Origin of the sequence: Novosphingobium colocasiae, assembly GCF_014652555.1 — a bacterium.
Classification (GTDB): domain Bacteria; phylum Pseudomonadota; class Alphaproteobacteria; order Sphingomonadales; family Sphingomonadaceae; genus Novosphingobium; species Novosphingobium colocasiae.
Window position 1 is genome coordinate 1 of the sequence record NZ_BMZA01000011.1, and the last position, 55,760, is coordinate 55,760.

Genomic DNA, 55,760 nt, shown 5'->3' on the forward strand with positions numbered 1-55,760 from the left:
TGCGGCGCTGATGGCCCGCTATCCCGGCGCTGTGCTGGTGATCCCGCGCGAGGGCAGCTTGACCGTCGCCGGTCAGGACGTGGCACCCGGTGGCTGCGCACTGGCGATGGCGCTGGGCGAGGTGCAGTTCGCACGCGAGGGAACGTGCCTGCTGGCCACGTCATGCGCGCCCTGAACGTCGCAGAATTACCCGATTTTCCTTGACAGACGGGCGCTCGCGTCGCGAACATGTCTTCTGTTGGAGGGGGCGTGGGACCAGATCCGAAAGCGCAGATTAAGTGGGGCATCGGCGCTTGCGTGCTGACGCTGCTGGTCGTCGGGATTCTCGCTTTCGTGCCCGATCCGTTCTTCCGCACCCGCGCGATTGCGACCACGCTCGATAACGTCGCCGGTATCGATCCGGGCACCCCGGTCTCCTTTCGCGGGATCGAGCTGGGCAAGGTCCGATCGGTCGATCTCGATCCCGCCACGCGCAACTTTCGCGTCCGGCTCGACGTCCGTCGCGACTGGCAGCCGACCGGTTGCACCTATGTTCTGGCCGGTGCCGCCAACCCGTTCACCGCGCCTTCGATCGAAATCGTCGCGCTGGAAAAGGCGGACGCTGCCACTACCGCAAGCTGCCGCAACCAGATGGCGCTGCGCGATTGTGCGGTCGTGCCGCTGCTCGATCGCGACGCCGATGCCTTCCCCGCCTGCCGCCGCGCGCCCGATCTGATCGCCAGCACGACGATGGCGGTCAACGAAGCCGCCAACGTCGCGCGGTCCGCAAACCAGATGGCGCAGCGGCTGCAGGTGATACTGGGTGGCGAAGGTGGCGGCGGTGCCAGCATGGCGCAAGTGGCGGACAATGCCACGCAGACGCTGGCGGCGCTCAATTCGCTCAGTTCGCGGCTGGACAGCAGTTTCTCGCCGGGGCGCGGCGATATCGCGCTGACGCTGGGCAACGTGAAGCGGATGACGGGGCGGATGGCCGAGGTAGACGTGCGCTCGGTCAACGGCATCCTGCAGAACGCCAACGGCATCGTCGGCGATAACCGGGTCGGCGTCGGCGTGCTGGTCGATCAGACCGCGCGCAGCGCGGCGCAGGCGAACCAGATGCTCGAAGGCGCGTCGGCATCGCTGGTCGAAGCCACCGCCAACCTCAGCCAGATGACCGCCAATCTCAACACCCTGACCGAGCGGCTCGCCGCCGATCCGACTTATGCGGTGCGGGGGCAGAAATATGCCGACCCGCCGGGACTGGAGAGGGGCAAGTGATGCGGATGCTGACCGGCCTTGCGGCGCTGGCCCTGCTGTCCGGCTGCGCGATGATGGGCAAGGCCGATGCGCCGGTGACCATGCGCCTTGCCCCCGCGTTCGCCGGGGACGGCGCTCCGGTCCTGGCCGGATCGGTAACGGTTTCTCCGGTGCGTGCGGGCGGGGCGCTGGCGGTGCAGCGTTATGCCTATGTCGATCCGGCAAGACCGGCGGAGATCAACCAGGCGGCCAGCCTGTTCTGGGAGGAACCGCCGCCGCGCCTGATCGAGCGGGCGCTGGTGAGCGGGTTGCGCGGTCGCTACGCCGTGGTCACCGGGCCCGAAGCGCCGGTTGCGGCAGACATGCGCGTGATCGCCATCCTCACTCACTTCGAGGAAGTCTCCGCGCCGGGTGTGGCGCAGGCACGGGTCGGGTTCGAGGCGAGCGTGGTGGCGGGGGGCAAGGTGGTCCGGACCGGCAGTTACTGCGCAAACGCGCCGATCGCCGGTTCCACGGCGACAGACCGGGCGCGCGGCTTCGAAGCGGCGGTTGAGGGCGCGGTCGGGGCGTTTGTTCAGGCGCTGGCGAAGGGTGCCACGTCCGCTCCGTCCTGTTGAACCAGCACACCGTTCTCCAGCAGCAGCACCCGTTCGCACAGCCGGTGGGCCAGCCCACGGTCCTGCGTCAGCAGCAGCAGCGCCCGGCCGCGTGCGATGATCTGCCGGGCCAGCACCGCTTCGATGGCATCGGCATCGGCACGCAGGCCGACGAGCGGTTCGTCGAGGATAAGCAGTTCGGGATCGCGCACGAAGGCGCGCGCGAGTTCCACCCGCCTCCGTTCACCTTCCGACAGGTTCCCGGCAATGATCGGCGCGGCATGTTCGATGCCGAAATCGAACAGCGCCCGGTCGATCCGCCGCCGCAACCGCTTGCGCGCCGCCGGGGCCGCGTCCAGCGCGAGCCAGAGGTTGTCTTCTACCGACAGGCTGCCGATCAGCGAGCCGCCCTGAAACACCATGCCGCAGCGACCGCGCAAACGCCGCTGCGCCGCAGCGGGCAGGGCCCCGAGGTCTTCGCCGAACAGCGCCACGGAGCCGGTGAGCGGCGGCGTCATCCCGATGGCAAGGCGCTGGATGACCGACTTTCCCGTCCCGCTCGGCCCGATGATCGCCGCCCGTTCGCCCCGGCCCAGGCACAGGTCGAGCCGATCGAACAGCCGCCGCGCGCCGATCACCAGCGAGACGGCGGAGAAGCCCAGAACGGCCGCGTCGCTCATGCCAGCACTGCCCAGAGGCTGGCGGCGGCGAAGATCGCCAGCAGCCCGGTGGTGAACGCCCGTCCGGCATGGCGACCGATCTCGGCCGGTGCCCGCACCGGCTTCGCCCCGACCGTCGCCCCTACCATCAGCGCGATCGTGGCGAACAACAGCGCCTTGCCCATGCCGATCAGCAGCGCGTGTCCGGTCTGACCGGTCAGCGCGATCTGGGTGAAGGTGTGATAGGCAAGGTTCGCCCCCAGGTGCAACGCGATGGCCGCTCCTGTGAGCGCGGAGAGGGCGGCGATCAGCATGTGGACCGGGCTGGCCAGCAACACCGCGATGATCGGCGGGCCCAGCAGGCGCGGCACCGGATCGTGCCCCATCGCCTCCAGCGCATCCACTTCGCGCGCGAGCGATAGCGCCCCGAGGCGTGATGCGAGTTCGACCGACACGCTGCCCGAAGCGAACACGCCGACGACCAGTGGCAGAATCTGGCGCATCAGCGCATCGGCAAGGGCGGCGATGATGAGCAGCGGCACGTTGTAGACCTGCAGCACTTGCCCGGCGGCGACGCCCGCGATCACCCCGGTCAGCACGGCCAAGCCGATCAGCGTGACGACCGGCCCCCACACGAACCGCGCCATCGCTTCGCCCAGCCCGGCCTCGGCCAGCGGATCGCGGGTCGACACCGTCCGGGCAAAGCCGCAGAACCCGTGCCAGACCAGCCAGACGCCGGTGCCGATGCCCTTGCAGGCCTGCATCGCGCGGGTCAGGACCATGGCGTGGAAACCTTGCCGCTGCGGGCCTCGATGCGAACGGCAGGTAGCGGGGTCTGCGCCGCGCCGATGACGATCGCCAGTTCCGCCCCGGCGCGCAGCACCGTCAGCGGGTCTCCGGGCGGGTCCACGCCGATCACGCTATCGGCGCGGAGCAGCAGCGCGTGTGCGGCTTGGGCTTCGTCGGCAGGCATAACGGACAGCAGGCGATCGGCATTGCCGGTCACGACCACGCGCACTGCGCCCGGCCAAGCCATCAGCAGCGCGCGGCTGCCGGCATCGTCCAGTCGCCCGCTCAGGATCGGCACACGGTCGGGATAGTGCACCTGGATTGCCGCGATGACCTGCTCCATCGCTGCTAATGTCGAGGTGGTCGCTGGATCTGCACCGGGTTCGATGGCGATCAGCAGCGCGCGCTGGGGGCATCGGCCCGACCGCGCCAGCAGCCGCAGCATGACCCGCACCTGTTCGCGGTCCAGGTCCTTGATCCGATCGTGCAGCGCATCGTAAGGCACGATATCGGGATGGAGACGCCGGTCGTCGTCGCGCGTGGCGGCGTAGAACCAGCCATCGGCCAGTTTGGCGGCCATCCAGCGTTCGTGTTCCGCCCGGGCCATGTCTTCCAGTTCGCCGGGGGCAAGTTGCAGCGGCGTTCCCGCCGCCTCGATCACCCGCGCGCCCAGATCGCGCAGCTTGAGTTCGTAGCAATCGGCGACCAGCCGGTTATCGTCGCGAAAACTTTCGGGCAGGTCGTCCCATTCTTCCAGCGAGGCGCGCGATCCGATGCGTTCGCCGTCGGTCAGCCGGCCTTCGAGATAGAATTCGTGGATAGAGCGGGCGAGCGCATCGTGGCGTTCCTGAAGCAGCATGTCGGGACGGGCGAACTGTTCGAGGGTGCCGAAGCGGCGCAACATCGCGCTGTCCGGCCACTGGCCCTCGGCCTCCGCTTCCGCCACGCGCGCCAGTACCGGCGGTGCAGGGCGATCGGCGGCGCGGTAATGCTCCGTCACGGCATGGGCCAATGCCATGGCATCGCTCGCCTTGGCGCAATCGATCCCCACCAGCACGGGATCGCCGTGGCGTGCGACGAGTTGGGCAAAGCCTTCGGCTCCGTCGGGCAGGGGTTCGACCAAGGCTCCCGGCGGCACATCGGCTTGGCCGTCGAGTGGACCGGCGAAGATCAGGCGCGGGCGCGCACCGTCGCGGAAGTGGCCCCCGGCCGCCATCCGCCGGGCATAGCGCAGCAGCGCCGCCGATCCGCCGAGCAGGAACACCACCCGCTCTTTCCGGCCGTGGTGGCGGAAGCGGTCGAGCGGATGGTCGATGAACACCTGGCGGGCGGCCAGATCGTCGAGCGCGATGGCGCGGGCCGAGGCGATCGCGCGCGGGACGTCGGCGGCCAGGGCGCGCAGCCGCTCGCGCGCCGGTTCGCCGGACGCGCCCGCGATCACCGCCAGCGGATCACCCGCCGGGCGGCTGCGCGCGGCCTGTGCCAGGACCAGCCCGGCAAGGTCGATATCGCGATCATCGTCATCGCTCAGCAGCAGCACCGCGCGGGCGCGATCGAGCCCAAGGCGGGTGACCGTGTGCTCGGCATCGTCCAGCGGCACCACCGCCGCGCCTGCCCCTGCTGCCGCACGCGCCCAGGCTGGATCGGCGGGATCGGCCCACAGCACCACGCTGCCGCCTGCTGCCAGTTCTGCGCGGACGATCAGCCGCGCGAGCATGCCGCTGCCGACGACGACCAGATGATCGCCTCGCTGCCGGATCAGCGGCAGCCGCAGCGGCGCGCGCAGGGCCAGCCAGGCGCGGGTGGCCGGCCAGCGCCAGCTCCGGCCTGCGTCTGGCGCATGCGCGGCCATCGCGCCCGCCTATTCGTGCGTCTGCAGGCGGACCACCGCAGCCGCGACCGTGCCCGGTGCGGCTCCGGCAAGCTGGGTGCGCAGGGTGGACAGGAACTCGCGCTCGGTCTCGTAAGTCGTCATGGCGTTGCCGAACAGCGGCGCATTGGATGCGATGGCGAGCAGGATTTCGGAGCCATAAGGCGGCGAAACCTCGAACTGCATGCCCTCCGGCTCGCCGTTGCCGATCACCACCGCCCGCTGGCGTGCGCCGTTGACGCCGGGCTTGCCGCGATAAAGCTCCACCGCGCTGCCATCGTTCTGCAGGTAGATGATGCTGAGCAACGGCCGGGCGGCAGTGGTGGCGGCGCGCAGGGTGAAACGGTCGCCCTTGGTCATCACCACCGGATCGCCCGGCTTGACCACGCCGGCCTCGGATTGCACCTGCAACTGCACCCCGCCGGCCCGGATCGCCGTGGCCAGCGTGCTTTCCGCTTCGCACTGCGGCCAGCGGTGAAGATCAACGTCCCATTTGGCAGCGGGATAGGCACGCGTCAGGGCATCGCGCAGCGTTTGCAGCGCAGCTTCGTCACCGGCGAACCCGGTCAGGGTCAGCTTGCCCGCCACCGGTTCGAGCTGCACGGTGCCGCAGGGCAGGTTGGTCACCGCATCGTTGAACACCTGCAGCGGCGTGCGCCGATCGGGGCCGGTAGCGGCCGACTGGCCCGGTGCCTGTTGCAGCGCATAGGCTTCGGCAACCATACGCTTGAACGTATCGTAGCCGATCCAGATGTACCCGCCATCGCCCCAGGTGCGGCCCCAACTGTTTATGGCGCGGAACGCCTGGCGGTCCTCGTCATAGCCTACGAGTGTCATCGCGTGCCAATTATGGTCTTCGCGCTGGAGGTGCGAATAGGTGCCCGGCCCGCGAAACTTCTCGAAGTCGGTCAGTGCGGGCATGGTGAAGACCACCGGTTCCTTGCGGAACAGCGCGCCCTTGATATCGTCGATGATGACCGGGCTTTGCCAGTCATCCGGCCTTTCGCGATCGACCGCGCGCCACCCGTCAAGCTTGAGCGCGGAAGAACGCCCCAGCATGTCCGCCCCCGCCACCGCGCATTTCGACGGATCGTTGGGGAAATCTGCCAGCGAAGCCGCCCCTTCGTCCTTGAGCAGCGACAGCGCATCGACGATGCGGGTCGGTACCTTGCAGTCCGATCCTTGCGGACGAATGCGATCATAGACGTATGTGGGGCTGGGGATCTCGTTGGCACCGCTGGGCCGGCGGCCCAGTTGCACGCCCGAAAGATAGCCGACCCCGGCATAGGCGGTGGCCCAGGCGGTGCAGTTGGGGAACGGGGTCTGGTTGCCCGGAGCCGGAAACAGCGGCGACAGGTCGACCGCCTTGGGCAGCCAGGCGCGGAATTTCCCCAGCTTGGGCAGCTTGCGATAGCTTTCGGGCGAAAGCGGCTGGAGCCCGGTGGGGTAGACCTCCTGATCCGCCGCCGCCGCTGGTTGCGCGTCGGCGGGACTGCTGGTGTCCTGCGCCATGGCGCTGATACTGGCCCCCGCCAGCGTCAGTGCCATGGCTGCGGTGATGTGCCCTGTGCGCATTGTGCCCCCCTGATATGTGCGGCGTCCTAGAAACGGTATCCCAGCGTCAGCGTCAGCGAATCGTAGCCCGCCTTGTCGGCAAAGCGGTTGTCGGCATGGGTATAGAGCAGGCCGGCGCGCATCTGGTCGAAGCGGCTCTTCTGCTCGGCCTCGCGGGCACGCACGCCCATGCTGAACCCGGCTTCGTGGATCGACTTGTACGGCATGAACGGCTCGCCGGTGAGGCGGGTGAACACGTAGCTGGCGCGCAGCGAACTTTGCCGGCCGAACATGCGCGCCTTCAGCGGCAACTGGTAGGCCAGGCCACCGCGCAAGGTCCAGTAATCGGCCTTCATGTAGAACGGCTGCTTTGACAGGAACGTGTCCAGTGTGTGCGAATAGGCCGCCATGCCGCCCAGGATCAGATCGCCCCGCCCGACCTGCGGCAGTCGATACCGCGCGGTGACCGAACCGGAGACCAGTTCCGCGTCATGGGAGAAATATTCGCCCGCCTGGAGGTTGCTGTAACCGACGCGCGGGGTGATCAGGAAGTTCTGCGAAACCGGCAGTTCGACGCCGGCATTGATGGTGCCATAGACAGCCGTAGCGCCGCCATAAGGGATCGGGCTCGATTCCCCGCCGCCGGGGAATTTGAAGATCACCTTGTAGCCATCGACGTGGTTCACGCTGATCGGCACATCAAGCAGGAACCGCGCCCGCGAACCTTCGCCGATGCGCCGGGCGTGCTGGTAGTGTCCGTCGAACCGCTGGTTCTTCTGGTACCCCGCCTTGCCATAAGTGAAGGTGCCGCCGATCGTGTCGGAATCGCCTTCGGGAGTGAATACGTCCGCGCCTTCTGGCTGGACATCGAACAGGTCGAGCGAGACTTGCGCGTTCTGCACCGGCATCGAATTGGGACTGCCGTAGCGCGGCTCGGCCGAGACATAGCCTTGCGCCGCCGGGCACTGGGTCACGCCGGGCTGGAGCACGCAGGTATAGGTTTTCGCCACGGACGTGACCGGGGCAAGCGCGGCGATGGCCGTCGCGGCGGTCAGCGCACGGGTTCGCAGATACGGGGGTCTCATTCCTCCATCCTCTCTTTTCTTGTTATGCATCGTCATTCAGTTGCCCGCCTCGTCCGGACGCAGATCGCGCACCACCCGCAGCCCCATGTCGCCGCGCCGCTTGGTGTCGGACACGGCGAACAGGTTGGCCGAGCGCAGTTCTGCCGGCGTGCTCTGGAACGAGCCGCCCCGCGCCAGATGGGCGGAGCAGGGGGCATTGCCGCAATCGGCGGTGATTTCCCAGGCGTTGCCGTTCATCTGATAGAGCCCGAAGGCGTTCGGCGGATAGGCATTCACCGCCTCGGGATAGCCGCGATAGGGCGCGGTGGTGGAACCCCGGTAGCTGGCGGTCTGATCGTAGTTGGCTTCACTGGGGGTAATCTCGTCGCCCCAGGGAAAGGCGGTGCCGGTGCCGCCGCGATCGGCATATTCCCACTCCGCCCCGGTCGGCAGGCGATAGGGCAGGCCGGACTGGACCGAAAGCCACGCCACGAACGCCTGCGCATCGGCATAGTCGAGCCCCGTGACCGGGATCAGCGGGTTGGGGTTCTCCTTCGACCAGTCCTGCACCGCGCGGCACGCCTTGTCGCGCACGCAGGCGCGCCATTCGGCCACCGTCACCTCGTAGACGCCCATGGCAAACCCATGCGGGATCGGGTGTTCGCGCTGGAGCGGCTCGTCGCTGCCGCGCCCGGGTTCGCTGCCGGGCGATCCGATGAAGGCATTCCCCGCCGGCACGATGCGCATGTAGGGGCAGTTGGCGCAGTCATAGAAGCGGCCGCTGCCCCCGGCGCTGCAACTGACGAAGCAGGGCGGCTCGCCCTGCAGGCCATAATCGAACGTGGGCTTCTGGAAATTGCGATCCGATTTCATCGCCGCCAGCGCGACCCGGTCCGACGTGCGCTTGAGCGCATCGGCGATGTTCTGCTGCGGCCGGCGCATTTCCTCCGCCAGGATGCGCGAGAAAACGCCGTTGTCGAACGCGAACTGATCGGCGCTGGTAGAGAAGGCGACGAGGTAGCCCTGATCGGGACGCAACTGCACGTCGGACTGGCGCACCAGACGGCGCAGGCCCTTGGTTCCGTCAGGGCCGATCTCTCCCGCTGCGGCGGCTTCGGGGCGAGCGGTTTCGCCGCCGGGTGGCGGTACCACCGGTTGAAGCGGCGGCTCGACCAGCACGTTGCGGCACATGTCGAGGATGATGAGCACATTCTTCGCACCCGAGCCGAGCAGCGCCTTGGTCAGCGCAGCGCGGGTCAGGCTGGTGGTGCCGGTGTCGAGCGTGCGCCCGGCATCGACCGGCAGCATCATGACATCGCCATATGTGCTGAGCGCCGCGCCGTGACCCGAATAGTAGAGCACGCCGAAAGCATCTGGCCCGGCGGCGGCAAGCTTCGCCTTGAACGCGGCGATCGCGGCGGTCATCTGCTCAAGGTTGAGATCTCGGCGCACCTGAACCGCGCCCTCCGCGCCGGCATCGGCAAAGCCGGCGGCGTTGAGCGCCGAGGCGACGCGATCGCCGTCCACCCCGGTCGCCCCCAGCGGATCGAACTGGGTATAGGCACCATTGGCGATGACCAGCGCGATCCGGGGTTCCCTGGCCTGCGCCGGGGCGGCCATGGCGACCAGTCCGACCAGCATCAGCAGGGTCAGGCGCAGAACGGTTCGGGCCATCGGGCCCAGCATCGATCCGAGCACCCCGTCCGGCTCCGCGCCCGCTTCCGGGCGCTCGCTCATTGCGGTGCCCGAAGCTTGAATTCGACCTGGGTGACCTCTCCGACCAGCCCGTCGACGTGCATGACCACGTCATAGCCGTTAGCCGCGGCATAAGGGTCCTGCGTCGATTGCTTGAACAACCCGCGCAGGAACGAGAAGAACCCCCGGCTGACCTGGCAATACTGCTTGACCGAGACGATCCCGCCCGACGCCTTGACCTGATTGAGCCACGGCACCAGTTCGGCCGGCGTCGGATCGTTGACCGGGAACGGCTGGGCCATGTTGACAACCACCGATGCCGACTTCTTAGTCAGTTGCTTGCGCAGGGCGGTGGTAAAAGCGGGGCTGGCATCGTCGGTCACCTGGGCGCGGGCAAACGGCCGTTCGCAGGTCTGCACCGTGGGCGGCTCCGGCTCGGGGGCCGGAGGCGCGGGGAGAGGCGGCGCTGGCTGGGGGGGCACGGGTTGTGGCGCTGGTGCCGGAGCCGGATCGGCGATCCCTTCCTTGGCGGAACCCTGCGGCGCATTGCGCAGGATCTTGACCCCGCGTGTATGGGTGGGCGCGGTAGTCTGTTCGGGCGTGGTCGTATCGGGCGATGGGGCGGCGCTCGTCTTGGTCGCCGCGCCGTATACGGCCGTGTGGCAAATTGCGGCCATGAAAAACGCGCCGGCGGCAGCCTTACCCCATGTCATGTCAGTGCCCCTGTCCATCCTGTAATTGCGCGGACAACAGTGGTTAGTATATGCTGCAGAATTGACCATCAAGCGAATATATTGAACCAATTCAAACGGGGGTGGGCTGTGTTCAGAAAAGCACTTTGGCGGGCCGGTCTGTCGCTTGGCGCGCTGGCCCTGTCCGCCACCGGCACGACCGCCCGGGCAGAGACCCGCGCGCTGCTGGCGGCGGTCTGGCAGTATGGCAACCCGATGTTCCAGGACCTCGAAGGCCCGGCCAACGATCTGCCGGCGATGGAGGCGATCGTGCGCAGCCAGGGGGCCAAGGACGTGACCGTGCTGCGCAACGATCAGGTCACCCGCACCAGCGTGGAAACCGCGCTCCATGCACTGGGCCTGCGATCGAAGCCGGGGGACTGGATCGTGTTCTACTATGCCGGCCACGGGACCGAGGCGGAAGCGGCGGTGAAGGGCACGGCGGACGGCGATTACGACCAGTTCATCCCGCTGGCGGGGTTCGATCCCGATGCGCAGGACACCGAGCGGTTCATCGTCGACAAGGATTTCTACGCCTGGATGGCCCGGTATATTCCGCCGGACGTGATGATCCTGATGATCGCCGACACTTGCCATTCGGGAACGATGAACCGCGCTGTCGATCCCGCCGCCTCGCGCTTCGTGCCCCGGATGGCGCTGCGCGGCAGCCGCGACGATTTCAAGCTGGTCGGCCGCCCGGCACCGCGTTTCCCCTCGGTGCTGCCCCCCGCCGCCGGGGCGGTGCGGACCATCGCGCCGGTCGATCGGGCGGACCTTCCCAATCTCGTCTTCATCGGCGCGGCGCAGGACGATCAGCTTGCGCAGGAATCGATGCTCCCCGCCTCCGGTGCGCCGTGGCGCGGGGTGCTGACCTATGCGTTCGAGCAAGGGCTGCGGCAGTCGCCGACGGACAGCAAGACCGCGACCGCCGATCTCGATCATGACGGCAAGGTCAGCGTGAGCGAGATGGGCGTCTATCTCGATGGCCGCGTCCGCTCGCTGTCCAGCCAGTTGCAGAAGCCGAACACCGCCTATGTTGCCGGAGAGGGTGACGCCGTGCTGTTCGTCACTCCGGCGCGGCTCAAGCCGCCGGCGGGCGTCGCGCTTCCCGGGCTTTACGTTACCGGGCAGGGTGCCACCGCGCTCTCGGCGGGCGGCAATGTGCCCTGGCGGCTGGCGGCCACCCGCGATCAGGCCGATTTCATCTGGAACAGCGATGATGGCCAGGTTTTCTGGCGCACCGGCGATGTGGTCGCCCGTGATGTCACTTCGCCCGGCGTGCTGCGCGGCGTGGTGGAAAAGTGGAACGCCATCGCCCGGCTCGATGCCCTGATGAACGAAAAGAAAGTGCGCGTGACCGTCGGTCCCAAGCCCAACGGTACGCGCTACGCTCCGGGCGAGCATGTCGATCTGGCGCTGCAGTACGATGGCGGCGCGGCGAGCACGGCACCGCTTTATGCCACGGTGTTCAACCTGGCATCGGACGGGACGGTCCAGACGCTCTACCCGGCATCACCGCAGGACGGGGAGGGCCGGCTGGGGCCGGACGGCACGCTGCCGGTGGTATCGACCGCCGCGGTCGCGCCTTACGGGGCGGACCATGTCGTCGCGCTGGTTACCGCGCAGCCGCCCACCGCGCTCAGGACGCTGCTGGCCAGCATCGACAACCAGCGCTTGGCCGCGCGGGTGGTGGAGCCGGTGCGGCAAGTGCTGGCGGGCGGTGGCGGGCTGTCGATCAACGAGCTGTTCACCGGGCCGTGACGGAGCCCCGAACCGCGCCGGGCCCAACCGCGCAGGACTCAGTTGCTGAGCACCACTGTCTGGCTCTTGGCGGGGCTCTTGTTGAGGATATCGACCCGGTAGCGCGCATTCGCCTTGGGCTTGAGCTGGCAAACCGGGGCGTAATCGCCGTGATCGTCAAGGCACACCACCTTGCCCGATTTGTCGACCATGCGGATCAGCAGGCTGGTGCCGGGAGAGCCGATCGCCCCCAGGCGCAGCGTTTCGCCGCCCTTCGCGTCCAGGCTGAACTGATAGGCCCCGCGCGGATCGACGCTGAGCACGCGGCGGACCAGCCCGCTGCCGAATGCCGAAGTCATGACCCCGCGCCGGGCGACCGATTCGGCAACGGTGATCTGTTCCAGCAAGGTGGCGTCGCCATCCGCCAGCACCCGCGCTTCGGCATAGAGCGCCTTGGGCGAAAACGACGCCTCGGCCCCTGCTGCGGTATCGCCATCGCTGACCGGTATTTCGGCGAGCATCCGCGCGGCGGTGATCATCGCATAAGGGTCCTTCGTGCGCCGGGCATAATCGGCCACACTGCGCGCGGCCATCGCCTGGGCGAACGGATCGACCGCCGGGTCGTTGGCCGGGGCCGGGTCGTCTGCCGCGAATGCCGGTGCGGGCATGCCCGCCAAAGCCACCCCGCCTGCCATTATCGCGACGCGCTGTAGGAACCAATTCATGGCAGACTCCTTCCCCTCGGACCAATCGGGCGCAGACTACGCCACTCGGCCGAGTTCCGGCAATCCCCTCGGGCCGGGGCAGGCGCTGGCGGCGCTGGGCACGCACCTGGCCGATCTGGCGAAAGGCCGGGTGGAACAGAGCAGATATGCCGCCTTCATCAGCTACAGCCACCGCGACATGGCGGTGGCGCGGTGGCTGCACAAGGCGATCGAATCCTATCGCGTGCCGCGCGCGCTTGTCGGCCTGGAGGGTGATTACGGCACCGTGCCGGCGCGGCTGACGCCGGTGTTCCGTGATGAGGACGAACTGGCGGGTGCAGCCCAGCTCGGCCCCAAGCTGGAAGACGCGCTGGCCCGCTCGCGCGCGCTGGTGGTGGTGTGTTCTCCGGCGGCGCGCGCGTCGCAATGGGTCGATAACGAAGTGCGCACCTTCAAGCGACTGAACCCCGATGCCCCGGTCTTCGCGGTGATCGCCGGCGGCGTTCCGGGGGAGGGCGAAGACGGCTGTTTTCCCGATGCCCTGTTGTGGGAGGTGGACGCCGCCGGGGCGAGCGACCGTTCGCGGCCGCTGGAGCCCTTGGCCCCGGACCTGCAGGTGCTCGGCAAGCGGGTGGTCAAGCTCAAGCTGATCGCCGGGATGCTGGGGGTGCCGTTCGATCGCCTCAACGATCGCGAGCAGCGCCGCCGGCGGACCTTCGCGGCGATCTATACCGTCGCTTCGCTGGTGCTGATCGTCGCCCTCAGCGCACTGTCGCTGATCGCTCTCCACAACGCCCGCATCGCCGAGCGCGAGCGGATCGCCGCCGAGCAGCAGCGCAACGAGGCGATCGCCGCGCGTGATCTGGCGGAGCGCCGGACCTGGCTGGCGCAGCAATCGGCCGAGCAGATCAGGGCCTTCGCCAGCGAGGCATGCCAGACCGATCCCGGCGGCGCGGCAGCGAGGCGTTGAAATCGGCGCAGTGATTGCGCAAGGTCAACGCCGCACGGATAGGCCGCTGCTAGGGCGCGGCTATTGCATCGCATCGGAAAGGCGCATCCTGTCCATCAACCTTGCCAGTACCGCTTACCCGGCCGTCGCGCTTCGCGGCGAGGGCGGGCGGCTGTTGCGCGATCTCGGCCTGTGCCTGTCCGGTACTCTGCTCGGCATTCGCCTCGACGGGGCATGGGCTTACCGCGAGATGCAGGCGATCTGCGGCCAGTCACCATGGAACCTGCCGGCCAAGCTGGCGGTGCATTTCACCCTGCTGCCGGCGACTTCCATGCTGATGCTGGCGGTGGTGGTGTTCTGCTTCCGGCGCACCAAGCCGATGGCCCCGACGCCCGCGCGGCGCTGCGCGGCGATGTGCGGGCAGGCCCTGCTGATTGCCGCGCTTTTCGTGGGGATGCTGGTGGCGATGAGCCTGGCCCAGTGGCCGATGAGCCGGGTGCTCCCCCCTTCGACGGCCGGGGCCGTCAGCGCTGCGCTGGTGGGGATGGCCGTGTCGATCGTGCTGCTGCACGCGGTGCGGCTGGCGCTGGAGCGGGCCGGAGTGCTGGTGCCGGTCTGTTGCCGTTGAAAGCCTAATACCAAAGCTCACAATGAGCGGCTCATCTCCTTTACTTCGTCTTTGCGAGCGACCGCAGGGCGCGCGGCAATCCAGGACGGTTTACGCCGCCCTGGATTGCTTCACCCGCTTCGCGGGTTCGCAATGACGATGTGAAGCTATGGATTGAGATTAACGCACCTCGGTATAAGAAAGTCGCCAGAGCCGGTGAGAATCAGTCGCCCCACCGGAGTGAATTGTTAAGGCTCAGATAGACTTTATTTCGTCGCCCCGGACTTGATCTGGGGCCCCGCTTGTTTTGCATTGTGTTTGACGCAAAGCGGGATCCCGGATCAAGTCGGGGATGATGAAGTTGATTACTGGCCCGCCCTCATTTCCGGTTCCCCGATCTTCCTGCCCGCTTCGGTGCCGGGCCCGCCGCCCCCGGCTTGTCCAGCACCGGCTTGGGTAGCGCGTCCAGCGTGCCGGCCTGCGCAGCCGCCAGGTAGCGCATGAAGTATTTCATGCGCAGGATGCCGAAGAAGTCGAGCATCAGCGGCAGGCCGATGCGCAGCATGTCGGCCGCTTCCTCTTCGCCGACCAGCCCTTCGGTGCGGCGGATGAAGCGGGTGGCTTCGGCGTAGGCGAGATAATCGGCCGACTTGGTATAGTGATCGAGCACCACTGGGAAGAAATTGGTGGTTTCCTCGTAGCCCGCTTCGCGCATCCGTTCCCAGATACGGATCAGGCTGGCGTCGGTATAGCTGACCGCCGAGCCCTCGGGCGTTTCCATGATTTCGATCGCCCCCAGTGCGGCAAGGCCGGCGGCGTCACGCTGGGCATAGGCGTTGGTCTGAGCCAGCGACTGGACCAGGATGGTCCGGTCATCCTCGCCGAAGCGTGCGGCCACCAGTTCTTCGAGATGCTGGAACGCAGGCGCTTCGAGCCGCTTCTTGAGCGATTCGCCGCGCAGGATCGAACTCATCTGGTCCAGCGTGACCTGGTGTTCGCGCTGGAGGTTGCGCACCGCCTGCACCGCCCGGACATGTTCTTCGTTGTAAAAGGCCACGGTGGCCTTCGGCTTGTCCGGCGGGGGCACGAGGCCCTTTCTGATCAGCACCCTGATCGTCTCCCGGTTCACGCCGGTGCGCCGCTCCAATTCCCCCATCTTCATAGCTTGGCTCTAGTTACATTTTTGCCACTTGTCATCGTTTCCCCATCACACTAAAAACTGCGTATACGCAATACGGAGTATTCGAGCGCGCGCCGCTGCCTGCAGGCATAAGGCCGCCCGGAGCGGGAGATGACCATGCACCAGTCCGACACCATCGAGCGCCCTGAGGTCGCATTGCCGAACCTGCCGTCGGGCCGGATGCTGATTGGCGGTGCGTGGGTGGCCGGGGCATCGGGCGAAACGATCGCGGTGGAAGATCCCGCCACCGGCCGCGTCTTCGCCCATGTGGACGCCGGCGGGGCCGAAGATGTCGATCGCGCGGTGCGTGTGGCGCGGGCGGCGTTCGAAAGCCCGGCCTGGTCGCGCATGCGCCCGCTCGACCGGGCGCGTCTGCTGGAAACGATCGCCCGCAAGATCGAGGAAAACGCCGACGAGCTGGCGCTGCTCGAAAGCTTCGACAACGGCAAGGCGGTTGAGCATGCCAAGGCGGTCGATGTGCCGGCGGCGGCGGAGATCTTTCGCTACATGGCGGGCTGGTGCGCGCGGCTGGGCGGCACCGTCAATCCGATCTCGGGCGATGGCCGGCAGTATCACTCCTATACCGTGCACGAGCCGATCGGCGTCGTCGGCCTGATCGTGCCGTGGAACTACCCGCTGGCGATGGCGGCGTGGAAGCTGGCCCCGGCGCTGGCCGCCGGCTGCGCCATGGTGCTCAAGCCTTCCGAGGTCACCCCGCTGACCGCGCTGCGCCTGGCCGAACTGTGCCTGGAGGCCGGCGTGCCCGAAGGCGTCGTCAACGTCATCACCGGCTATGGCCATATCGCCGGGCAGGCGCTGGTCGAACATCCCGGCGTCGACAAGATCGCCTTCACCGGCTCGACCCGCGTCGGCAAGGACATCGTGCGCACCTGTGCCAATGATCTCAAGCGGGTGACGCTGGAACTGGGCGGCAAATCACCGTCGCTGATCTTCGCCGATGCCGATATCGAGAAGGCGGCGGTCGGCGCGGCGCTCGCGATCTTCTTCAATTCCGGCCAGGTCTGCCTTGCCGCCTCGCGCCTCTATGTCGAGCAGTCGATCTACGACAAGCTGATGGATGCCATCATCGAGGTCACCAAGACCTTCAAGCTGGGCAACGGCCGCGATCCGCAGACGATGATCGGCCCGCTGGTCAGCCGCGCGCAGCAGGACCGCGTGCTCGGCTACATCGAAAAGGGCAAGGCGGCCGGTAACGAGCTGTTGCTGGGCGGCTCGAAGGGGCTCGACAGCGGCTATTTCGTGGAGCCGACCATCTTCCACAACACCCAGCCCGACAGCGCCGTGGTGCGCGAGGAGATTTTCGGCCCTGTGCTGGTGGCCACCCCGTTCACTGACGCCGACGAAGTGGTCCGCACCGCCAACGACACCCGCTATGGCCTCGCCGCCAATATCTGGACCCGCGATCTCAGCCGCGCGCATCTCGTGGCGCGCCGGCTTCAGGCCGGGATCGTGTGGATCAACACGCACGGCATGAACGATCCTTCCGCCCCGTTCGGCGGGTTCAAGGAATCGGGCTGGGGCCGCGAAGTCGGCGAAGAGGGCGTGCTCAACTACACCGAGACCAAGACCGTCACGGCGCTTCTGGGCGACTGACGGCAACCGGCGCGGGGGCGACCTCTCTCCCCGCCTCCGCGCCCCACCACAGGACAGGATGAAGGAACGGCTATGCAGATTACGGCCGCAGTCGCGCGTGAACCCAAGCAGGACTTTTCGCTCGAACAGCTTGAACTGGATGAACCGCAGGCCGGTGAAGTGCTGGTGCGGATCGAAGCCGTCGGCGTGTGCCACAGCGACATTGCCGCGCGCAACCAGTCGCTGCCGGTGCAGATGCCGGTGGTGCTGGGCCATGAAGGTGCCGGCGTGGTCGAACGGGTCGGGCCGGGCGTCACCAAGGTGAAGCCCGGGGACAAGGTTGTCCTGACGGTCGGCTATTGCGGCCAGTGCACCAACTGCACGCGCGGTGATGTGGCCTATTGCGAAAACGGCATGGCCATCAATTACTCCGGCCGCCGCGCCGACGGCAGCCCCACGCTGTGCTGCGGGGGAGAGCCCGTCAGCGGCCACTTCTTCGCGCAGTCCTCGTTCGCCAGCTATGCCATCGCGCTGGAGCAGAACACCGTGAAGGTCCACGACGGGGCCGACCTCGCGCTGGCCGCGCCGCTCGGTTGCGGGGTGCAGACCGGCGCGGGTGCGGTGTTGCGCTCGCTTGCCGCGAAGCCGGGCCGGGCGATAGCCGTGTTCGGGGCCGGTTCGGTCGGGCTGAGCGCCGTCATGGGCGCGGTGGTAGCGGGTTGCGATCCGATCATCGTCGTCGAACCGGTGGCCGCGCGCCGCGCGCTGGCGCTCGAAGTGGGCGCAACCCAAGCGATCGATCCCGCTGCCGGTGACATCGCCGAAGCGATCCGCGCCATCGTCGCGCGCGGCGTGGACTATGTGGTCGAGACGACGGCGGTGGACGCGGTGGTCAGCGCCGCCCTTGCCTCACTGGCCGGGCATGGCGAGATGGCGTTCCTGGGCGTGCCCAAGAACCCGGAGGCGACGTTCTCCACGAACCTGCTCGGCTTCCTTGCCAGCGGCGTGACGCTGAAAGCCGTGATCGAGGGCGATACCGATCCCGACACGTTCATCCCCGAACTCCTCGCCCACGTGGAAGCCGGGCGCATGCCGCTCGGCAAGCTCGTGCGGACATACCCGTTCGACCAGATCAACCAGGCCATCGACGACCAGCTCAGCGGCCTCGTCGTCAAGCCCGTCCTTACTTTCTGAGGCTTCAATTCATGGCAACCGTGCTCGAAACCTTCGGCCCGCAAGAGCTGCATATCCCGGAAGAGATTGCCGCCAAGGTCGTCAACGCCAACTTGTGCGCCGATGAACCGGCCTTCTTCGAAGCGCTGGCGTGGATGCGCGCGAACCGGCCGATCGGCTGGGCCAGCCTGCCGGGCTACGATCCGATCTGGATCATCAGCCGCTATGCCGATGTCGTGGCGGTAGAGCGCCGGGCCGACGTGTTCCTCAACATGGTCGACAACCCAATCTTCAATCCGCAGGCCGACGATGCCTTCCTGAAGGAGGTCAACAACGGCACCTGCCAGGTCGTCGCCGCGCTGACCCACATGGACAACCCCGATCACAAGGCGCTGCGGGCGATCGCAACGCCCTATTTCACGCCGGCCCGGGTCAACAAGCTGGAAGCCGATGTCCGGGCGATCGCCCGGGATACCGTGGCGAAGCTGCTGGCGGGCCCGCGCGAGATCGATTTCGTCAAGGACTTCGCGCTGGAATATCCGCTGCGCGTCATCATGAGCATGTTCGGCGTACCCGACAGCGACCTGCCCAGGATGCTCAAGCTGACGCAGGAATTTTTCGGCTTCAAGGACAGCGAGGAACAGCGTGACGATCTGGAGATCACCGCCGACATGGCCGCGCGCCAGTTCCACCGGGTGATCCAGGATTATTACGACTATTTCACCCCGATGACCCGTGATCGCCGCGCCAACCCGCGCGACGACCTGATGAGCGTGATCGCCAATTCCGAAGTGGACGGCGAGCCGATCTCGGATTTCTTCGCCAACGGCTATTACATCACCATCGCCACCGCCGGCCATGACACCACGTCATCGACCACCGCGACCGGGATGAAGGCGCTCTGCGAGAACCCCGATCAGTTCGCGCGGCTGAAGGCCGATCCTTCGCTGATCCCGACGTTCGTGGATGAAGCGATCCGGGTGGCGGCACCGGTGCGCCACTTCACCCGCACCGCGATCGAGGATGCCGAAGTGGCAGGGATCACGATCCGCAAGGGTCAGCGGCTGATGCTGTCCTATCCTTCGGCGAGCCGGGACGAGGGCATGTTCCCCGATGGCGGCGCGTTCGATCTGGCGCGCAAGCCCAACCGCCACCTGGCGTTCGGTTCCGGCCCGCACATGTGCCTGGGCCAGCACCTCGCGAAGCTGGAAATCCGCATTCTCTACGAAGAGCTGCTGCCGCATCTCACCGCCGTCCGGCTGACCGGGGCCCCGCGCTACATCGAGACCAATTTCGTCGGCGGGCTCAAGTCCTTGCCTGTCGCCTTCGAAACCAACTGACCCGAGAAGATCAAAGGGAGGAATATCTCATGAAACTGAACACACTGCTGGCCGGCGTCGCCGGCCTGGCCTTCTTCGTGCCCGGCGTGGCCTTTGCACAGGACGCGGCCGACGATTCGTCCGGCGGCGTCGGCGAGATCGTCGTCACCGCGCAGAAGCGCTCGGAATCGCTGAACAAGGTTGGTCTCACCGTCCAGGCGATGACCGGCGACGATCTGCTCAAGCAGGGCGTCAAGGACGTGGGCGATCTGGCCAGGGTGGTGCCTTCGCTGACCGTCGCCAACTCGATCTACAACACCCCGGTCTACACCCTGCGCGGCGTCGGCTTCTACGAGAACTCGCTGGCTGCCTATCCCGCCGTCAGCGTCTATGTCGATGAAGTGCCGATGCCGTTTCCGGCGCTGGTGGGCACCGCCGCGCTCGACGTGCAGCGCGTTGAGGTGCTGAAGGGCCCGCAGGGCACGCTGTTCGGCCAGAACGCCACCGGCGGCGCGATCAACTACATCGCCGCCAAGCCGACCGACATCTTCAAGGCCGGCCTCAACGCCAGTGTCGACAGCTTCGGCGAAGTCGATGCCGACGGCTATGTCAGCGGCCCGCTGAGCGACAGCCTCAAGGCCCGCATCTCGGCCCGCACCGCGCAGGGCGGCGGCTGGCAGAAGAGCGTCTCGCGCCCCGATGACAAGAAGCTGGGCGACAAGGACCTGTTCATGGGCCGCGTCCTGCTCGACTGGCAGGCCACCGATCGCCTCAAGTTCGAACTCAACGTCAACGGCATGGTCGACAAGTCGGACCCGCAGGCCGGCCAGTACATCGCGCTGTTCCCGCAGGTCGGCCCGGTCGGTGCCGAACTCGCCGCCACCCCGTTCGCCCCCAGCAAGCCCCGCGCGGCCGACTGGAACCCGGACCGCCGCCCCAAGGGTGATGACCGCCAGTGGCAGGTCGCCCTGCGCGGCGATTATGACCTGACCGACGATGTCACGCTGACCTCGATCACGTCCTACGTCGATTTCAAGCGCAAGCAGATCAACGATCCCGATGGCGTTGCTTCGGAAGCGCTCGAATTCCTGTTCGACGGCCGCCTCAAGTCCTTCAGCCAGGAACTGCGCATCGCCAGCAGCGGCACGCGCTGGAACTGGATGCTCGGCGCGAACTACGAGCACACCACCTCGAAGGAATTCGCAGACCAGCACGTCGCGCAAAGCTCGGTGGTCGCCAATCTCGGCTTCCCGGCCAACAGCAACACGTTCTTCCTGAATTCACAGATCGACAACTATGCGGTCTTCGCGAATGCCGACTACGAACTGCTGCCTGACCTGAAGCTCAAGGGCGGCATCCGCTATACCGAGAGCAAGCGCGATGCGCAGACCTGCACCAAGGATGCCGGCAACGGCGGCGCGGCGGCGTTCTTCACCGCCACCTCGACCGCCATCCGTCAGGCGATCGATCCCACTGCCGCAGCCACCCCGGATATCCCGGTCGGTGGGTGCGTGACGCTTGACGAAGCGACCTTCCTGCCGACTTCGTACAGCAATTCGCTGAACGAGGAGAACGTGTCCTGGCGCGTCGGGCTCGACTATCAGGCGCTGCGCCAGTTGCTGCTCTATGCCAACGTCTCGAAGGGCTACAAGGCGGGCAGCTTCCTGTTCACCAACGCTTCGAGCACCGCGCAGTTTGCGCCGGTGAAGCAGGAATCGGTGCTGGCGTTCGAAGGCGGTTTCAAGGCTTCGATGCTGGACGGCGCGGCCCAGTTCAACCTCGCCGGGTTCTACTACAAGTACACCGACAAGCAGACCCGCGGTAAGCGGATCGACCCTGTGTTCGGCGTGCTGGACGCGCTGGTGAACGTGCCCAAGTCGAGCCTGATGGGCGTCGAGGCCGAGCTGATGCTCGAACCCGTCGATGGCCTCAACCTCAAGGTTGGCGGGACGTACATCAACAGCCGCATCGATGAATACACCGGCGTCGGCTTCGTCGGCGGGGTGAAGGACTTCGAAGGCAATTCGCTGCCGTTCGCACCCGACCTTTCGGTCAACGCCTCGGCCGACTACGACTTCGCGGTGACGGATTCGGTGAACCTGTTCTTCGGCGGCACCGTCACGCATAACAGTTCGACCTATTCGGTGATCGATAGCGACGCTGCCACGGCGAAGCTTGATGCCTACACCCTGGTTGATCTGCGGGCTGGCGTGTCGTTCGCCGACCGGTACCGCCTGACCGTATTCGGCCACAACGTGTTCAACGAATACTACTTCACCAACGCCCCGATCCTGTATGACACCCAGGTTCGCTACACCGGACGTCCGGCCAGCTACGGCGTTTCGCTCTCGGCCAACTTCTGATGGCAATTCGCCGGGAAACGTATAGTTTCCCGGCGAATCCTTTGGACCAACCATTGATAAGATAGCGGAGAAGATCACCTTGCGCGGAACCATGATGACGACGCCGTTGCTGCTCTCGCGGCTCATCGATCATGCGGCGGAGCATCATGCCACGACCGAGTTCGTCTCGCGCCGGATCGATGGCAGCATCGAACGCTCGGACTGGGCGCGCATGCGGGCCCGCGCGAAAAGGTTGGCCAAGGCACTTACCGCGCATGGCTTCAAGGTAGACGATGTGCTGGGCTCGCTGGCCTGGAACACCGCCAATCACATCGAACTGTTCTATGGCGCGCTGGGCATCGGCGTCGGGCTGCACACGCTGAACCCGCGCCTGACCCCGGACGATCTGCGCTACATGATCGAGAAAGTCGGCGAGACGACGGTGTTCGTCGATGCCGATACTTTGCCACTGGCCGAAAAGGTCGCCGCCATCACGCCGATGGTCACGCGCTGGGTGTTCATGGACGAGCCCGGCTCGCCCGTGCCCGCCAGCACGCTGCCCGGTTTCATCACCAAGTCCGACCTGATCGGCGATACCGACGATCAATTCGAATGGCCCTCGTTCGACGAGAACCAGGCCGCCACCATCTGCTTCACTTCCGGCACGACCGGCCGTCCCAAGGGTGTTGCCTACAGCCATCGGTCGATCACGCTGGGATCGATCAACATGTCGATGGCGGACATGTACGCCACGCAGCGTCGGGGCGCGCTGGAATGCATGATGCCGATCGCGGCGATCTTCCACGCCAACGGCTGGATGATGCCGTTCACCGCGCCGATGAACGGGGCCAAGCTGGTCCTTAACGGCCGCGATTTTTCGCCCGATGCGCTGGTCGAACTGATCGACAGCGAAGGCGTGACCATCACCGGCGCGGTGCCGACGATCTGGATGGATCTGTTCGACGCCGCCGACAAGCGCGGCTCTAAGCTCGAAACCGTGCGCACCGGCCTCCTGGCCGGGACGCGGCCGACCCGCACGCTGGCGGAGCGGTTCGAAACCTTCGGCATCGTGCTGTGTCAGTCCTGGGGGATGACCGAAGTCCCCGGCTGCGCGCGCAGTGCGCCGCCCGCGGGCTGGGACCAGTTGCCCGAAGACGCGCAGCGCGAACACCATCTGGCGCGGCAGGGCCGCGTCGGCTTCCTGTCGGAAATGCGCATCGTCAACGACGAAGGCCAGCCGCTGCCGATGGATGGCGAGCATTCCGGCCATCTGCTGGTGCGCGGCCCCATCGCCTCCGGCAGTTACGTCGGGTATAGCGCGGAAGAGGCTTTCGACTGGCTGGAGACCGGCGACATCGCGAGGATCTTCCCCGACGGCTCGATGGAGATCGTCGATCGCGCCAAGGACGTCATCAAGTCCGGCGGCGAATGGATCAGCACGCTGCAGCTCGAATCGGCGGCCACCAGCCACGCGCAGGTCGGCGAAGCGGCGGTCATCTCGATCCCGCATCCGCGCTGGCAGGAACGGCCGCTGCTGCTGGTGACGCTGGCACCGGGCGTCGCTACGCTCGACGAAAAGGGCCTTCTGGCGCACATGGCCAACCATGTCGCCAAGTGGTGGTTGCCCGATGAAATCCGCGTGATCGACACGATGCCCCGCACCACCACCGGCAAGCTCGACAAGCTGACGCTGCGCAAGCTCTATTCCAACCGTTCGGAGAACATCATCGCATGACCGGCCAGGTGCTCGAAATCGAACGGCGCGGTGCGATCGAGATCGCGACGCTGAACCGGCCCGACAGCCTCAATGCCGTATCGCCGGAACTGGCAGAGGCGCTGCAGGCCTATTTCTCCGGGCTGGTGAACCGGCTCGACGTGCGCGTGGTGTTGCTGCGCGGGGCAGGGCGGGTGTTTTGCGCCGGGGCCGAACTGGGGTCCGATGCCTTCGCCACCGAAGGGCCGGGCCGCAACCAGCGCCAGCTTGCGATGCAAAGGCTCTATTCGGGCATCGTGCGCGCGATGCGCGCCTGTCCGCAGCCGGTGATCGCGTTGGTCCAGGGCGCGGCCTGCGGTGCCGGCTTCTCGCTCGCACTGGCCGCCGATGTGCGCATCGCGGCCGAGGATGCCAAACTGAACGCGGCCTATCTGCGCGTCGGGCTGGGCGGCTGCGACATGGGCTCGGGCTATCTGCTGCCGCGTCTGGTCGGCCTGTCGGTGGCGTCCGAACTGCTCATGACCGGCAACTTCATCCACGCCCCGCGCGCGCTGGCGACCGGGCTGGTCAGTTCGGTGGTGCCGGTAGACGGCCTGCTCGATGCCGGACTGGCCATGGCCGGCGACATGCTGCGCGCTTCGCCGATGGGGCTGCGGATGACCAAGGAGACGCTGGGCCTCACCGTTGACGCTCCCGGCTTCGAAGCGGCGCTGACGCTGGAAGACCGCCAGCAGTGCATGCTGATCGCCACTTCCGATCACGAGACGGCGGTAGAAGCATTCCGCACCCGCGCCATCCCCGAATACCGCGACCTCTGACTACATTTCTGCCGCGTCCTACCCGGTTACGTGAAATTTACACATTGCGTGCAGGATGACGCTCCGAAGGCGCTGCGGGATCGCGCGCGTGAGGAGGCGGGGCCAATGGGCATTGCGGTTTTCAAGGGGCTGATCCCCAGCTTCATCCTGACCTGGGTGCTCAGCACCATCATGGGGTCGAACCAGGTCCGCCACGGCATGCTCCAGATCGAGCATACCTATTTCCAGAGCTTCGATTTCTACTGGTCCTGGCCGCTGTTCCTCGTCTCGCTGGCACTGTCCACGGCGATCTTCTGGATGATGGATTAGGGCCGCTGAGGGTATCTTGTCCGAACGGCTGGGGCAGTAACAACATTTCGCCCGTCAGCTCACCGGCCACACCGCCATGATCAGCGGCGTCCCCAGCAACAGCACCAGCAGCGAAAGCGGCGCGCCGAGGCGGGCGTAATCGCCGAAGCGATAGCCGCCCGGGCCCATGACCAGCGTGTTGCACTGGTGACCGATCGGGGTGAGAAAATCGCAGCCCGCACCGATCGCGGTCGCCATCAGGAAAGCGTCGGGCTGATAGCCCAGGTCCTTGGCGAACACCGCCGCGATCGGAGCCATCACCAGCACCGTCGCCGCGTTGTTGAGGAACGGGGTCACCGCCATCGATGCCGCCAGCACCAGCATCACCGCGCCCCATGGCGGCAGGTGGCTGGCCAGCCGCGCCAGTTCGGTCGCCATCACGTCGGACGCGCCGGTCGATTGCAGGGTGCCGCTGACCGGGATCAGCGCGCCCAGCATGATCAGGATCGGCCATTCCACCGCTTCATAGGCATCGTCCACGGGCAGCGCCCCGGTCAGCACCACCAGTCCGGCACCCGCAAAGAATGCGGTCGCCACCGGCACCAGCCCCAGCGCGGTGGCCAGCATGGCGGCGGCCAGGATTGCCAGCGCCTGCCACCCCTTGCGCGCCTGGCCAAGCCGGATCGTGCGTTCGGCCAGCGGCAGCACGCCAAGCTGCGCCAGGCGTGACGGCATGGCCTCCAGAAGTCCCTGCAGCACCACCACGTCGCCCGGTTGCAGCAGGATCGCCGAAGGCTTGTTGCGCAGCCGCTGCCCCTCGCGCGAGACGGCGACGAGGCGCAGCCCCATCCGCTCGCGCAGGCTCAGCCGCGCGGCGGTAGAGCCTGCCAAAGCAGAGCGCACGGTCACCACCCCCTCGATGATGCCGACGCCGTCTTCGTGCCCCGTCTCCTCGTTTTCGTCGGGATTGTGCAGCGTCAGTCCCGCCCCGGCGATGGCGCGTTCCAGCGCATCGGGATCGCACGACAGGATCAGCACGTCCCCGGCGGCGATGACGGTATCGGTCGATGGTTCGCTGCGCAGCCCGCGCCGCAGCAGGGCGTTGACCTCCACCTCGTTGTCGCACTCGGCGATGAACTTGGCGATGGTGATGCCGACCGGGCTCGAACCTTCGAGCACGGTGGCCTCGGTCGTATAGTCGGAGATGTTGAGCGCCTCGCCGATGGTGGCGGCGGCCCGGCGATCGGGCGGTAGCAGCCGGTGGGCAAAGCGCAGGAAGATCAAGCCGATCACCAGCAGGCCCAGCCCGGTCGGCAGATAATCGAACATGTGGAAGGGCTTGCCGGTCATCTCCTCGCGCACGCGGCTGACGATGATGTTGGGCGATGTGCCGACCAGCGTCGTCAGCCCGCCCAGCAGCGCGGCGAAAGACATCGGCATGTAGAAGCGCGAAGGGTTGGTCCCGCTCTTGCGCGCAAGCTGCGCTGCCGCGGGCATCAGCATGGCCAGCGCGCCGATGTTCTTGATAAGTCCCGAAGCCACGCCCACCGTTGCCGTCAGCGCGAATTGCTGGCTCCCCGGCCGGCGCAGCCACCGCTCCCCCAGCGCCAGCGCCCGCTCGATCAGCCCGGACCGCTGCACTGCCGCCGACAGCACCAGTGCCGATCCGACGATGATGACGATATCGTCCGAAAACCCGCCGAACGCCTCATCCGGCGGCACCAGCCCCACCGCCACCGCCGCCAGCAGCGCGATGACCGCCGTCACATCATAGCGAAACCGCCCCCACAGGAACAACGCCATCATTGCGACGAGAAGGGCAAGGGAAAGCCATTGTTGAAAAGTCATTTTGCCCGCAGTCTGAAAGCCCGAGCAGGGTAAACGCCCGGCCGCGGCGATTGTTCGGGCGGTTTGAGCGGTTGACCGAATGCAATACCCACGCGGGTGATGTGCACTGACCGGTGTATTGTGGTTCAGTGCGTTTCGTGGCATGGTCGGGCATGATGGAGAGACCCGCCGCCACCGAACCCGCATCCCCGTTCCGCACCGCCCGGCAGCGCGAGGAGGATCGGCTGGCCAAGCGGGAGGCGGTGCTGCGCGCGGCGGTGCGCATGTTCAACGAACGCGGCGTCCACGCCACTTCGCTCGATGATGTAGCGGCCAGCCTCGGCATCTCAAAGCGGACGATCTACCACTATCTCGCCAGCAAGGACCAGGTCCTGCTCGAATGCGTGACGATCGGGCTGCAGCAGCTCCTGCAGGCGGCCGAGGCCGCGCGGGAGGAGGAGAGCACCACCAAGGGCCGGCTCGTGCGCTTCCTGCGCCGTTATGCCGAGATCAACATGGACGATTTCGGCCGCTGCGTGATCCGCACCGGCGAGGAATCGTTGGCTCCCGAAAGCCGCCCCCGCTTCCGCGCGCTCAAGCGCGAGATCGACGATGCGCTGCGCCGGATGCTGAGCGAAGCGATCGCCGACGGCGCGATCGCGCCGGTTGACGTCAAGATGGCCGCCTTCGCGCTGGCCGGCGCGCTTAACTGGCCGGCGCGCTGGCATTCGCCGGACGGCGGCCGGTCCGCCGAAGAACTGGCCGCATCGCTGGTGGATATCCTGCTCGGCGGGCTCCTGCCGCGCGTTTAAAGGCCGGCCGAACTGGCGAGAAAGGGTGTCAGCCGGGAATCGGCCAGTGCCGCCGTGCGGTGGAACACGACGGCCTGATACTCGGGATTGTGGAACAGCGCCTGGAAAGTGCGGGCGTCGGGATATTCGACCAGCAGCAGTTCGTCCCAGACTTCGTCCGCCGGCGCGATCAGATTGCCGAGCGCGGTGCCATAGGCGTGGATGCGTGCGCCTTGCGCGAAGATCAGCCGGCTCGCCACCGGGGCATAGCGATCGTAGTACGCTTCGCGCCCGGTGCAGGGCGATACCCCGGCATCGGCGGCATAGTCCGCCTGGGGACGAAACCGCAGCAGATTGAGCATCAAGATCGGCTCGCCCGCCGGCGCGGCGGCAGCGACGGCATCGATCAGGTCAGGCACCATGGCCACGGCGGCAGGCATCGCGAGGCATCCTTCCGGTATCGTTCTGGTTGAAGCTGGTGGATGGCCGCATTGCCGGCCGACTGCAATGCCTTCGTCGACGGCGACGAGCGCTGAAAATCCGTTTGGCGGATCGCTCAAGTCATGCCATCAATGCTGACCATATGGTAAGCCTTGCGTCGGTCACGGCGTGGGCGGCCATCAAAGACGACACCCTGGAGAGGACTGACTATGGCCCTGAAGAAGCACCTGCTGCTCGCGATGACCAACCCTGTCGAAGGCAAGGACGCCGAATTCAACCGCTGGTATGAAGAAGTGGCCTATCCCACCTACAAGTCCCTGCCGGGCCTCGTGCCGCTCGGCCGGTTCAAGGCGGCCGACGTGCCGCACATGTTTCCCTTCCAGATGGACAACATGTTCGAATACCTGTCGCTCTATTATTTCGAGTGCGAGGACCCGGTGGCCTACATCGAACAGATCAAGGACGCGTTCACCCGCCGGCCCGATTACACCTTCAGCGAACACATCGATCAGAGCCGGTTCTGCGAGCCGATCTATGTCGCGCTGGGCGATGTCAATTTCGAGGTAACGGACCGTTACGAGAACCTGAAGTACTGACGATACGGAGGGGCAGGGCGGTCGCTGCGGCACCGCCCGCCTCAGGCCGTCACCGTGCCGCCCAGTGCGGCGGTGACCGCTGCGCGCGCGCGGGCCTCCTCCGATTCGTACAGCGCAAAAGGATCGACGATCGGCGCGCCCAGCGCTGCCTCGAATACGGCTTGCGAGGCGTTGCCGGCATAGACCCGCTGTTTCTCGCCGCCGAGGTTGGACTGGAAGATGCCGGCGGCGCTTACCGGCAGGAAATCTTCGTAGGTCATCGGGATCGGCTGGACGAGGCCCTGCGCGATCCAGTCTTCGATCTGCCCCTCCACGCCGCCGCTCCCGGCTGCGGCCTCGCCGGCCGGGGTCAGTGCGTAGCGGAAAAACCCCAGCCCTTCGCGGGCCAGTTGCGCCAGATCGTCCGGAAAGGCGGTGAAAGCCTGCGCCAGCCTTGCGGCATAGCCTTCATCCTGCGCCCCGGCCTCGTTGCGGGCCTGGGCCAGCAGAGCATCGTAGAGCGCGCGGCCTTTGCGGCTCAGCGCCAGCCCGCGCTGCTCGATCTCGCCGAACCGCGCGGTGTGCGCGCCGGCGGCATCGGCCTGATCGCCGGCGAAGCGGATCGTTTCGGACAGCGCGTTGAAGCTGGTCTGGCGCAGCAGGATCGGCACCTTGCGCGGCGGCGGCCCTTCGATCACTGCCTTGGCCTGCATCCCGCGCGCCAGCATCGCCGCCTGCGCCGCATCGATGTCGAGGGTGCGCGGGGTCAGGTGATTGATATGCGGCCCCTTGAACGAGACGATATCGGCGATCAAGCGGTGCGAGGCCAGCAGCCGCTGGTACGTTTCGGCATCGACCAGCGCCTGCGCATGCCAGCGAAACGTCTCCAGCACTTCGGACACGAATTCGGCGGCCTCGGCTTCATTCAGCCCGCCTGCGGCCGCCGCCTGATCCGCCAGTTCCAGCGCCCGCGCGCTCAGGATGCGGCGCGCGGCCAGGATTGCGGTGGCCGCCTCGCGCAGGTCCGGATCGGCAATCAGATCAAGCCGCAGCAGCGAAGTGAACACCCGGAACGGGCAGGCGCGCAGCGCTTCTTCGTCGATCGGGCGGAAGGCAGTGGAATGGACGGGAACCCCGGCAACGGTCAGGTCATAGTACCCCACCGGCACCATGCCCATGGCGGCAAACACCCGGCGCAGGCCGTCCAGTTCCTCGGCCGTGCCGACCCGGATCGCGCCATGCCGCTCCGCCCCGAGGCGCGCGATCTCGCCGCTGCTCGTCAGTGCATCGCGCAAGCCCGCGTCCGCCGCCAGCGTGGCCGCGTTCACCTCCTCGACGATGGCGATGAGATCGGCATAGAGCGGCACTTCCTGGCGGTACATCGCCGAAAGCGCGTCGGAAAAGCGGGCGCGGATATGGTCCGCGCTGACATGACCGGTCATGGCAACTGCCTAAGTCTGCGCGGGGGCCGGGGCCGCATCGCGGGTTACCGGCCCGGTGATAGCCAAGATGCGGGCACAGGCCAAGCCGTGCGGGATGTGGAATGCGCGTCCGTTACCGACAGCCGCCGCCAGTGCGGCGTAGAGGCGTCGCTCACCGGGAACCGCCTTTGCGCTTCGGTCTGGGCGGAGCCTTGCCGGAAAGCAGTGAGCCGATCGATGCGGTAAGATCGTCGATGTCGATCATGTCCGCATCAATTGCGGCGGCAAACGCCGCTATCAACGGTTCCAGCGCCGCCATGACGAGGTCGTCGCCATGCAGATGCGCCGGATAGAAGAGTTCGTGCAGGCTATCGCGGCTGGCCCCGATATCTTCGGCATTGGACATCGCCAGTGACACTGCCATCGTTTCGCTCTTGCGCAGTGGCAGGACGATGCCGAACCCGACATGCCATGGGCCGAGATCGACGAAACGTCCGGCGATCACCACATCATCCCACTGGGCTGCTTGCACCGCAAGTGCACTGTCCATGACGTGGATAATCCGGCCGTCATCGAGCAGGTCGCGGGCCAGGACGCCACCCTGCTCATGTGGTTCGTCGATAGCGAGGATAGAGAAAACCGCTGTCGGCAGTCGCATGGCGATCAGTGACCTCAGCGGATCGCGCTTGACGGCAACCTTGGGCGCGATGCGGTCAATTGCCCGCCGTGTTCCGGGCTTGCCTTTGCGAGAAAAGAGGGCCGTATCCGCAAGCATTTCCATGAGGCCAGGCGCGCCGCCGTCATGCGCGGTCAGGCCCAGTATATCCTGCGCCAGAGCCCAATCCGCGTTGGACAGCTTTTCTGCGCAAAGCTGCAGGGTCTCGTTGAACGCCTTGCGCACCGCCGGATAACCGATTGCGGAGATTTCATTGGCGTCCATGGTCTCAAGCTTGGAACTCACCCGATATTTCCTTGGTAATGATATCAAACAGAATGCAACTCGCCCGCCTGATGGCGCTCAATGCGGTGAAGTCATCCGCGGGCGAACAGGGTGCGGGAATGAAGTTCGCCTTGGGCCAACCCTTCGTCGGTCAGTTCGATCGACTTGGTCTTGCGTTTCGGGTTCGAGATCAACCCGCGCTCGTGCAGCCGGTCCATGGCCTGCCAGTCAAAGCCTTTCCAGGCCGTGCCGGTGGCATCGCGGTTCAGACACAGGAGCGCCAGCACAGCCTTGTCGATCTTTTCCATGTCGATGTCCATGGTCACTCCTTGTCCCAGTCCGGGGTGCCCGGCGCACCATTCAATTTCGCGCCGGGCCGTCGTCGGTGCAAGCGCCCGTATCCCAGGACGACGAGCACCCTATCGTTGAGCTTTCAGCCAGTGAAATCAACCGGCGGGATGACATATCAAGACGAAACGACTAAGGGCCTCGTCCCATGAGCCGCGTTCGCGCCTTTTTCATGGAACATCGCACCCTGGCCGTCCTGGTGGTCATGGCAGCCCTGTGCATGAAGATCGTCGTGCCGAGCGGCCTCATGATCGGGCAGAACGCCAAGGTTTTGACGGTGCAACTCTGCACCGATGGTATTGGCGAGGCCGTCACCGCGAAGATCGCCATCCCGATGGGGGGCGAGCATGGCGACTCGTCCGGCAAGCAAGGAAAGGGTGAATGTCCCTTCGCCTCGCTGTCGATGGCCTCGATGACGGGGGCCGATCCTGCACTGCTGGCGCTGGCGCTTGCCTTCATCCTGGCCCTTGGCTTCGCGCCGGTCCGTACCGCTCACCCCAGGCGGGTATCCTTCCTCCGTCCGCCGCTGCGCGGACCGCCGGCTCTGGCCTGACAATCTGAACTGATTTGTCGGACCAGCCGGTCCTGCGCCCATGTTGCGCGTGCACCGGCCTAGCCGGAGCCTATTTTCATGTACCAAATGCTGTGCCGTTCACCCGAACGGCCCTGGGAGCCCCAGCCTGAAAAGCTGGCGGAAGCCCCAGAACGGGCGCATCCGAAGCCCCTTATCCTGCACATGCAGGAGAACCGCTCGCACCTGACGCAGGAAGCGCGGGTCTGTTTCAGCGTCATCGCCGTGCTGTTCATCGTCACCAGCATCGGCCCGGCCTTGCATGGCTACTGGCTGGTTCCTGTCTGCTCGATCCTGGCGATGGCAGGCCTGACCTTCGCGCTTGAACGGCATGGCAAGTCCAGACCGGCCAGTGAAACGCTGGAGCTTGCCGAAGGCAGGGTGCGGCATCGCGACAGCGCGGGGCAGCAGGTCGAACTGCCCGCGTTCTGGATGAGGCTGGCTGCCGAAGGACGCGGCCCGACCGATTTGCGTCTCTTTCTGCGGGGGCGCGACGGATCGATCGAGTTCGGGCGCTGCCTCAGTCTCGATGAACGCCGCGCTGTTGTCCCGCTGGTGGCCGCAGCCCTCGCGCAAACGCGGGGGTTCTGAACCATGGGCATATTTTCGGTGTCCGATGAGCGCCATCGACGATTGCAGCGCTTCCGCCGTCATACCTGGCTGCTGATCGCGATGTGCCTGCTCGCGCGCGGCGCGGGTGCCGGGCTTGAGCAGATCGGCAAGAGCGACGGCACCCACCCGGCAAGCGTACCGCAGCCGGGCGGCGAATGCTCCATCGACCGCGAAAAATCCGACGCGACCGCGCTTGAGACCTCAAGCGCCCGATCGCGTGAACCAATCCATATCTGAACAGGGAATTCTATCCGTGAAAACTTCGATCATTGCCCTCGCATCTGCACTTCTGGTCGCCACTCCGGCATGGGCCGACGAGGCTGCCGACAATGCAAATCCCGAAGACCGGGACATCATCGTCACCGGCACGAAACTGTCGGGCGACTTCGGGGCCAAGTCCGGCATTCCGATCGTCAAGGTCCCGCAGTCGATCCAGATCCTGACGGCCGACACCATCGTCGAACAGGGTGCCCGCTCGATCGGCGACCTGCTGCGCAACGTCCCCAGCGCCAATCCCGGCTATTCGCGGGTCGGTGCCTACCAGTCGTTCAGCCTCAAGGTCCGCGGCTTTCTCGCCGACCAGATGCGCAACGGCATCCGCCAGCGCTATTACGAGGATGTCGATGCCTCCGCATTGTCCAACATCGATCGCGTCGAAGTGCTGAAGGGGCCGTCGGGCGTGCTCTACGGGCAGTCGGCCGTAGGCGGCATCGTCAGCATCATCACCAGGCAGCCGCAGGATGACACCCAGTTCGGCTCCTTCGCGGTGACGCTCGGCCAGTACGACCAGAAGATGCTGACGGTCGACATGAACACCGGCCTTGCGCCGGGTCTGGCGGTGCGGGTAACCGGCGAAGTCGAACGGTCCGGCACGTTCGTCGACTTTCAGGATATGAACCGCAAGAACGTCGCGCTCAATCTGCTCTACGCGCCGTCCGACAGCGTCGCGGCGCATCTGGTCGCCGAATATGTCGAGCGCGACACCCAGCGCAATCCCGGCCTCCCCATCAAGGGCACGGTGCAAAGCAACGGTGCCCGCGCGCTGTCGCGCAGCCTCTACCTTGGCGAACCCGCAGTTGATGCGATGAAGGCGGATGCGCCGATGGTGCAGGCGTGGGTTGATGTGAAGCTTTCGGACAACTGGACGGTGACCCCGCGCCTTCAGTATCAGGAGTTCAACACCAGCTTCCTCCAGATCAGGCTGCGCGCACCGGACGCCCTCGATCCGACCACCATCACCCGCAACGGCCGGATCGGCCGAGAGGATGACAGCTACACGATCGCCCAGCTCGATCTGTCCGGCCGGGTCGAAACCGGCCCGATCACGCACAAGCTGCTGATGGGCTACGAATACGACCATGAACGCGGCCGCTTCACCCAGAGCAACCTCAACAATGTCACCGCGATCAATGTGCTGGCACCCGTCTATGCCTTCGATGGCACGGCTCCTGCCAGGACGTTCGCGTTCGACAATTTCTACAACGTCGAAGGCCATGCCCTCTACGCGCAGGACCAGGTTGACCTGACCGATCGCTGGAACCTGATCGGCGCGGTCCGCCATAGCTGGATCGATGCATCGGACGGCGACTGGAAAGGCGCTACCAACAATCGCGCCAAAACCAGCACCACCATCTGGCAGGTCGGTTCGACCTACCAGCTAACCGATGCGTTTTCCGTGTATGCCGGTTACAACACCGGCTTCGATATCGAAAGCACCGGCGGTGCGCGCACGCGCACCGGGGCACCGCTTCAGCCCGAAAAGTCCAACCAGACCGAACTCGGCCTGCGCTTCCGCACCGACGTTTTCCGGGGCAGCGTCTCGCTGTTCCAGATCAAGCGGGTCAATGCGGTCACCGCCGATCCGGTTGATCCCGATTTCAGCATCAATGCGGGTGAACAGCGGGTGCGCGGCGTCGAGGTTGAGGGCGAATGGAACGTCACCGACTGGTGGCAGTTGAACGCGGGCTACGCTTATCTCGATGGCAAGGTCACGCGCAGCAATGACGGCATCGTCGGCAAGCGCATCGGTGATCTGCCGGAGCACAGTTTTACCGCCCGCACCGAAGTCACGGTTCCCGGAACGCCTCTCGCCCTTCGCGGTGGCGTCAATCACATCACGAACCGGGTGCTGGTAGACGGCAGCGACGTCATTCTTCCGTCCTACACGCTGGCGGATATCGGCATCGGCGTGGACCTGAACCCCGTCCGCATCGATGCGACGCTGAGCAATCTGTTCGACGAGCGGTACTTTACCGCATCGGGCAATGCCTTCGCCGTCTATCCCGGTGAGCCGCGCACATTCAGCGTGCGGTTCGGCGTCGGCTTCTAGGGACGGGAGAGCCCCATGACTTCAGCAGCAACCGAAGCGGACGAAGGCACTGTGACTCACGGCTATCGCTCCGTCTGGCGCTGGCATTTCTATGCGGCGCTCTGGACCGCCCCCTTGCTCGTCATCCTGACCCTTACCGGTGCGATCTATCTGTTTGACCGGGAGTTTGACGGCTGGTGGAACAGGGACATCCAGACGGTTGCTGCCGGACCCGTCTCCCTGTCGCTCGCGCGGCAGGAGGCGGTGGTCCGGGCCGCTTTCCCGGGAGGTGAAATCAGCCGCGTGCGTCTGCCGCATGGCGCTGGCGAAGCTGCGGTCTGGAACGTGACGAGCGCGCAAGGGGCGATCCGCGACGTTTATGTTGATCCCTACCGCGGGCAGATCACCGGCACCGCCGATCCCGCCACCCAGCCGATGAACGTCGTGCGCGACCTGCACGGCACGTTGCTGGGCGGTGAGATCGGCAGCCACGTGGTAGAACTCGTCGCCTGCTGGACGCTGGTGATGATGGCGACGGGTATCTGGCTGTGGTGGCCGCGCAAGTGGAAGGCAAGGGGCGTTTTCGTCCCCCGCCTGGCAACGCGCGGCCGCCGGTTCTGGCGCGATCTGCACGCGATCCCGTCGATCTTCAACGCCGTGTTCGTGATCCTGCTGGTGCTGACCGGCCTGCCATGGTCGGCATTCTGGGGCCCGCAGTTCGCGAAAATTGGCGAGGTCATTCCGTTCGTCGCGGCCTCGCCCAACTTCAAGGCCCCGCCGAAGGCCGATGGCAGCACCGGTGCTAACCCGCATGCCGCACATCAGCAGATGGCCGCAGCCGATCCGGACAGCGCGAAAGTCCCCTGGACGATCCGGCATATTCACCAGCCGCATGGCTCGGGTCACGGTGCGGTTGGGATTGCCGACATAGAAGCCCTGCTGCCCAAGCTCGACCGGGCGCGGTTCGGCGGCGGTGTCAGAATTTTCTACCCCCGCGACAAGGAAGGCGTGTTCATGATCTCCTACGTGCCCGACAAGGCAGAGGGCGAGCGCACGATCTACGTCGATCCAGGTTCAGGCCGCATCCTCGGCAACATCGGCTGGGCGGATTACAGCCCGACCGCGAAAGCCGTCGAATGGGGCGTCATGACGCATATGGGCCGCCAGTATGGCTTGCCTAACCAGATTGCCAATCTCGTGGTTTGCCTCACGCTGGTTGCCGGCATCGCCGCTGGCCTGACGCTCTGGTGGAAGCGCAGACCGCAGGGACAGTTGGCTGCACCGCAACTCAAAACGGGCGACCGGATGCCGGGCGGCATGAAGGTGCTGCTTGCAGTCTTGGCCATCCTGTTTCCCCTGGTAGGGGCGACGATGGTGCCGGTGCTGGCGTGGGGATTGTGGCGTCAACGACGCCGGGCCCTGGGCGAGCCGGGCTGAGCGTTCGGCAACAATGGCGACCATCCGGCCACTTCACGCTGAAGTCCGGATGGTGCCGCCAATCGCAGAACTGGTGTGAGGAAAGCGCATCCCGATGCTGCCCTGGTGACCCCTACGGGAATCGAACCCGTGTTTCAGCCGTGAGAGGGCCGCGTCCTAACCGCTAGACGAAGGGGCCGATAAGGGCTTGCGCGCGGGGCCTGGTGGCCTTGGTTGCCGGCGGGTGCCGGTGGTGACCCCTACGGGAATCGAACCCGTGTTTCAGCCGTGAAAGGGCCGCGTCCTAACCGCTAGACGAAGGGGCCATCCGGTGTTGCACCGCATGGGCAGGACCGGCCCTCTAGCGGGGGGTGGCAGGGGGGTCAACCCACCAGACAGCAAAAAATTTCAACCCTGCGCGATGGCGGCGACGGGGCGGGATTTCAGTCGATGAATGCGGCGTCGTCGATGTGCAGTTCGGCCGCCGGGCGGCTGCCCCAGTCATCGATCCTGGCGCGCCCGGCCAGCCACAGCCGCCGCCCTTGCGCGCCGTGGAGCAGGGCCTGGCCCAGCTCGGTTTCCCCGGCGCGAAACGCCATCGCCTTGAACCGCGCGCCGTCCTGCCCGCCGACGATCAGGCGGACGTGATCGTTGCCGACGACATCGGCCTTGACGATCCGCACCGGGCCCACCGCCACCCGCGGGCCGGGCCAGCCCATGCCGTAAGGTCCCGCCCCTTCGAGCGTTTCCACCAGCGCCGGCACCAGCCCGCCGGGGGCCAGCGCAAGGTCCAGCGGCAGCGAACGGCCGGTGCTCGCGCGCGCGACATCACCGGCAAGCCGTTCGTCGAGCCAGCCGGCGAAGCCATCGAGCTGGTCTGCGGCGATGGTGAGCCCCGCCGCCATCGCATGCCCGCCGCCGCCGACCAGCAGCCCTGCCTCGCGCGCCGCGATGATCGCCGCGCCGAGGTCTACTCCAGCGATCGAGCGTCCCGATCCCTTGCCGTTCCCCGCTTCGTCAGCATCCAGGGCGATGACCAGTGCCGGCTTGCCGGTCTTTTCCTTGATCCGTCCGGCCACGATGCCGATCACGCCGGGGTGCCAGCCGCTGCCGGCCAGCACCATCACCGAACGGTTGTGCTGGGCGTCCACCTGCTGTTCGGCGGCTTCCTGCACCGCCTGCTCGATGGCGCGGCGCTCGTCGTTCAGGCGTGAAAGCTGGGCGGCGATCACGCGCGCTTCCTCGGCATCGCCGGTGGTCAGGAGCCGCACGCCGAGCGTTGCCTCGCCCACCCGGCCACCGGCGTTGACGCGCGGGCCCAGCGCGAAGCCGAGGTCGCTGCAGGTCGGCGCACGGCCAAGCCGGCTGGCGTCGATCAGCGCCGCCATGCCGATGTTGTCGCGCCGGGCCATGACCTTGAGCCCTTGCGCCACCAGCGCCCGGTTGAGCCCGTGCAGCGCCGCGACATCGGCCACCGTGCCCAGCGCCACCAGATCGAGCAGGGCAAACAGGTCCGGCTCGGCGCGACCGGTGAAGAACCCGCGCTGGCGCAGCACGCGCAAGGTCGCGACGGCGAGCAGGAACGCCACCCCGACCGCTGCCAGATGGCCGTGCGCCGCCGCGATGGGGCTTTCGTCCAGCCGATTGGGATTGACCAGCGCGGCGGCACGCGGAAGCTGCGCCGAGCACTTGTGATGATCGACGACGATCACGTCCACGCCCGCGCCGTGCGCCATCTCCAGCGCTTCGTGCGCCATCGCCCCGCAGTCCACGGTGACGATCAGGCTGGTCCCTTCCTGCGCGATGCGCACCAGCGCTTCACCTGAAGGGCCATACCCTTCGAGCAGGCGATCGGGGATGTAGTAGCGCGCCTCAAGGCCCAGATCGCGCAGCAGCCGGATCAGCAGGGCGGCGCTGGTCGCGCCATCGACGTCGTAATCGCCGTAGACCGTCACCGCCTCGCCGGTCAGCACCGCCTGCGCCAGACGTTCGGCGGCCTGATCCATGTCGCGAAAGGCCGAAGGATCGGGCAGGAAGGCGCGCAGCGACGGAGTGCGATGACGTTCCAGGTCTTCCCGCGCGACGCCGCGCGACAGCAGGAGCTGGGTCACGATGTCGTCGGACAGGCCGGGCCCGCCGCCTTCGGACAAGTCCATGTTGCCGCCGCGCCAGCGCCACACTTTGCCCGACAGCGAGCGTTCCACGCCCAATACGCCCAGGGATTGCGATACCATGGCGCAACGGTAGTCTCATGATCGCGCCGGGGGAAGGGCAGCCGGGCCCGGCTGTTTACAGCACCGGCGTTATTTCGGGGAGAAATGCAGCTTGCAGACGGATGCGGAGCGACGGCCAAGGCTGGCGGTGGTGTGGCACAGCCGCACCGGCGCGGCGCGGGCTATGGCCGAGGCGGCGACGGAGGGTGCAGGGGCGCAGGCGCTGCTGGTGCCGGCGGCCGATGTCGCTGCATCGCTGCTGCTGTCCTGCGGTGGGTATCTGTTCGTCTGCCCGGAGAATCTCGGCACGATGTCGGGCATGATGAAGGAGATGTTCGACCGCTGCTATTACCCGCTGCTCGGCGCGGTGGAGGGGCGGCCCTATGCGACGATGATCGCCGCCGGTTCGGACGGGCGCGGGGCGACGGCGCAGATCGACCGGATCGTTACCGGCTGGCGGCTGCGGAGGATCGCCGATCCGCTGATCGCCAACCAGGGCGCGCAGACGCCGGAAGAGATACTGGCTCCCAAAATGCTGGCTGCCGACCAGCACGCGGCGTGCCGCGACCTTGGGGCGGCTTTCGCCCAAGGTCTCGAAATGGGAATTTTCTGACCGGGCGGCCGATTGCAATATTGCAAGGGGCTCGACGCGGACAATGGATTGATGCCTAATATGACGGAACAGGAGTTCCTTCCATTATCGTCTCCTGGGTCAAGCCCGGGATGACGATAATAGTGCGGCGAACTGCGGTTTCAGATGACCTTATTCAGGCCATCGGGCGGCGGCCCGTGGCAGTGGGACATGGCAAGCTTTGGGCACGGAACAGCACAGCGATATACCCGAAGCCGGCCTGTCGCTGCTGTTCGCGGCGGGCGAACGGCCCGATGCCGCGCAGATGGCGGGGGTGCTGGCGCAGGCCGGCGATGCGGGGATGGGGGCTGCAATCACGCACGTGAGCCCGCCGTCGGAAGGCTGGGCCGAGATTTTGGTCAGCGGGCTGGCCTTCGATCTTTCGGGCTTGCAGCCCGCCCCGGCGGCCCCGGCGCGGCCGTTCGATCATGCCTACGGGTTCGCTGCGGATGTTCCGGACGGCCTGCGCGAGGCCGTGTTGCTAGTGCCGTCGGGCCATATCAGCGCCGGGGCGGCGCTGGCCCCGGTTGTGCGTGCGATGGTCGGGCTGGCGGCGAACCTGGTCCTGAACCTGCCGGTGGTCGCGGTGCAATGGCACCCCGCGCGCACTGTGATCGAGCCGCGTACATTCGTGCGGATCATCATGAACTGGCTGTCCGGCGGCGCCTTTCCTGCCCTCGGCCTGACCGCGCTGACCCGGGCGGAGGACGGCAGCGTGGCCAGCAGCGGGCTCGCCTATTTCACCGGTCAGGAAGTGCGGATCGAAGGCCGATCGGATGAGGCCCCTGCGGACGCGATCAAGCAGGCGATCCGCGTCGTCGATTTCCTCGCTCGCATCGGCCCGCTCGATCGGCCGTGCCCTGTCGAAGGTATGCCGGGGCTGATCGCGGAGCCTTCGCAATACGGCAAGCTGGTCTGGGTCTGGCGCAAGGCATAGGGGCAGGCGGGGCCGGGGCAGGGGCGCGCACGTTCCTGCCGTTCCGCGCGGTCAACCGCGAGGGGCTGCCCGGTTATGATCCGGGCCTGCAGCGCCACCACCTCCTGCCGCGCCAGTTGCTGTTCCGCCCGGAGTTCGCCCGGATGCTGGCAATAGCCGATGTGCGGTTCGACGATTTCCGCCACAATGGCCTGCTGCTCCCTTGCGCCGAGCAGGCAGCGATCCGGCTGGCACTGCCGCTGCATCGCGGGCCGCACCCGCGCTACACAGAACTGGTGGTCGAGCGGGTGGCGCAGATCGAGCGCGGCTGGACCACCGGGCGGGGCAGGGATCCGGCCACCGCCATCCGCCAGGTCCGCATGCGGCTGACCCTGCTGCAACGTGGGCTTCGGCGCTATCTGCTGGAAGGCTCGCGCCGAAAGCTACGGCTCAACCGCTTTGATCCGGGCGGCCATCGCAGCGATTTCGGCGATCTCGACGCGATGGCCGACGCCTTATGGGGCGCAACCGCCTGACCCGCTCCCCTCCCCGGCGGCGAGGGGCTGGGGGAGGGGGAGCGATGCCGCAAGGCAGCGCGTAAAGGTCGACGGCGGTACACCCCCTCCCAACCTCCCCCCTCAAGGGTGGAGGAGCAAGTGGCGCAATCAACCGGCGCGGCGCTCAGACCGCGTTGGCGGCGCTCAGCACGGCGCGCACGCTGGCGGTGGCGACATCTTCGTCAATGCCCACGCCCCAGACCGTGCGGCCATCGGGCAGCACGCATTCGACATAGGCCGCCGCCCGCGCGTCGGAGCTTTTGCCCATCGAATGTTCGGCATAGTCGCGCACTTCGAGCGAGACCCCGAAGCTTTCGTTAAGGGTGGCGACGACGGACGAGATCAGGCCGTTGCCCTTGCCCGAAACGCTCTGTTCCTGGCCGTTGACGCCGATCTTGCCGGCGAACAGCCGGGTGCCGTCCGGCGTGCGGCCTTCTTCCCAGTCGATCAACTGGAAGCGCTGCGGTTCGTCGAGGCGATAGGCCCGGCGGAACACGTCCCAGATATCGGCCGCCTGCAGTTCGCGGCCCAGCTCGTCGGCCAGCTCCTGCACATGACGCGAAAAGTGCGCCTGCATCCGCTTGGGCAGCTTGAGGCCCTGGTCCTGCTCGATCACCCAGGCGAACCCGCCCTTGCCCGATTGCGAGTTGACGCGGATCACCGCTTCGTAGCTGCGGCCCAGATCGGCGGGATCGATCGGCAGGTAGGGGATCGACCAAAGCTGGTCGTTGCGCCGCTCCTGCGCCGCAAAGCCCTTCTTGATGGCATCCTGATGCGAGCCCGAAAACGCGGTGAACACCAGCTCGCCGCCATAGGGGTGCCGCTCGGCTACCTTCAACTGGTTGCAGTATTCCACCGTCTGGATCACTTCGTCGATGTCCGAGAAGTCCAGTTCCGGGTCGATGCCCTGGGTGTACATGTTGAGCGCGACCGTCACCAGGCAGCAGTTGCCGGTCCGCTCGCCGTTGCCGAACAGGCAGCCTTCGACGCGATCCGCCCCGGCCATCAGCCCCAGTTCCGCCGCCGCCACGCCGGTGCCCCGGTCGTTGTGGGTGTGCAGCGAGATCACCGCCTTGTCGCGGCCGGGCAGGTTGCGGCAGAAATACTCGATCTGGTCGGCATAGATGTTGGGCGTCGCCGCCTCGACCGTGGCGGGCAGGTTGAGGATGATCGGGTGATCGACGGTCGGCTGGAGGATATCCATCACCGCCGCGCAGCATTCGATCGAGAAATCGACCTCCGCGGTAGAGAACGTCTCGGGCGAATATTCCACATGCCACTGGGTCTGCGGATACTTGGCGATCTGGTCGCGGATGATCTTCGCGCCGTTTTCGGCGATGGCGCGGATGTCCTTCTGGTCCATCCCGAACACCACCTCGCGCCACAGCGGCGAGACGGCGTTGTAGACGTGGACGATCGCCTGCTTGGCCCCCGCCATCGCTTCAAAGGTCCGTTCGATCAGGTCCTGGCGCGACTGGGTGAGGCCCTGGATCAGCACGTCATCGGGCACCCGGCCGCTATCGACGAGATTGCGGATGAAATCGAACTCGGTCGCGCCCGCGCTCGGGAAGCCGACCTCGATCTCCTTGAGGCCGACCTTCACCAGCAAATCGAAGAACCGCGTCTTCTTCTCAGCGCCCATCGGGTCGATCAGCGCCTGGTTGCCGTCGCGCAGGTCGGTTGACAGCCAGCGCGGAGCCTTGGTGATGATACGGGAAGGCCACTGGCGGTCCGGCAGGTTGATCTGAGGAAACGCGCGATACTTGACCGAAGGGTCTTTCAGCATGGTCATGTTATGAAACTCGCTCGGAAAACTGGTCTTGCTGCGGTGCGTGCTATCGGTCCCCTGGGCGCCGAGCGCGCCGCACGAGGCGACACGTCATCTCACGCCCAAGGGCGGGTAAGTCGCAGGTCAAGGCCGAGCCGGATGGTCATGGATCGAGCCTATGGGGATTGCGCCTGCCAAAGTAAAGCGGAGAAATCGGTTCGCCGCCCCCCGACGGACCCGCGATCGCACTTGCCCGCTGCGACGAACCGTGAGAGCAATCGTGCATGTTGCGCCCGTTCTTCGCACTCCCCGTTCTCGCCGCAGCCCTGCTGGCATTGCCCTTGGCGGCGCAGGAAGATCGCCACCCGGTCAGCGCCGACAGCGCCTGGTCGATCACCGGCGCGGACTGCAGCATCGATTCCGGCTGGGACGACGGGACGCAGGTGCTGATTACCCTGCATGACGACCATCACGATCTCGGTGTTTACAATAAGGCGTTCCGCGGCGTCATCGATGACAAGGTGATCCCGGTGCAGTTTTCCGCCGGAGAGCACCCGGTCAATGCGCGGCCCTATCAGGCGCTGGGCCATCGCAATGCCGACAGCACTTCGTATGTGTCGGACGTCGATGATGCCTTGCTGGATGCGGTGGCGGTGGCGGGATCGTTCCAGTTCTATCGCGGCAAGCAGCTCCTCGTCGATCTCGACATGGCGGGCTTTGCGGATGCGCTGGCGGCGATGCGCGCTTGCGAAGCGGCCAACCGGCCGCACGGCGATGGCATCGGATCGCCGTCCGGCGGGGCCGACGATGCATCAGGCGGTTCCTACGTGGCGGACGTGGCCTGAGCGGTCGCGAAGGTCCTACATCCAGCTACGAGAGAGAGCGGGGCTATCCAGGCCAGCGCCAGGCGCGTGAAATCCGAACCAACTTGTGGTGCTGATTGAGCGCACTGTGCCCCATCTATCTAGTGTCCTGACCCTAGGCCCGGTGCAGATACCGAGGGCCAAATTCACCTGAGGACGCAATTATCGCGCGGTAGTTTTGCTTGATCGTACAGTCCCTGACAGACAAAAGGTTGATAAGGGCCCACAGATGCGGCCTCGGATACGGTCGGATTGGGAGTGGATATGTCGCAGCGAAACTCCGACCGGATCGGAATAGACTATCTGTCGATGGTCGGTGCTCCGCTGCCTGAATTCATTCGCACGGCTGCGGCGGCCGGGGCGCGCAATGTTTCGTTATTCAACACTTTGCCGACGAACTTCAATCCTTGGAACGCGGCGTTACGTTCGGTTTGCGAGGACGCTGCGGTACGCCGAGAGACGATAGCTGCCGCCAGGGATGCAGGCGTTTCCATCGCGCTCGTTGAAGGGTTCGCGATCGTTCCCGAGAGTTCGGTGTAACGGCATCGACATGGGTTCGAGGTTTTGGCCGAACTCGGCGTCGCCCGCGTAAGCACCGTATCGTTTGATCCGTCCTGGAAACGAACGGTCGATGAAATGGCGGCGCTTGCGGTGATGGGTGCCGAATATGACGTGACTGTTCTTATCGAGCCCTGCGTTCTTTTTCCGTTCGGCACACTGGACGAGGTGCTGCGACTGATCGATATCGTCGCGATGCCCAGCCTGAAGTTGCTGATTGACGCACTGCATATCGTGCGCAACGGCGGCTTCGCAAAGCTGGACCAGGTTGATCCGGCCCTGATCGGCTATCTGCAGCTCTGCGACGGACCGCTTCATTCGGCTGGGCCGGAAGCCTATATGAATGAGGCAGCGCATCAGCGACTTGTTTCGGGCAAAGGCGAACTGCCGCTGGTGGATATCGTGCGGCGGGTAAGCCCGGAAACAATCGTAAGTGGCGAAGTGCCGATGGCCGCAGAGCGCGCCACAGGCGCAAGCGATCTCGATCGATTGAAAGCGATTACCCAAGGTATAAGCAGAACGCTCGAGCTGGCTTTTCCGGGTTAGAGCACTTCCGAAAGTGCTCTAACCGCAGCGCACGCTCTTGATGACCCCCTTGTCGTCCAGCTCGATGTTGAGCCGGTCGAACCGGTAATCCATCGTCATCACCGATCCCGGCTTCAGCACCCGCAGTGGCTTGTCGCCGCGCCATGCCTGGATGGCCGCAATGGCGGCGTCGGTTCCGGGCGTACCGATATAGCTTCCCAGCGCGCCGGCACCGCAATCGGGCTGCTCCTGCGCGGGCGGCGGGGTGGCGGCGGGCGGAGTGGCGGAGCTACAGGCCGCAAGCCCCAGCACGGCGAAGGCGGTGAACGATCGAGTGGTCAGCGACATCCGGCATTGTCCTTGTGCGGTTCGTCTGCCCTTTATGGCCGATCCGGTCTGAACCGCGCGTGATAATCGCGTCAGGGTTTGGGCGCATCCTTGATGAAGGCGGCGACGATATCGAGCTTCACTGCATCGCTGACCATCGGTACGCCATAGCCCAGGCCGAATTCGCTGCGCCGGATTTCGGTGTGCGCGGTGAACCCGATCGACAGCGCGTTGTTCATCTGCGGCGGCATCTTGGCCGCGCCATGGAACTCCACCGGCATCGACACGTCCTTGGTCACGCCGTTCAGCGTGAGCTTGCCGTTCAGCGTCGCGGTCTCGGCTCCCGTGCTGGTGATGCCGGTGGATACGAAGCGGGCGTCGGCCGCAGCGGGGCCGAAGAAATCGGGCTTGCCGCCGGCCTCTTTGGGCGCGGCCAGCAGATGTTCGCGCAAGCCGGCGTTCGCCACGGTCAGCTTGGAGACCGGGATGGTCATGTCGACCTTGGCATCCTGCGGCTTGGCGGGATCGAGCACCAGCGTCCCGTCCACATCGCCGAAAAGCCCGGTGTACGGCGTGACGCCGAAGTGATCGACCGTGAAGGTGACAAACGAATGCGCCGGATCAGCCTTGTACTGCCCGGCTTCGACCAGCGCAGCGGTCGATTGCGTAGTGGTGGCGGAGGCCTTGGCCTCGGCGTCCATGGCGGGGACCGGAGTGGATACCGCCAGCGCGGCACCGAATGCCGAGATAACGGCAACCGCGCTCAGCGGTCCGACGAACTGACTGAATTTCATGGGGCGGGGCCCTCCCGGTGAAAGCGCTCCATGGATGGACGCTGCGGCCGGGATATTGTTCCCGGGCGGCGAAGGCAAGCAATGCCTGCGCCGCCCGGCAACCGTTCGTCGCTTAGTTCTTCGACTTGTCGACCAGCGCGTTGGCACCGATCCAGGGCATCATGGCGCGCAGCTTGGCACCGGTTTCCTCGATCTGGTGGCGCTTGGCGAGGCCGCGGGCCGCCTTCAGCTCGGGCTGGCCGGCGCGGTTGTCCGAAACGAAGGCCTTGACGAAGCGGCCAGACTGGATGTCGGCCAGGACGCGCTTCATTTCCTTCTTGGTCTCTTCGGTGATGATGCGCGGGCCGATCGTGATGTCGCCGTATTCGGCGGTGTTCGAGATCGAATAGCGCATGTTGGCGATACCGCCTTCATACATCAGGTCGACGATCAGCTTCAGCTCGTGCAGGCACTCGAAATAGGCCATTTCCGGTGCATAGCCGGCTTCCACCAGCGTTTCGAAGCCGGCCTGGACCAGCGCGGTCGCGCCGCCGCACAGCACGGCCTGCTCGCCGAACAGGTCGGTTTCGCATTCCTCGCGGAAGTTGGTCTCGATGATGCCCGAACGGCCGCCGCCAACGCCCGAAGCATAAGCCAGCGCGATGTCATGGGCATTGCCGGTCACGTCCTGCGCGATGGCGACGAGGCAGGGCACGCCGCCGCCACGCTGGTATTCGCTGCGCACGGTGTGGCCTGGGCCCTTGGGCGCGATCATGATGACGTCGATGTCGGCGCGCGCTTCGATCAGGCCGAAGTGGATGTTGAGGCCGTGCGCGAAGGCCAGCGCCGCGCCGGGCTTCATGTTGTCAGCCAGATCGGCATAATAGATCGCCGCCTGATGCTCGTCGGGCGCGAGGATCATGATGATGTCGGCCCAGGCGGCGGCGTCCTTGTTGGACAGCACCTTGAAGCCGGCGGCTTCCGCCTTCTTGGCGGTGGCCGAACCTTCGCGCAGGGCGATGGCGACGTCCTTGACGCCGCTGTCGCGCAGGTTCTGGGCATGGGCGTGGCCCTGCGAGCCATAGCCGAGCACGGCAATCTTCTTGCCGGTGATCAGGTTGATATCGCAATCGGCGTCGTAATAGACTTTCATTTCGCTCTTCCTTGCCATGTTCGTCATGCTGAACTTGTTTCAGCATCCATTCGGCCAGCAGCGCTGCGCTATGGGGAGAAATGGACCCTGAAACAAGTTCAGGGTGACGGGTTGGTGTGTTTCAGTTTGGGTTTCGAAATCTCAGGCCTCTTCGGCCCCGCGGATCATGCCGACCACGCCGGTGCGGCCCACTTCGACCAGCCCCAGCTCGCGCATCAGGCCGACGAAGGTGTCGATCTTGTCGGGCGCGCCGGTCAGTTCGAAGATGAAGCTGGATGTCGTGGTGTCGACCACCTTGGCGCGGAACACGTCGGCGATGCGCAACATCTCGACGCGCTTCTCGCCGGTCCCGGCCACTTTTATCAGCGCCAGTTCGCGCTGCACGAACGGGCCCACTTCGGTGAGGTCCACCACCTTGTGCACCGGCACCAGCCGTTCGAGCTGGGCGTGGATCTGGTCGATCTGCGCCGGCGGGCCGTGCGTGACGATGGTGATCCGGCTCACCGCGTTGTTCTCGGTGATGTCGGCCACGGTCAGGCTGTCGATGTTATAGCCGCGCGCGGTGAACAGGCCGGCGATCTTGGCCAGAATGCCCGCCTCGTTATCGACCATCACGGTCAGGACGTGGCGCTCTTCGGCCTCTTGCTTGATCTTCATCTCGTTCCTCGATCGGGAATTGCTTTGCGCGCTCGTGGCTTCGGGGCACGCGTCGACATCGGACAGCGCCGCCAGTTCACGGGCGGCAGCCGCTTCGTTGTCAGGCGCAAGCTCGGGCCTGACAGGTGCGATGACATCGGCGTATGTCACACCAGCGCCTTGGCTTCGTCGTCCATCGTGCCGGCAACCACGTCGCCCTGCAGGATCATGTCGGTATGCGCCGCGCCCGAGGGGATCATCGGGAAGCAGTTGGTCAGCTTGGACACGAGGCAATCGACGATGACCGGGCCGGGATGGTCCATCATCGCGCGAATGCCGTCATCAAGCTGGCTCTCGTTCTCGATGCGAATGCCCTTCCAGCCATAGGCTTCGGCCAGCCGCACGAAATCGGGCAGGCTGTCGGAATAGCTTTCCGAATAGCGGCTTTCATACGTCAGCTCCTGCCACTGGCGCACCATCCCCATCCACTCGTTGTTGAGGATGAAGATCTTGACCGGCAGGCGATACTGCGTGGCGGTGCCCAGCTCCTGGATGTTCATCTGGATCGAGGCGTCGCCCGCCACGTCGATGACGAGGCTGTCGGGGTTGCCCAGTTGCGCGCCGATCGCGGCGGGCAGGCCATAACCCATCGTCCCCAGGCCGCCCGAGGTCAGCCACTTGTTCGGCCCGAAGAAGTGGAAGTACTGCGCCGCCCACATCTGGTGCTGGCCCACTTCGGTGGCGATGATCGGGTCTTTCTCCCGCGTCAGCGCGAACAGCCGCTCCACCGCAAGCTGCGGCATGATCGCCTTGGGATCGGACGGGTAGGCCAGGCTCTTGCGCGCGCGCCATTCCCCGATCCGCGCTTTCCATGCCGACAGGTCCTGCGGCTTGCGATTGCCCCAGGCCGCGATGATCTGGTCCAGCACTTGCGCACAGTCGCCGACGATCGGCAGATCGACCGGGACCGTCTTGTTGATCGACGAGCGATCGATATCGATGTGGATCTTGGTCGAATGCGGGGCGAAGGCGTCGAGCCGGCCGGTCACACGATCATCGAAGCGGGCACCGACGCAGATGATCAGGTCCGCCTGGTTCATCGCCATGTTCGATTCGTAAGTGCCGTGCATGCCCAGCATGCCCAGCCAGTCGGCATGGTCGGCCGGGAACGCGCCCAGACCCATCAGCGTCGAGGTGAGCGGGGCACCGGTCAGCGCCTGCAGTTCGCGCAGCAGTTCCGACGCACGCGGGCCGGAATTGATGACGCCGCCGCCGCTGTAGATGATCGGGGCCTTGGCGTTCGCGATCAGGTCTACCGCCTGGGCGATCTCGTCCTTGCTGCCGGCGGTGCGCGGCGCATAGCGCTGCGGCCGCTGGACAGGCGCATCGGTCCACGGCGCGGTGGCGACCTGGACGTCCTTGGGGATATCGATCAGCACCGGGCCGGGGCGGCCGGTGGTGGCGATCTGGAATGCCTCGTCGACGGTCGCGGCAAGCTGGGCCGGGTCCTTGACCAGGTAATTGTGCTTGGTGCAGTGGCGCGAGATGCCGATGGTATCGGCTTCCTGGAATGCGTCCGAACCGATCAGTGCGGTCGAAACCTGGCCGGTGATGACCACCAGCGGGATCGAATCCATATAGGCATCGGCGATGCCGGTGATGGCATTGGTCGCGCCGGGGCCCGAGGTGACGAGGACGACACCGGGCTTGCCGGTGGAACGCGCGTAGCCTTCGGCGGCGTGCACTGCGCCGGCTTCATGGCGCACGAGGATGTGGCGGATGTCGCTGTCGCCGAAGATGGCGTCATAAATCGGGAGAACCGCGCCGCCGGGGTAGCCGAATACGAATTCGACGCCCTGCTGCCGCAGAGTTTCAACCAGAATGCTCGCGCCACTGCGCTCTTCCGTCACAACACGTATCCTTCACAAACTCCGGCGCGTCTCCGGCGGGAAACGCTCCTGGTACATGCGCATGATTGGCCGGTTGGGGCATGTCACCCGGAGTCGGCCGCGCTCTCTAATGAAACCGACCCGGCACGACAATGGCCGGCCGGGTCAGCCCTCTCCTCCCTGCATACTTCCATCAGCGGGGTTGGCGCGTCTCTAGTTGACGGGAAATGTTACGTCAACCCAAATGAACGAAATAAAATTACTCGCAGAGAATGTGTGTCGAAATTATCATATTCAAGGCACGGCCAATCGGCGGGCGGCTGATGGCGCAGCCAGGTGAACTGGCGCTTGGCATATTGGCGGGTGGATTGCGCCGCAGCGGCGGCTGCCGCCTCCAGCGACGAATCGCCTGCGATGTGGCGGGCCAGTTCCGGCACGCCGATCGCGCGCATGACGGGCAGGGCAGGGTCCAGATCGCGCGCCAGCAACGCCCGCACCTCGTCCAGCGCGCCGCGCGCCATCATCGTCGAGAAACGCAGGTCGCATCGGGCATACAGGGCTTGGCGTTCGGGCAGCAGGATCGCCGGAAACAGCGTGACCGCCGCGCCGATGCCGCCTTGCGTCTGCGCCTGCCAGCGCGCCAGCGGCTGCCCGGTCGATCGCACCACTTCGAGCGCGCGGGCGATCCGCGCGCTGTCGGCGGAGGAGAGGCGGGCCGCCCGATCCGGATCCTCGACGGCAAGAGCGGCGTAGGCTTCAGTGACGGGCAGGGCGCGCACCACCTCGCGGACGGCCGGATCGATGGCGGGCACCGGGGCGATGCCGTCCAGCAGGGTGCGGATATAGAGCCCGGTCCCGCCGACCAGGATCGGGACGCTACCGGCAGCGTGGACAGCGGCGATCTCTTCGCGCGCGGCGCGGGCCCAGTCGGCGGCGGAACACGCCTGTGCCCCGTCCCACGCGCCAAACAGCCGGTGATCGATGCCGCCCATCTCTTCGGCAGAGGGGCGCGCGCTCAGCACCCGCAAGTCGGCATACACCTGCGAACTGTCGGCGTTGACGATCACTGCCCGCCGCCCCCGGCACTCCAGTTCCTGCGCCAGCGCGACGGCACAATCGCTCTTGCCGCTCGCCGTCGGCCCTGCGATGAGCGCCAGCGGCGGACGCTTGCCGCAGTCATCGAGGATGGAATTGGTGCTCATTGCCCGGCTGATAGCAGAACCGGATCATCTCTCCGCAAGAATCGACGCCGCCCGCGCGGACATGGAAAGCGCCGGCATCAGCCTGGCGAGCGCGGCGATGCTCGATTTCCGGGGCGACACCATGCAGATCGCTTCGCCAGACAATGACGCGGCCGCTTTCCGCGCGGCGATCGATGCCCATTTCGACGGCACGGACGGCCTTGTCACCGATCACGAACCGGTCATCCCCCACGTGTTTATCTCGGATATGGATTCGACCATGATCGGGCAGGAATGCATCGATGAACTCGCCGATTTCGCCGGGCTGAAAGCGAAGATTGCCGATATCACCGAACGCGCGATGCAGGGCGAGCTCGATTTCGTCGCCGCGCTGCGCGAACGGGTCGGGCTGCTGGCGGGGCTGTCCGTTTCGGCTATCGATCAGTGTCTTGCCGAACGCATCCGCCCCATGCCGGGAGCCCGGGTGCTGGTTGAAACGCTGAAGCGGCTTGGCTGCCGCACCGTTCTGGTCACTGGCGGTTTCCACCACTTCGCCGATCCGGTGGGGGCGATGCTGGGGTTCGATGCCGTCGTGGGCAACCGTCTGGAGGTCGCCGACGGCAAGCTGACCGGCGGCCTCGTCGGCGGGATCGTCGACAGTGCGGTCAAGAAGGCGACGCTGCTGGCAGAGGTCGCGGCGGCGGGCGGCGATGCCGGGCTGAATGTGGTCAGCCTCGCCACCGGCGATGGGGCCAACGATATCCCGATGCTGGAAGCGGCCAGCTACGGCGTGGCCTATCACGCCAAGCCCAAGGCCCGGCAGGCCGCCAATGGCTGGATCGACACCGGAGACCTGACCAGCGTGCTCAAGCTGCTGGGCATTCCCGAACGCGACTGGGCAGTGTAGGCCGAACCGACTGGAACGGGACGGGGACGCGATGACGAGCAAGATCAAGCACCCGCGCTACATACTGTTCCTCGCCGTGTTCGCAATCAGCGGCCCGGCGTTCGCGGCCCTGATCCCTTGGGGCGAGGCGCTGGTGGCCGGGTTCGATCTGGCGGTGCTGGTGTTCATCCTGTCCTGCGTCCCGCTGTGGCGGCGTTCCGGCCCCGACGCGATCCGCCGGCAGGCCGAGCGCGACGATGCCGGCCAGGTCATGCTGCTGCTGCTGAGCGGCGTCATCAGCGTGGTGGCGCTGGCGGCACTGACCCAGCTCATCCTCGAAAAGCAGGTGCTGGGGGCGGGGGAGATTGCGCTGCTGGTCTGCACGCTGCTGGCAAGCTGGACGTTCACGAACCTGGTGCTGACGTTCCACTATGCCCGGCTCTACTACACCGCGCATGACGGTGGCGATTGCCAGGGGCTGGACTTTCCGGGCGACGACGAGCCCGATTTCTCCGATTTCGTGAACTTCGCCTTCGTCATCGGCATGACCTGCCAGACCGCCGACATCGAGATAACCGGCCGCCACATGCGCCGCGTGGCAACCTTCCACGGCCTGTTCGCCTTTGCCTTCAACCTCGGGATTTTGGCGCTGACCGTGAATGTGCTGGCTTCAGGGGCGGGGTAGGGGCGGCCGTGGCAGGCCCACCCCGCTGCGACTAAGGTTCGCCCAAGGCTCACCAAGTCTCGCTCCCCTCCCGCCTGCGGGAGGGGCTGGGGGTGGATACTTTTCAGGCCTTCGGGTGGGTCAATTCAACCTTGCGATCAGCGCCTGCCCCGCAGCAGGATTGCGCTCCTTGGCACCGGAAATGAAGAACACATAGGCGTCGCCACCCTTGGACCATTCGCGGGCCTTGTCCGCCCAGCGATCGAGCGCCTTCTCGTCATACCCCGTCGGACAATCGGCCGTCGCCCGTTGCAGGCGGGCGTAGCTGAAATCGGCGGTCCGCTCGTCGATCTGCGGGAATTGGTCATGGTCCGCGAAGACAACCGCCATGTTGCGCGATCGGGCAAGGTCGATGAAGGCGGGATCGCGAAAGCTTTCGTGCCGCACTTCCAGCGCATGACGCAGCGCCGTGCCGTCCTGTGCATCGGGCAGCAGATCCAGAAAGCGGGCAAAGTCCTCGCGATCGAAATGCTTGGTGGCCATGAACTGCCACAGGATCGGGCCGAGCCGGTCATCCAGCCGGGTGAAGCCCTGGGTCAGGAATTTCTCTATCGATTCCGCGCCGTCGGCCAGCACCTTGCGATTGGTGCAGAACCGCGATGCCTTGAGGCTGAACCGGAAACCTTCGGGAACGGCAGCAGCCCAGTTGGCGAAGCTTTCGGCCTTCTGCCGGCCGTAATAGGTCGCGTTGATCTCGATCGCGGTCAGGTGCTGCCCGGCGTATTCGAGTTCACGCTTTTGCGGCAGCCCTTCGGGATAGAAGGCCCCGCCACGCCAGGGCTCATAGGTCCATCCGCCGATGCCGACACGGATGGACCCGGAACTCATCCTTCCATCCAGTCGCGGAAGAAGGCGTCGTTGGCTTCGCGCAGCGCGGCGATCTCCACCCCGGCAACGGCGGAGCCGCCGACGGTGCCGATCTTGACCGCACCCGGCAGTGCCGTCCCCGCCGGGACAGTCACGATATAGCGCGATTGGTCCTCGCCGAACGCCTGCGCGGTTGTGAGGGCCGCGTCGAGCGTGCAGCCGAGGTTGCCGGCCAGCGCCATTTCCGCCAGCGCGACCAGCAGGCCGCCGTCGCTGATGTCATGGACGGCGGTAACGTGGCCGTCCTTTATCCATCCGCGCACGGTCGCGCCGTTGGCGGCTTCGGCCTTGAGGTCGACGTGGGGCGGTTCGCCCGCTTCGGCCCCGGTGATTTCGCGCAGCCACAGAGATTGGCCCAGGTGCGTGCCTTCGCCGCCCAGCACCAGGATGTCCTCGCCCGCCGCCTTGAAGGCAATCGTTGCCATCTGGTCATGATCCGCCAGCAGGCCGACGCCGCCGATCGCCGGGGTCGGCAGGATGGCCGAGCCGCCGCCGGTGGCCTTGCTCTCGTTGTAGAGCGAGACGTTGCCCGAGACGATCGGATAGTCGAGCGCGCGGCAGGCATCGCCCATGCCGTTCAGGCAGCCGACGATCTGCGCCATGATCTGCGGGCGCTGCGGATTGGCGAAGTTCAGGCAGTTGGTGATCGCCAGCGGCAGGCCGCCGACGGCGCTGATGTTGCGATAGGTTTCGGCCACCGCCTGCTTGCCGCCTTCGTAAGGATCGGCGTAGCAATAGCGCGGCGCGCAGTCGGTGCTGATCGCCAGCGCCTTGCGCGTGCCGTGGACCCGCACCACCGCCGCATCGCCGCCGGACTTCTGCATGGTGTCCGCGCCGACCTGGCTATCGTACTGCTGCCAGATCCACGCCCGGCTGGCGAGATCGGCGCTGCCCATCAGCGTCAGCAGGTCCGCGCCGATATCGGCGCTCTCGGCCACCTCGCCCAGCGCCGGAACGGCAGCCCATTCGCGGTATTCTTCGGGCGAGACATAAGGCCGCTCATACTCGGGGGCTTCGTCCGCCAGCGGGCCGAGCGGGATGTCGCAGACCACTTCGCCGTTGAATTCCAGCACCATGTGGCCGGTATCGGTCACTTCGCCGATCACCGCGAAATCCAGCTCCCACTTGCGGAAGATCGCCTCGGCCATGGCTTCCTTGCCCGGCTGGAGGACCATCAGCATGCGTTCCTGCGATTCGGACAGCATCATCTCGTAAGGCGTCATCGCCTCTTCGCGGCACGGCACCTTGTTCATGTCGAGCCGGATGCCCGCGCCGCCCTTGCTGGCCATTTCGACCGAGGAGGAGGTGAGGCCGGCCGCGCCCATGTCCTGGATCGCGACGATGGCGTCGGTCGCCATGAGCTCCAGGCAGGCCTCGATCAGCAGCTTCTCGGTGAAGGGATCGCCCACCTGCACGGTCGGCCGCTTCTCGTCGCTGTGCTCGTCGAAGTCGGCGCTGGCCATCGTCGCGCCGTGGATGCCGTCGCGGCCGGTCTTGGAGCCGACGTAGACGATCGGATTGCCGAGGCCCGTGGCGGCGCAGTAGAAGATCTTGTCGGTATCCGCCACGCCCACGGTCATCGCGTTGACGAGGATGTTGCCGTCATAGGCCTTGTGGAAGTTGGTCTCGCCACCCACCGTCGGCACGCCCACGCAGTTGCCGTATCCACCGATCCCGGCGACGACGCCCTGCACCAGATGCTTCATCTTGGGGTGATCGGGCCGGCCAAAGCGCAGCGCGTTCATGTTGGCGACCGGGCGCGCGCCCATCGTGAACACGTCGCGCAGGATGCCCCCCACGCCGGTTGCCGCGCCCTGATAAGGCTCGATGTAGCTGGGGTGGTTGTGGCTCTCCATCTTGAAGATGGCGGCCTGTCCATCGCCGATGTCGATCACCCCGGCGTTCTCGCCCGGTCCCTGGATCACCCAGGGTGCTTGCGTCGGCAGCTTCTTCAGATGGAACCGGCTCGACTTGTACGAGCAATGCTCGGACCACATGACCGAGAAGATGCCCAGCTCGACCAGGTTGGGTTCGCGACCCAGCGCATGGAGCACGCGCTCGTATTCTTCGGGGTTGAGGCCATGCGCCTCGACGACGTCAGGGGTGATTCCGCTCATGGGTTCGCGCCTTAGCCTCGTCCTATAGCGCGCGCTAGGGGGTGAGGGGCCTGCCGCCGCATAACCGCCAATGCCCCGCTTGACCGCAAACCGGCGGACGGCCATTGCTGTCGGCATGACCGATGCCAGCGCCCAGATCGCCGAGATGACTTTCGAAGATGCCCTCAAGGCGCTGGAGGATATCGTGCGGCGGCTGGAAAGCGGGGACGCGACGCTCGACGATTCCATCTCGCTTTACGAGCAGGGCGAGAAACTGCGCCTGCATTGCCAGCAGCGGCTCGACGCGGCGCAGGCGCGGATCGAACGGGTGGTGCAGGGCGCGGACGGCCAGCCTGCCGGCACCCAGCCGTTCGACGCGGCGGACCGCTGATGGTGGACGCGCCGGCCACCCGGTCCGATCTTCTCGTTGACGAGCTGGAACGAATCGCGCGTGACATCGATGGCTTCTTCGACGCGGTGCTCAGCGTGCCTGACGATCCGCGCGCCCGGCTTTATGAAGCGATGCGGCACGCGGCGATTGGCGGCGGCAAGCGGCTGCGGCCGCTGCTGGTGATGGCGACGGCGGAAATGTTCGGCGTCGGCCGCGAAAGCGCGCTGCGCGTGGGCGCGGCGATCGAGGCGATCCACGTCTATTCGCTGGTCCATGACGATCTGCCCTGCATGGATGACGATGCCCTGCGGCACGGCAAGGCCACCGTCCACGTCGCGTTCGACGATGCGACGGCGGTGCTGGCGGGCGATTCGCTGCACGCCCTGGCGTTCGACCTGCTCGCCGATCCCGCCACCAGCGCCGATCCGTTCGTGCGGATCGAACTGGTGCGCACGCTGGCGGCGGCCAGCGGGGTTCAGGGCATGGCCGGCGGGCAGATGATGGATATCGTCGCCGAAACCCGCACCTTCGATCTGCAGACGGTAACCCGGCTGCAGCAGCTCAAGACCGGGGCGCTGCTGGGCGCGGCGGTGGAGATGGGGGCGATCCTGGGGCGGCTGCCGCCCGAAGGTCGCACGCACCTGCGCGGCTATGCCCGCGATATCGGCCTTGCCTTCCAGATCGTCGATGACCTGATCGATCACGAGGGCGATGCGGCGCTGGCCGGCAAGGCGGTGGGCAAGGATGCGGCGGCGGGCAAGCAGACCTTCGTGTCGCTGCTGGGGGCCGATCGCGCCCGCGATCAGGCGTTCGCGCTGGTCGATCAGGCGGTCTCGCACCTGGCGCAACACGGGGCCGAGGCGGATCTTCTGCGCGCGTTGGCGCGCTTCATTGTCGAAAGAGACCATTGATGAGCAATCCGCGGGGGGAACGGA

At 66.2% G+C, this 55,760-nt stretch carries 54 protein-coding genes and 2 tRNA genes (1 of these 56 running past the window's edge); 30 read left to right on the forward strand and 26 right to left on the reverse strand.

The features are described from left to right. Positions 1-249 precede the first annotated feature (249 nt). Positions 250-1,257: an MlaD family protein gene (locus IE122_RS13330; protein ID WP_229814150.1), complete on the forward strand. Its 1,008-nt coding sequence runs from the start codon at positions 250-252 to the stop codon at positions 1,255-1,257. Continuing rightward, positions 1,257-1,853, forward strand: a complete 597-nt coding sequence (locus IE122_RS13335; RefSeq protein WP_189621677.1) for an ABC-type transport auxiliary lipoprotein family protein — start codon at positions 1,257-1,259, stop codon at positions 1,851-1,853. Before IE122_RS13330 ends, IE122_RS13335 begins: the two co-directional genes overlap by 1 nt. On the opposite strand, the gene IE122_RS13340 is transcribed toward IE122_RS13335, so the two are convergent. From IE122_RS13340 to IE122_RS13370, 7 genes are read right to left on the reverse strand one after another with little or no spacing between them, the layout of a single operon-like run. After that, the gene (locus IE122_RS13340) at positions 1,811-2,512 is read right to left on the reverse strand and encodes an ATP-binding cassette domain-containing protein (RefSeq protein WP_189621678.1); all 702 of its coding nucleotides are present in this window, start codon (positions 2,510-2,512) and stop codon (positions 1,811-1,813) included. The two genes, IE122_RS13335 and IE122_RS13340, sit on opposite strands and share 43 nt — an antisense overlap. Further along, complete coding sequence (locus IE122_RS13345) at positions 2,509-3,273, reverse strand: ABC transporter permease (RefSeq protein ID WP_189621679.1); 765 nt, start codon at positions 3,271-3,273, stop codon at positions 2,509-2,511. Before IE122_RS13345 ends, IE122_RS13340 begins: the two co-directional genes overlap by 4 nt. Further along, positions 3,264-5,132: a RyR domain-containing protein gene (locus IE122_RS13350; RefSeq protein ID WP_189621680.1), complete on the reverse strand. Its 1,869-nt coding sequence runs from the start codon at positions 5,130-5,132 to the stop codon at positions 3,264-3,266. Before IE122_RS13350 ends, IE122_RS13345 begins: the two co-directional genes overlap by 10 nt. A gap of 9 nt (positions 5,133-5,141) precedes the next feature. After that, a complete protein-coding gene (locus IE122_RS13355) occupies positions 5,142-6,725 on the reverse strand; it encodes a C1 family peptidase (RefSeq protein ID WP_189621681.1) in 1,584 nt (527 codons plus the stop codon). Positions 6,726-6,751: 26 nt separating this feature from the next. Further along, a complete protein-coding gene (locus IE122_RS13360; RefSeq protein WP_189621682.1) occupies positions 6,752-7,789 on the reverse strand; it encodes a hypothetical protein in 1,038 nt (345 codons plus the stop codon). A gap of 36 nt (positions 7,790-7,825) precedes the next feature. Beyond that, positions 7,826-9,505: an SUMF1/EgtB/PvdO family nonheme iron enzyme gene (locus tag IE122_RS13365; RefSeq protein ID WP_229814152.1), complete on the reverse strand. Its 1,680-nt coding sequence runs from the start codon at positions 9,503-9,505 to the stop codon at positions 7,826-7,828. Beyond that, on the reverse strand, positions 9,502-10,176 hold the full coding sequence (locus IE122_RS13370) for a hypothetical protein (RefSeq protein WP_189621683.1): 675 nt from the start codon (positions 10,174-10,176) through the stop codon (positions 9,502-9,504). Before IE122_RS13370 ends, IE122_RS13365 begins: the two co-directional genes overlap by 4 nt. 108 nt (positions 10,177-10,284) lie before the next feature. Here IE122_RS13370 and IE122_RS13375 point away from each other — a divergent pair, with 108 nt between their 5' ends. After that, positions 10,285-11,955, forward strand: coding sequence for a caspase family protein (locus IE122_RS13375; protein WP_229814155.1), 1,671 nt, complete (start codon positions 10,285-10,287; stop codon positions 11,953-11,955). Between the two features lie 38 nt (positions 11,956-11,993). Here the strand turns inward: IE122_RS13375 and IE122_RS13380 are convergent, their stop codons facing one another. Further along, complete coding sequence (locus tag IE122_RS13380; RefSeq protein ID WP_189621684.1) at positions 11,994-12,659, reverse strand: hypothetical protein; 666 nt, start codon at positions 12,657-12,659, stop codon at positions 11,994-11,996. Here IE122_RS13380 and IE122_RS13385 point away from each other — a divergent pair. Together IE122_RS13385 and IE122_RS13390 are read left to right on the forward strand one after the other, a co-directional pair. After that, entirely contained in the window at positions 12,658-13,608 is a 951-nt protein-coding gene (locus IE122_RS13385; RefSeq protein WP_189621685.1) for a toll/interleukin-1 receptor domain-containing protein, read from the forward strand. The genes IE122_RS13380 and IE122_RS13385 overlap by 2 nt on opposite strands. Before the next feature lie 10 nt (positions 13,609-13,618). Next, on the forward strand, positions 13,619-14,215 hold the full coding sequence (locus IE122_RS13390) for a hypothetical protein (protein ID WP_189621686.1): 597 nt from the start codon (positions 13,619-13,621) through the stop codon (positions 14,213-14,215). Between the two features lie 358 nt (positions 14,216-14,573). Here the strand turns inward: IE122_RS13390 and IE122_RS13395 are convergent, their stop codons facing one another. Beyond that, on the reverse strand, positions 14,574-15,356 hold the full coding sequence (locus IE122_RS13395; RefSeq protein WP_189621687.1) for a MerR family transcriptional regulator: 783 nt from the start codon (positions 15,354-15,356) through the stop codon (positions 14,574-14,576). A 135-nt stretch (positions 15,357-15,491) separates the two neighbouring features. Here IE122_RS13395 and IE122_RS13400 point away from each other — a divergent pair, with 135 nt between their 5' ends. The 7 genes from IE122_RS13400 to IE122_RS13430 all read left to right on the forward strand — a co-directional run bounded on the left by IE122_RS13400 (position 15,492) and on the right by IE122_RS13430 (position 24,642). After that, complete coding sequence (locus IE122_RS13400; protein WP_229814157.1) at positions 15,492-16,988, forward strand: aldehyde dehydrogenase family protein; 1,497 nt, start codon at positions 15,492-15,494, stop codon at positions 16,986-16,988. 72 nt (positions 16,989-17,060) lie between these two features. Further along, the gene (locus IE122_RS13405) at positions 17,061-18,161 is read left to right on the forward strand and encodes an NAD(P)-dependent alcohol dehydrogenase (RefSeq protein ID WP_189621688.1); all 1,101 of its coding nucleotides are present in this window, start codon (positions 17,061-17,063) and stop codon (positions 18,159-18,161) included. 11 nt (positions 18,162-18,172) lie between these two features. Beyond that, a complete protein-coding gene (locus tag IE122_RS13410) occupies positions 18,173-19,480 on the forward strand; it encodes a cytochrome P450 (RefSeq protein WP_189621689.1) in 1,308 nt (435 codons plus the stop codon). 29 nt (positions 19,481-19,509) lie between these two features. Continuing rightward, positions 19,510-21,822, forward strand: a complete 2,313-nt coding sequence (locus IE122_RS13415) for a TonB-dependent receptor (RefSeq protein ID WP_189621690.1) — start codon at positions 19,510-19,512, stop codon at positions 21,820-21,822. Positions 21,823-21,913: 91 nt separating this feature from the next. After that, on the forward strand, positions 21,914-23,536 hold the full coding sequence (locus IE122_RS13420; RefSeq protein ID WP_189621691.1) for an AMP-binding protein: 1,623 nt from the start codon (positions 21,914-21,916) through the stop codon (positions 23,534-23,536). Next, positions 23,533-24,333 carry an enoyl-CoA hydratase/isomerase family protein gene (locus tag IE122_RS13425; RefSeq protein ID WP_189621692.1) on the forward strand — a complete coding sequence of 267 codons (801 nt, stop codon included), beginning with the start codon at positions 23,533-23,535 and terminating at the stop codon, positions 24,331-24,333. Before IE122_RS13420 ends, IE122_RS13425 begins: the two co-directional genes overlap by 4 nt. A 105-nt stretch (positions 24,334-24,438) precedes the next feature. Beyond that, a complete protein-coding gene (locus tag IE122_RS13430) occupies positions 24,439-24,642 on the forward strand; it encodes a hypothetical protein (protein ID WP_229814159.1) in 204 nt (67 codons plus the stop codon). Between the two features lie 54 nt (positions 24,643-24,696). Here IE122_RS13430 and IE122_RS13435 read toward each other — a convergent pair whose 3' ends face one another. Next, complete coding sequence (locus tag IE122_RS13435; protein ID WP_229814161.1) at positions 24,697-26,427, reverse strand: SLC13 family permease; 1,731 nt, start codon at positions 26,425-26,427, stop codon at positions 24,697-24,699. Positions 26,428-26,624: 197 nt separating this feature from the next. On the opposite strand from IE122_RS13435, the gene IE122_RS13440 reads away from it, so the two are divergent. Continuing rightward, a complete protein-coding gene (locus IE122_RS13440; protein ID WP_189621788.1) occupies positions 26,625-27,260 on the forward strand; it encodes a TetR/AcrR family transcriptional regulator in 636 nt (211 codons plus the stop codon). Here the strand turns inward: IE122_RS13440 and IE122_RS13445 are convergent. Then, on the reverse strand, positions 27,257-27,679 hold the full coding sequence (locus IE122_RS13445; RefSeq protein ID WP_189621694.1) for a DUF1330 domain-containing protein: 423 nt from the start codon (positions 27,677-27,679) through the stop codon (positions 27,257-27,259). The two genes, IE122_RS13440 and IE122_RS13445, sit on opposite strands and share 4 nt — an antisense overlap. Positions 27,680-27,889: 210 nt before the next feature. Here IE122_RS13445 and IE122_RS13450 point away from each other — a divergent pair, with 210 nt between their 5' ends. Beyond that, positions 27,890-28,276, forward strand: a complete 387-nt coding sequence (locus IE122_RS13450; protein ID WP_189621695.1) for a hypothetical protein — start codon at positions 27,890-27,892, stop codon at positions 28,274-28,276. A 41-nt stretch (positions 28,277-28,317) separates the two neighbouring features. On the opposite strand, the gene hglS is transcribed toward IE122_RS13450, so the two are convergent. The 3 genes from hglS to IE122_RS13465 form a co-directional block, all read right to left on the reverse strand. Then, complete coding sequence (hglS, locus tag IE122_RS13455) at positions 28,318-29,697, reverse strand: 2-oxoadipate dioxygenase/decarboxylase HglS (RefSeq protein ID WP_189621696.1); 1,380 nt, start codon at positions 29,695-29,697, stop codon at positions 28,318-28,320. A gap of 151 nt (positions 29,698-29,848) precedes the next feature. Beyond that, the gene (locus IE122_RS13460) at positions 29,849-30,616 is read right to left on the reverse strand and encodes a hypothetical protein (RefSeq protein ID WP_189621697.1); all 768 of its coding nucleotides are present in this window, start codon (positions 30,614-30,616) and stop codon (positions 29,849-29,851) included. Positions 30,617-30,708: 92 nt separating this feature from the next. Then, positions 30,709-30,936 (reverse strand): DUF6429 family protein, encoded by a 228-nt coding sequence (locus IE122_RS13465; RefSeq protein ID WP_189621698.1) that lies wholly within the window; start codon positions 30,934-30,936, stop codon positions 30,709-30,711. Between the two features lie 176 nt (positions 30,937-31,112). Between IE122_RS13465 and IE122_RS13470 the strand changes: the two genes are divergently transcribed. The 5 genes from IE122_RS13470 to IE122_RS13490 all read left to right on the forward strand — a co-directional run bounded on the left by IE122_RS13470 (position 31,113) and on the right by IE122_RS13490 (position 35,892). Beyond that, positions 31,113-31,517, forward strand: a complete 405-nt coding sequence (locus tag IE122_RS13470) for a DUF2946 family protein (RefSeq protein ID WP_189621699.1) — start codon at positions 31,113-31,115, stop codon at positions 31,515-31,517. Positions 31,518-31,595: 78 nt separating this feature from the next. Next, positions 31,596-32,126: a DUF2244 domain-containing protein gene (locus IE122_RS13475; RefSeq protein ID WP_189621700.1), complete on the forward strand. Its 531-nt coding sequence runs from the start codon at positions 31,596-31,598 to the stop codon at positions 32,124-32,126. A gap of 18 nt (positions 32,127-32,144) precedes the next feature. Then, positions 32,145-32,384, forward strand: coding sequence for a hypothetical protein (locus IE122_RS13480; protein ID WP_189621701.1), 240 nt, complete (start codon positions 32,145-32,147; stop codon positions 32,382-32,384). A 16-nt stretch (positions 32,385-32,400) separates the two neighbouring features. Next, positions 32,401-34,476, forward strand: a complete 2,076-nt coding sequence (locus tag IE122_RS13485; RefSeq protein WP_189621702.1) for a TonB-dependent receptor — start codon at positions 32,401-32,403, stop codon at positions 34,474-34,476. Between the two features lie 15 nt (positions 34,477-34,491). Further along, positions 34,492-35,892, forward strand: a complete 1,401-nt coding sequence (locus IE122_RS13490) for a PepSY-associated TM helix domain-containing protein (protein ID WP_189621703.1) — start codon at positions 34,492-34,494, stop codon at positions 35,890-35,892. A gap of 103 nt (positions 35,893-35,995) precedes the next feature. Here IE122_RS13490 and IE122_RS13495 read toward each other — a convergent pair. The 3 genes from IE122_RS13495 to recJ form a co-directional block, all read right to left on the reverse strand. Further along, a tRNA-Glu gene (locus IE122_RS13495) sits at positions 35,996-36,070 on the reverse strand. A gap of 52 nt (positions 36,071-36,122) precedes the next feature. Beyond that, a tRNA-Glu gene (locus tag IE122_RS13500) sits at positions 36,123-36,197 on the reverse strand. 117 nt (positions 36,198-36,314) lie between these two features. Next, a complete protein-coding gene (gene recJ / locus IE122_RS13505) occupies positions 36,315-38,105 on the reverse strand; it encodes a single-stranded-DNA-specific exonuclease RecJ (RefSeq protein ID WP_189621704.1) in 1,791 nt (596 codons plus the stop codon). Between the two features lie 163 nt (positions 38,106-38,268). Between recJ and IE122_RS13510 the strand changes: the two genes are divergently transcribed. The 3 genes from IE122_RS13510 to IE122_RS13520 all read left to right on the forward strand — a co-directional run bounded on the left by IE122_RS13510 (position 38,269) and on the right by IE122_RS13520 (position 40,167). Then, the gene (locus IE122_RS13510) at positions 38,269-38,697 is read left to right on the forward strand and encodes an NAD(P)H-dependent oxidoreductase (protein WP_189621789.1); all 429 of its coding nucleotides are present in this window, start codon (positions 38,269-38,271) and stop codon (positions 38,695-38,697) included. Positions 38,698-38,896: 199 nt separating this feature from the next. Further along, positions 38,897-39,652: a hypothetical protein gene (locus IE122_RS13515; protein WP_229814162.1), complete on the forward strand. Its 756-nt coding sequence runs from the start codon at positions 38,897-38,899 to the stop codon at positions 39,650-39,652. Next, a complete protein-coding gene (locus tag IE122_RS13520; RefSeq protein WP_229814163.1) occupies positions 39,571-40,167 on the forward strand; it encodes an AHH domain-containing protein in 597 nt (198 codons plus the stop codon). The genes IE122_RS13515 and IE122_RS13520 overlap by 82 nt, the downstream gene beginning before the upstream one ends. A 145-nt stretch (positions 40,168-40,312) precedes the next feature. Here IE122_RS13520 and leuA read toward each other — a convergent pair whose 3' ends face one another. Continuing rightward, complete coding sequence (gene leuA / locus IE122_RS13525; protein WP_189621705.1) at positions 40,313-41,980, reverse strand: 2-isopropylmalate synthase; 1,668 nt, start codon at positions 41,978-41,980, stop codon at positions 40,313-40,315. 260 nt (positions 41,981-42,240) lie between these two features. Here leuA and IE122_RS13530 point away from each other — a divergent pair, with 260 nt between their 5' ends. The 3 genes from IE122_RS13530 to IE122_RS13540 all read left to right on the forward strand — a co-directional run bounded on the left by IE122_RS13530 (position 42,241) and on the right by IE122_RS13540 (position 43,923). Then, the gene (locus IE122_RS13530) at positions 42,241-42,801 is read left to right on the forward strand and encodes a hypothetical protein (protein ID WP_189621706.1); all 561 of its coding nucleotides are present in this window, start codon (positions 42,241-42,243) and stop codon (positions 42,799-42,801) included. A gap of 282 nt (positions 42,802-43,083) precedes the next feature. After that, positions 43,084-43,359, forward strand: coding sequence for an IolE/MocC family protein (locus IE122_RS13535; protein WP_189621707.1), 276 nt, complete (start codon positions 43,084-43,086; stop codon positions 43,357-43,359). A gap of 24 nt (positions 43,360-43,383) precedes the next feature. Then, a complete protein-coding gene (locus IE122_RS13540; RefSeq protein WP_189621708.1) occupies positions 43,384-43,923 on the forward strand; it encodes a sugar phosphate isomerase/epimerase family protein in 540 nt (179 codons plus the stop codon). Between the two features lie 18 nt (positions 43,924-43,941). Here the strand turns inward: IE122_RS13540 and IE122_RS13545 are convergent, their stop codons facing one another. The 6 genes from IE122_RS13545 to miaA all read right to left on the reverse strand — a co-directional run bounded on the left by IE122_RS13545 (position 43,942) and on the right by miaA (position 49,882). Next, positions 43,942-44,250, reverse strand: coding sequence for an I78 family peptidase inhibitor (locus IE122_RS13545; RefSeq protein ID WP_189621709.1), 309 nt, complete (start codon positions 44,248-44,250; stop codon positions 43,942-43,944). Between the two features lie 71 nt (positions 44,251-44,321). Further along, positions 44,322-45,023 (reverse strand): YceI family protein, encoded by a 702-nt coding sequence (locus IE122_RS13550; protein WP_189621710.1) that lies wholly within the window; start codon positions 45,021-45,023, stop codon positions 44,322-44,324. 112 nt (positions 45,024-45,135) lie between these two features. Continuing rightward, positions 45,136-46,155 carry a ketol-acid reductoisomerase gene (gene ilvC / locus IE122_RS13555; protein ID WP_189621711.1) on the reverse strand — a complete coding sequence of 340 codons (1,020 nt, stop codon included), beginning with the start codon at positions 46,153-46,155 and terminating at the stop codon, positions 45,136-45,138. Positions 46,156-46,296: 141 nt separating this feature from the next. Further along, the gene (gene ilvN, locus IE122_RS13560) at positions 46,297-46,812 is read right to left on the reverse strand and encodes an acetolactate synthase small subunit (RefSeq protein WP_189621792.1); all 516 of its coding nucleotides are present in this window, start codon (positions 46,810-46,812) and stop codon (positions 46,297-46,299) included. A gap of 146 nt (positions 46,813-46,958) precedes the next feature. Continuing rightward, positions 46,959-48,701 carry a biosynthetic-type acetolactate synthase large subunit gene (ilvB, locus tag IE122_RS13565; RefSeq protein ID WP_189621712.1) on the reverse strand — a complete coding sequence of 581 codons (1,743 nt, stop codon included), beginning with the start codon at positions 48,699-48,701 and terminating at the stop codon, positions 46,959-46,961. A gap of 209 nt (positions 48,702-48,910) precedes the next feature. Next, positions 48,911-49,882 (reverse strand): tRNA (adenosine(37)-N6)-dimethylallyltransferase MiaA, encoded by a 972-nt coding sequence (gene miaA / locus IE122_RS13570; protein ID WP_189621713.1) that lies wholly within the window; start codon positions 49,880-49,882, stop codon positions 48,911-48,913. Between miaA and serB the strand changes: the two genes are divergently transcribed. Both serB and IE122_RS13580 read left to right on the forward strand, forming a co-directional pair. Next, positions 49,875-50,768, forward strand: a complete 894-nt coding sequence (gene serB, locus IE122_RS13575; protein ID WP_373299139.1) for a phosphoserine phosphatase SerB — start codon at positions 49,875-49,877, stop codon at positions 50,766-50,768. The genes miaA and serB overlap by 8 nt on opposite strands. Before the next feature lie 31 nt (positions 50,769-50,799). Beyond that, the gene (locus tag IE122_RS13580; RefSeq protein ID WP_189621714.1) at positions 50,800-51,432 is read left to right on the forward strand and encodes a DUF1345 domain-containing protein; all 633 of its coding nucleotides are present in this window, start codon (positions 50,800-50,802) and stop codon (positions 51,430-51,432) included. Positions 51,433-51,552: 120 nt separating this feature from the next. On the opposite strand, the gene IE122_RS13585 is transcribed toward IE122_RS13580, so the two are convergent. Further along, positions 51,553-52,299, reverse strand: a complete 747-nt coding sequence (locus IE122_RS13585) for a DUF72 domain-containing protein (protein WP_189621715.1) — start codon at positions 52,297-52,299, stop codon at positions 51,553-51,555. Then, the gene (purL, locus tag IE122_RS13590) at positions 52,296-54,455 is read right to left on the reverse strand and encodes a phosphoribosylformylglycinamidine synthase subunit PurL (protein ID WP_189621716.1); all 2,160 of its coding nucleotides are present in this window, start codon (positions 54,453-54,455) and stop codon (positions 52,296-52,298) included. Before purL ends, IE122_RS13585 begins: the two co-directional genes overlap by 4 nt. Positions 54,456-54,570: 115 nt before the next feature. Between purL and IE122_RS13595 the strand changes: the two genes are divergently transcribed. The 3 genes in view from IE122_RS13595 to coaD are tightly spaced (each overlapping or abutting the next) and all read left to right on the forward strand, a layout consistent with a single transcriptional unit that may run on beyond the window. Continuing rightward, entirely contained in the window at positions 54,571-54,825 is a 255-nt protein-coding gene (locus IE122_RS13595; RefSeq protein WP_189621717.1) for an exodeoxyribonuclease VII small subunit, read from the forward strand. Continuing rightward, positions 54,825-55,736 carry a polyprenyl synthetase family protein gene (locus tag IE122_RS13600; protein WP_189621718.1) on the forward strand — a complete coding sequence of 304 codons (912 nt, stop codon included), beginning with the start codon at positions 54,825-54,827 and terminating at the stop codon, positions 55,734-55,736. The genes IE122_RS13595 and IE122_RS13600 overlap by 1 nt, the downstream gene beginning before the upstream one ends. Further along, on the forward strand, positions 55,736-55,760 hold the start of the coding sequence (coaD, locus tag IE122_RS13605; RefSeq protein ID WP_189621719.1) for a pantetheine-phosphate adenylyltransferase. 500 nt of this gene lie beyond the right edge of the window; the window shows 25 of its 525 coding nt (coding positions 1-25); it begins with the start codon at positions 55,736-55,738; its stop codon lies beyond the right edge, outside the window. The genes IE122_RS13600 and coaD overlap by 1 nt, the downstream gene beginning before the upstream one ends.

What these genes read in the sequence shown, in the direction of transcription:
- IE122_RS13435 (WP_229814161.1), bottom strand. Translation starts at nt 26,427, where the DNA reads ATGATGGCGTTGTTCCTGTGGGGGCGGTTTCGCTATGATGTGACGGCG.
- IE122_RS13550 (WP_189621710.1), bottom strand. Translation starts at nt 45,023, where the DNA reads ATGAAATTCAGTCAGTTCGTCGGACCGCTGAGCGCGGTTGCCGTTATC.
- IE122_RS13420 (WP_189621691.1), top strand. Translation starts at nt 21,914, where the DNA reads ATGATGACGACGCCGTTGCTGCTCTCGCGGCTCATCGATCATGCGGCG.
- IE122_RS13340 (WP_189621678.1), bottom strand. Translation starts at nt 2,512, where the DNA reads ATGAGCGACGCGGCCGTTCTGGGCTTCTCCGCCGTCTCGCTGGTGATC.
- IE122_RS13400 (WP_229814157.1), top strand. Translation starts at nt 15,492, where the DNA reads ATGCACCAGTCCGACACCATCGAGCGCCCTGAGGTCGCATTGCCGAAC.
- IE122_RS13585 (WP_189621715.1), bottom strand. Translation starts at nt 52,299, where the DNA reads ATGAGTTCCGGGTCCATCCGTGTCGGCATCGGCGGATGGACCTATGAG.
- IE122_RS13335 (WP_189621677.1), top strand. Translation starts at nt 1,257, where the DNA reads ATGCGGATGCTGACCGGCCTTGCGGCGCTGGCCCTGCTGTCCGGCTGC.
- IE122_RS13380 (WP_189621684.1), bottom strand. Translation starts at nt 12,659, where the DNA reads ATGAATTGGTTCCTACAGCGCGTCGCGATAATGGCAGGCGGGGTGGCT.
- IE122_RS13530 (WP_189621706.1), top strand. Translation starts at nt 42,241, where the DNA reads ATGTTGCGCCCGTTCTTCGCACTCCCCGTTCTCGCCGCAGCCCTGCTG.
- IE122_RS13410 (WP_189621689.1), top strand. Translation starts at nt 18,173, where the DNA reads ATGGCAACCGTGCTCGAAACCTTCGGCCCGCAAGAGCTGCATATCCCG.
- IE122_RS13470 (WP_189621699.1), top strand. Translation starts at nt 31,113, where the DNA reads ATGAGCCGCGTTCGCGCCTTTTTCATGGAACATCGCACCCTGGCCGTC.
- ilvN (WP_189621792.1), bottom strand. Translation starts at nt 46,812, where the DNA reads ATGAAGATCAAGCAAGAGGCCGAAGAGCGCCACGTCCTGACCGTGATG.
- purL (WP_189621716.1), bottom strand. Translation starts at nt 54,455, where the DNA reads ATGAGCGGAATCACCCCTGACGTCGTCGAGGCGCATGGCCTCAACCCC.
- IE122_RS13535 (WP_189621707.1), top strand. Translation starts at nt 43,084, where the DNA reads ATGTCGCAGCGAAACTCCGACCGGATCGGAATAGACTATCTGTCGATG.
- IE122_RS13595 (WP_189621717.1), top strand. Translation starts at nt 54,571, where the DNA reads ATGACCGATGCCAGCGCCCAGATCGCCGAGATGACTTTCGAAGATGCC.
- IE122_RS13510 (WP_189621789.1), top strand. Translation starts at nt 38,269, where the DNA reads ATGGCCGAGGCGGCGACGGAGGGTGCAGGGGCGCAGGCGCTGCTGGTG.
- IE122_RS13355 (WP_189621681.1), bottom strand. Translation starts at nt 6,725, where the DNA reads ATGCGCACAGGGCACATCACCGCAGCCATGGCACTGACGCTGGCGGGG.
- IE122_RS13360 (WP_189621682.1), bottom strand. Translation starts at nt 7,789, where the DNA reads ATGAGACCCCCGTATCTGCGAACCCGTGCGCTGACCGCCGCGACGGCC.
- IE122_RS13440 (WP_189621788.1), top strand. Translation starts at nt 26,625, where the DNA reads ATGGAGAGACCCGCCGCCACCGAACCCGCATCCCCGTTCCGCACCGCC.
- IE122_RS13580 (WP_189621714.1), top strand. Translation starts at nt 50,800, where the DNA reads ATGACGAGCAAGATCAAGCACCCGCGCTACATACTGTTCCTCGCCGTG.
- IE122_RS13450 (WP_189621695.1), top strand. Translation starts at nt 27,890, where the DNA reads ATGGCCCTGAAGAAGCACCTGCTGCTCGCGATGACCAACCCTGTCGAA.
- miaA (WP_189621713.1), bottom strand. Translation starts at nt 49,882, where the DNA reads ATGAGCACCAATTCCATCCTCGATGACTGCGGCAAGCGTCCGCCGCTG.
- IE122_RS13345 (WP_189621679.1), bottom strand. Translation starts at nt 3,273, where the DNA reads ATGGTCCTGACCCGCGCGATGCAGGCCTGCAAGGGCATCGGCACCGGC.
- hglS (WP_189621696.1), bottom strand. Translation starts at nt 29,697, where the DNA reads ATGACCGGTCATGTCAGCGCGGACCATATCCGCGCCCGCTTTTCCGAC.
- IE122_RS13600 (WP_189621718.1), top strand. Translation starts at nt 54,825, where the DNA reads ATGGTGGACGCGCCGGCCACCCGGTCCGATCTTCTCGTTGACGAGCTG.
- IE122_RS13405 (WP_189621688.1), top strand. Translation starts at nt 17,061, where the DNA reads ATGCAGATTACGGCCGCAGTCGCGCGTGAACCCAAGCAGGACTTTTCG.
- IE122_RS13365 (WP_229814152.1), bottom strand. Translation starts at nt 9,505, where the DNA reads ATGAGCGAGCGCCCGGAAGCGGGCGCGGAGCCGGACGGGGTGCTCGGA.
- IE122_RS13445 (WP_189621694.1), bottom strand. Translation starts at nt 27,679, where the DNA reads ATGCCTGCCGCCGTGGCCATGGTGCCTGACCTGATCGATGCCGTCGCT.
- recJ (WP_189621704.1), bottom strand. Translation starts at nt 38,105, where the DNA reads ATGGTATCGCAATCCCTGGGCGTATTGGGCGTGGAACGCTCGCTGTCG.
- IE122_RS13545 (WP_189621709.1), bottom strand. Translation starts at nt 44,250, where the DNA reads ATGTCGCTGACCACTCGATCGTTCACCGCCTTCGCCGTGCTGGGGCTT.
- IE122_RS13395 (WP_189621687.1), bottom strand. Translation starts at nt 15,356, where the DNA reads ATGAAGATGGGGGAATTGGAGCGGCGCACCGGCGTGAACCGGGAGACG.
- ilvC (WP_189621711.1), bottom strand. Translation starts at nt 46,155, where the DNA reads ATGAAAGTCTATTACGACGCCGATTGCGATATCAACCTGATCACCGGC.
- IE122_RS13385 (WP_189621685.1), top strand. Translation starts at nt 12,658, where the DNA reads ATGGCAGACTCCTTCCCCTCGGACCAATCGGGCGCAGACTACGCCACT.
- IE122_RS13465 (WP_189621698.1), bottom strand. Translation starts at nt 30,936, where the DNA reads ATGGACATCGACATGGAAAAGATCGACAAGGCTGTGCTGGCGCTCCTG.
- leuA (WP_189621705.1), bottom strand. Translation starts at nt 41,980, where the DNA reads ATGACCATGCTGAAAGACCCTTCGGTCAAGTATCGCGCGTTTCCTCAG.
- IE122_RS13430 (WP_229814159.1), top strand. Translation starts at nt 24,439, where the DNA reads ATGGGCATTGCGGTTTTCAAGGGGCTGATCCCCAGCTTCATCCTGACC.
- IE122_RS13350 (WP_189621680.1), bottom strand. Translation starts at nt 5,132, where the DNA reads ATGGCCGCGCATGCGCCAGACGCAGGCCGGAGCTGGCGCTGGCCGGCC.
- IE122_RS13370 (WP_189621683.1), bottom strand. Translation starts at nt 10,176, where the DNA reads ATGACATGGGGTAAGGCTGCCGCCGGCGCGTTTTTCATGGCCGCAATT.
- IE122_RS13460 (WP_189621697.1), bottom strand. Translation starts at nt 30,616, where the DNA reads ATGGACGCCAATGAAATCTCCGCAATCGGTTATCCGGCGGTGCGCAAG.
- IE122_RS13490 (WP_189621703.1), top strand. Translation starts at nt 34,492, where the DNA reads ATGACTTCAGCAGCAACCGAAGCGGACGAAGGCACTGTGACTCACGGC.
- IE122_RS13475 (WP_189621700.1), top strand. Translation starts at nt 31,596, where the DNA reads ATGTACCAAATGCTGTGCCGTTCACCCGAACGGCCCTGGGAGCCCCAG.
- IE122_RS13425 (WP_189621692.1), top strand. Translation starts at nt 23,533, where the DNA reads ATGACCGGCCAGGTGCTCGAAATCGAACGGCGCGGTGCGATCGAGATC.
- IE122_RS13415 (WP_189621690.1), top strand. Translation starts at nt 19,510, where the DNA reads ATGAAACTGAACACACTGCTGGCCGGCGTCGCCGGCCTGGCCTTCTTC.